Annotated in this window: 54 protein-coding genes and 1 pseudogene (1 of these 55 only partly in view); 24 read left to right on the top strand and 31 right to left on the bottom strand. The window is 68.3% G+C overall.

Features of this window, described 5'->3' with window-relative positions; all coding sequences use genetic code 11:
- From SAZ01S_RS11590 to SAZ01S_RS11570, 5 genes are all read right to left on the bottom strand, one after another.
- Positions 1-2212, bottom strand: the 5' portion of a protein-coding gene (locus SAZ01S_RS11590) for a glycosyl hydrolase 115 family protein (RefSeq protein WP_084582424.1). 536 nt of this gene lie to the left of the window's left edge; only the first 2212 of its 2748 coding nucleotides appear in the window; the start codon lies at positions 2210-2212; the stop codon falls past the left edge of the window.
- A 162-nt stretch (positions 2213-2374) separates the two neighbouring features.
- Positions 2375-3397, bottom strand: a complete 1023-nt coding sequence (gene holA, locus SAZ01S_RS11585; protein WP_084582423.1) for a DNA polymerase III subunit delta — start codon at positions 3395-3397, stop codon at positions 2375-2377.
- Positions 3394-3894 carry an LPS assembly lipoprotein LptE gene (gene lptE / locus SAZ01S_RS11580; RefSeq protein WP_084582422.1) on the bottom strand — a complete coding sequence of 167 codons (501 nt, stop codon included), beginning with the start codon at positions 3892-3894 and terminating at the stop codon, positions 3394-3396. The genes holA and lptE overlap by 4 nt, the downstream gene beginning before the upstream one ends.
- Positions 3891-6422 carry a leucine--tRNA ligase gene (gene leuS / locus SAZ01S_RS11575; RefSeq protein WP_084582421.1) on the bottom strand — a complete coding sequence of 844 codons (2532 nt, stop codon included), beginning with the start codon at positions 6420-6422 and terminating at the stop codon, positions 3891-3893. Before leuS ends, lptE begins: the two co-directional genes overlap by 4 nt.
- A 13-nt stretch (positions 6423-6435) precedes the next feature.
- The gene (locus tag SAZ01S_RS11570; RefSeq protein ID WP_084582420.1) at positions 6436-6873 is read right to left on the bottom strand and encodes a DUF3576 domain-containing protein; all 438 of its coding nucleotides are present in this window, start codon (positions 6871-6873) and stop codon (positions 6436-6438) included.
- Positions 6874-7079: 206 nt separating this feature from the next.
- Between SAZ01S_RS11570 and SAZ01S_RS11565 the strand changes: the two genes are divergently transcribed.
- Positions 7080-7811 (top strand): hypothetical protein, encoded by a 732-nt coding sequence (locus tag SAZ01S_RS11565; RefSeq protein ID WP_245824783.1) that lies wholly within the window; start codon positions 7080-7082, stop codon positions 7809-7811.
- A gap of 28 nt (positions 7812-7839) precedes the next feature.
- Here SAZ01S_RS11565 and SAZ01S_RS11560 read toward each other — a convergent pair whose 3' ends face one another.
- Complete coding sequence (locus SAZ01S_RS11560) at positions 7840-8361, bottom strand: thiamine phosphate synthase (RefSeq protein WP_139810052.1); 522 nt, start codon at positions 8359-8361, stop codon at positions 7840-7842.
- A gap of 22 nt (positions 8362-8383) precedes the next feature.
- On the opposite strand from SAZ01S_RS11560, the gene SAZ01S_RS11555 reads away from it, so the two are divergent.
- Complete coding sequence (locus SAZ01S_RS11555; protein ID WP_084582418.1) at positions 8384-9052, top strand: YggS family pyridoxal phosphate-dependent enzyme; 669 nt, start codon at positions 8384-8386, stop codon at positions 9050-9052.
- Entirely contained in the window at positions 9049-9747 is a 699-nt protein-coding gene (locus tag SAZ01S_RS11550) for an HAD family hydrolase (RefSeq protein ID WP_084582417.1), read from the top strand. Before SAZ01S_RS11555 ends, SAZ01S_RS11550 begins: the two co-directional genes overlap by 4 nt.
- A gap of 65 nt (positions 9748-9812) precedes the next feature.
- Here SAZ01S_RS11550 and ribA read toward each other — a convergent pair whose 3' ends face one another.
- From ribA to SAZ01S_RS11520, 6 genes are all read right to left on the bottom strand, one after another.
- On the bottom strand, positions 9813-10871 hold the full coding sequence (ribA, locus tag SAZ01S_RS11545; RefSeq protein WP_084582416.1) for a GTP cyclohydrolase II: 1059 nt from the start codon (positions 10869-10871) through the stop codon (positions 9813-9815).
- Positions 10868-11650 carry an exodeoxyribonuclease III gene (locus SAZ01S_RS11540; RefSeq protein ID WP_084582415.1) on the bottom strand — a complete coding sequence of 261 codons (783 nt, stop codon included), beginning with the start codon at positions 11648-11650 and terminating at the stop codon, positions 10868-10870. Before SAZ01S_RS11540 ends, ribA begins: the two co-directional genes overlap by 4 nt.
- Positions 11651-11878: 228 nt before the next feature.
- A complete protein-coding gene (locus SAZ01S_RS11535) occupies positions 11879-12487 on the bottom strand; it encodes a LolA family protein (protein WP_084582414.1) in 609 nt (202 codons plus the stop codon).
- An 86-nt stretch (positions 12488-12573) separates the two neighbouring features.
- Complete coding sequence (locus SAZ01S_RS23655; protein ID WP_218018068.1) at positions 12574-12951, bottom strand: aspartyl protease family protein; 378 nt, start codon at positions 12949-12951, stop codon at positions 12574-12576.
- Positions 12952-12994: 43 nt separating this feature from the next.
- Positions 12995-13246, bottom strand: a complete 252-nt coding sequence (locus tag SAZ01S_RS11525; RefSeq protein ID WP_139810050.1) for a hypothetical protein — start codon at positions 13244-13246, stop codon at positions 12995-12997.
- Between the two features lie 79 nt (positions 13247-13325).
- A complete protein-coding gene (locus SAZ01S_RS11520; protein WP_084582411.1) occupies positions 13326-15710 on the bottom strand; it encodes a DNA translocase FtsK in 2385 nt (794 codons plus the stop codon).
- A gap of 140 nt (positions 15711-15850) precedes the next feature.
- On the opposite strand from SAZ01S_RS11520, the gene SAZ01S_RS11515 reads away from it, so the two are divergent.
- On the top strand, positions 15851-17068 hold the full coding sequence (locus tag SAZ01S_RS11515) for a UbiH/UbiF/VisC/COQ6 family ubiquinone biosynthesis hydroxylase (RefSeq protein ID WP_084582410.1): 1218 nt from the start codon (positions 15851-15853) through the stop codon (positions 17066-17068).
- On the opposite strand, the gene SAZ01S_RS11510 is transcribed toward SAZ01S_RS11515, so the two are convergent.
- A complete protein-coding gene (locus tag SAZ01S_RS11510) occupies positions 17058-17273 on the bottom strand; it encodes a putative signal transducing protein (RefSeq protein WP_084582409.1) in 216 nt (71 codons plus the stop codon). The genes SAZ01S_RS11515 and SAZ01S_RS11510 overlap by 11 nt on opposite strands.
- Before the next feature lie 52 nt (positions 17274-17325).
- On the opposite strand from SAZ01S_RS11510, the gene SAZ01S_RS11505 reads away from it, so the two are divergent.
- Both SAZ01S_RS11505 and SAZ01S_RS11500 read left to right on the top strand, forming a co-directional pair.
- Positions 17326-17571, top strand: coding sequence for a type II toxin-antitoxin system CcdA family antitoxin (locus tag SAZ01S_RS11505; RefSeq protein ID WP_010542665.1), 246 nt, complete (start codon positions 17326-17328; stop codon positions 17569-17571).
- Complete coding sequence (locus tag SAZ01S_RS11500; protein WP_084582408.1) at positions 17571-17867, top strand: CcdB family protein; 297 nt, start codon at positions 17571-17573, stop codon at positions 17865-17867. Before SAZ01S_RS11505 ends, SAZ01S_RS11500 begins: the two co-directional genes overlap by 1 nt.
- Here the strand turns inward: SAZ01S_RS11500 and tldD are convergent, their stop codons facing one another.
- The 3 genes from tldD to SAZ01S_RS11485 form a co-directional block, all read right to left on the bottom strand.
- Positions 17868-19295: a metalloprotease TldD gene (gene tldD / locus SAZ01S_RS11495; protein ID WP_084582407.1), complete on the bottom strand. Its 1428-nt coding sequence runs from the start codon at positions 19293-19295 to the stop codon at positions 17868-17870.
- A gap of 150 nt (positions 19296-19445) precedes the next feature.
- The gene (locus SAZ01S_RS11490; RefSeq protein ID WP_084582406.1) at positions 19446-19700 is read right to left on the bottom strand and encodes a hypothetical protein; all 255 of its coding nucleotides are present in this window, start codon (positions 19698-19700) and stop codon (positions 19446-19448) included.
- Between the two features lies 1 nt (position 19701).
- The gene (locus SAZ01S_RS11485; RefSeq protein ID WP_084582405.1) at positions 19702-19932 is read right to left on the bottom strand and encodes a zinc-finger domain-containing protein; all 231 of its coding nucleotides are present in this window, start codon (positions 19930-19932) and stop codon (positions 19702-19704) included.
- A 66-nt stretch (positions 19933-19998) separates the two neighbouring features.
- Between SAZ01S_RS11485 and SAZ01S_RS11480 the strand changes: the two genes are divergently transcribed.
- Both SAZ01S_RS11480 and SAZ01S_RS11475 read left to right on the top strand, forming a co-directional pair.
- Positions 19999-20916 carry an ABC transporter ATP-binding protein gene (locus SAZ01S_RS11480; protein WP_084582404.1) on the top strand — a complete coding sequence of 306 codons (918 nt, stop codon included), beginning with the start codon at positions 19999-20001 and terminating at the stop codon, positions 20914-20916.
- An 8-nt stretch (positions 20917-20924) separates the two neighbouring features.
- Positions 20925-21593, top strand: a complete 669-nt coding sequence (locus SAZ01S_RS11475) for a TrmH family RNA methyltransferase (protein ID WP_245824781.1) — start codon at positions 20925-20927, stop codon at positions 21591-21593.
- Here SAZ01S_RS11475 and SAZ01S_RS11470 read toward each other — a convergent pair whose 3' ends face one another.
- Complete coding sequence (locus tag SAZ01S_RS11470) at positions 21594-22511, bottom strand: CE1 family esterase (protein ID WP_245824779.1); 918 nt, start codon at positions 22509-22511, stop codon at positions 21594-21596.
- Between the two features lie 251 nt (positions 22512-22762).
- Between SAZ01S_RS11470 and nadB the strand changes: the two genes are divergently transcribed.
- From nadB to SAZ01S_RS11450, 4 genes are all read left to right on the top strand, one after another.
- Positions 22763-24367: an L-aspartate oxidase gene (gene nadB, locus SAZ01S_RS11465; protein WP_084582403.1), complete on the top strand. Its 1605-nt coding sequence runs from the start codon at positions 22763-22765 to the stop codon at positions 24365-24367.
- A 283-nt stretch (positions 24368-24650) separates the two neighbouring features.
- A complete protein-coding gene (locus SAZ01S_RS11460) occupies positions 24651-25760 on the top strand; it encodes a serine hydrolase (protein ID WP_245824792.1) in 1110 nt (369 codons plus the stop codon).
- Between the two features lie 68 nt (positions 25761-25828).
- A complete protein-coding gene (gene polA, locus SAZ01S_RS11455) occupies positions 25829-28585 on the top strand; it encodes a DNA polymerase I (protein WP_084582402.1) in 2757 nt (918 codons plus the stop codon).
- Positions 28582-30087 (top strand): lipopolysaccharide biosynthesis protein, encoded by a 1506-nt coding sequence (locus tag SAZ01S_RS11450; protein WP_084582401.1) that lies wholly within the window; start codon positions 28582-28584, stop codon positions 30085-30087. The genes polA and SAZ01S_RS11450 overlap by 4 nt, the downstream gene beginning before the upstream one ends.
- A 221-nt stretch (positions 30088-30308) precedes the next feature.
- Here SAZ01S_RS11450 and purH read toward each other — a convergent pair whose 3' ends face one another.
- The 4 genes from purH to SAZ01S_RS11430 form a co-directional block, all read right to left on the bottom strand.
- Positions 30309-31877 carry a bifunctional phosphoribosylaminoimidazolecarboxamide formyltransferase/IMP cyclohydrolase gene (purH, locus tag SAZ01S_RS11445; RefSeq protein WP_084582400.1) on the bottom strand — a complete coding sequence of 523 codons (1569 nt, stop codon included), beginning with the start codon at positions 31875-31877 and terminating at the stop codon, positions 30309-30311.
- Between the two features lie 40 nt (positions 31878-31917).
- Positions 31918-33648 (bottom strand): heparinase II/III family protein, encoded by a 1731-nt coding sequence (locus tag SAZ01S_RS11440; protein ID WP_084582399.1) that lies wholly within the window; start codon positions 33646-33648, stop codon positions 31918-31920.
- Positions 33645-34301 carry a ribulose-phosphate 3-epimerase gene (rpe, locus tag SAZ01S_RS11435; protein ID WP_084582398.1) on the bottom strand — a complete coding sequence of 219 codons (657 nt, stop codon included), beginning with the start codon at positions 34299-34301 and terminating at the stop codon, positions 33645-33647. The genes SAZ01S_RS11440 and rpe overlap by 4 nt, the downstream gene beginning before the upstream one ends.
- Before the next feature lie 131 nt (positions 34302-34432).
- Positions 34433-35713, bottom strand: a complete 1281-nt coding sequence (locus SAZ01S_RS11430) for an RsmB/NOP family class I SAM-dependent RNA methyltransferase (protein WP_084582397.1) — start codon at positions 35711-35713, stop codon at positions 34433-34435.
- Positions 35714-35826: 113 nt separating this feature from the next.
- Here SAZ01S_RS11430 and SAZ01S_RS11425 point away from each other — a divergent pair, with 113 nt between their 5' ends.
- Positions 35827-35988, top strand: coding sequence for a DUF1674 domain-containing protein (locus SAZ01S_RS11425; RefSeq protein ID WP_064511181.1), 162 nt, complete (start codon positions 35827-35829; stop codon positions 35986-35988).
- 351 nt (positions 35989-36339) lie between these two features.
- On the opposite strand, the gene msrA is transcribed toward SAZ01S_RS11425, so the two are convergent.
- Genes msrA through pabB form a run of 3 tightly spaced genes read right to left on the bottom strand, consistent with a single transcriptional unit; the run spans position 36340 to position 40066 of the window.
- Positions 36340-37017 (bottom strand): peptide-methionine (S)-S-oxide reductase MsrA, encoded by a 678-nt coding sequence (gene msrA / locus SAZ01S_RS11420; RefSeq protein ID WP_084582396.1) that lies wholly within the window; start codon positions 37015-37017, stop codon positions 36340-36342.
- 48 nt (positions 37018-37065) lie between these two features.
- Positions 37066-38265 (bottom strand): pyridoxal phosphate-dependent aminotransferase, encoded by a 1200-nt coding sequence (locus SAZ01S_RS11415; RefSeq protein WP_084582395.1) that lies wholly within the window; start codon positions 38263-38265, stop codon positions 37066-37068.
- A 34-nt stretch (positions 38266-38299) separates the two neighbouring features.
- Positions 38300-40066 carry an aminodeoxychorismate synthase component I gene (gene pabB, locus SAZ01S_RS11410; protein ID WP_174596107.1) on the bottom strand — a complete coding sequence of 589 codons (1767 nt, stop codon included), beginning with the start codon at positions 40064-40066 and terminating at the stop codon, positions 38300-38302.
- An 80-nt stretch (positions 40067-40146) separates the two neighbouring features.
- Between pabB and SAZ01S_RS11405 the strand changes: the two genes are divergently transcribed.
- Complete coding sequence (locus tag SAZ01S_RS11405; RefSeq protein WP_084582394.1) at positions 40147-40827, top strand: MBL fold metallo-hydrolase; 681 nt, start codon at positions 40147-40149, stop codon at positions 40825-40827.
- A 129-nt stretch (positions 40828-40956) separates the two neighbouring features.
- On the opposite strand, the gene SAZ01S_RS11400 is transcribed toward SAZ01S_RS11405, so the two are convergent.
- Positions 40957-41358 (bottom strand): MAPEG family protein, encoded by a 402-nt coding sequence (locus SAZ01S_RS11400; protein ID WP_084582393.1) that lies wholly within the window; start codon positions 41356-41358, stop codon positions 40957-40959.
- A 203-nt stretch (positions 41359-41561) separates the two neighbouring features.
- On the opposite strand from SAZ01S_RS11400, the gene rpmF reads away from it, so the two are divergent.
- From rpmF to SAZ01S_RS11375, 5 genes and pseudogenes are all read left to right on the top strand, one after another.
- A complete protein-coding gene (gene rpmF / locus SAZ01S_RS11395; protein ID WP_064310610.1) occupies positions 41562-41741 on the top strand; it encodes a 50S ribosomal protein L32 in 180 nt (59 codons plus the stop codon).
- A 41-nt stretch (positions 41742-41782) separates the two neighbouring features.
- A complete protein-coding gene (gene plsX / locus SAZ01S_RS11390) occupies positions 41783-42814 on the top strand; it encodes a phosphate acyltransferase PlsX (RefSeq protein ID WP_084582392.1) in 1032 nt (343 codons plus the stop codon).
- Positions 42815-42836: 22 nt separating this feature from the next.
- Positions 42837-43808 (top strand): beta-ketoacyl-ACP synthase III, encoded by a 972-nt coding sequence (locus SAZ01S_RS11385; protein WP_084582391.1) that lies wholly within the window; start codon positions 42837-42839, stop codon positions 43806-43808.
- A gap of 139 nt (positions 43809-43947) precedes the next feature.
- Positions 43948-44253 (top strand): annotated as a pseudogene (locus SAZ01S_RS11380) (integration host factor subunit alpha); the annotation flags it as partial.
- An 8-nt stretch (positions 44254-44261) separates the two neighbouring features.
- Positions 44262-44588, top strand: a complete 327-nt coding sequence (locus tag SAZ01S_RS11375) for a MerR family transcriptional regulator (protein ID WP_084582390.1) — start codon at positions 44262-44264, stop codon at positions 44586-44588.
- Positions 44589-44591: 3 nt separating this feature from the next.
- On the opposite strand, the gene SAZ01S_RS11370 is transcribed toward SAZ01S_RS11375, so the two are convergent.
- The 3 genes from SAZ01S_RS11370 to SAZ01S_RS11360 all read right to left on the bottom strand — a co-directional run bounded on the left by SAZ01S_RS11370 (position 44592) and on the right by SAZ01S_RS11360 (position 48287).
- Positions 44592-45125, bottom strand: a complete 534-nt coding sequence (locus tag SAZ01S_RS11370; protein ID WP_084582389.1) for a SixA phosphatase family protein — start codon at positions 45123-45125, stop codon at positions 44592-44594.
- Complete coding sequence (locus SAZ01S_RS11365; RefSeq protein ID WP_084582388.1) at positions 45122-47848, bottom strand: ATP-dependent DNA helicase; 2727 nt, start codon at positions 47846-47848, stop codon at positions 45122-45124. Before SAZ01S_RS11365 ends, SAZ01S_RS11370 begins: the two co-directional genes overlap by 4 nt.
- Positions 47849-48101: 253 nt before the next feature.
- Entirely contained in the window at positions 48102-48287 is a 186-nt protein-coding gene (locus SAZ01S_RS11360) for a DUF4169 family protein (protein ID WP_084582387.1), read from the bottom strand.
- Positions 48288-48349: 62 nt separating this feature from the next.
- On the opposite strand from SAZ01S_RS11360, the gene ssb reads away from it, so the two are divergent.
- Positions 48350-48931, top strand: a complete 582-nt coding sequence (ssb, locus tag SAZ01S_RS11355; RefSeq protein ID WP_084582386.1) for a single-stranded DNA-binding protein — start codon at positions 48350-48352, stop codon at positions 48929-48931.
- Positions 48932-48940: 9 nt separating this feature from the next.
- Here the strand turns inward: ssb and SAZ01S_RS11350 are convergent, their stop codons facing one another.
- Positions 48941-50605: a hypothetical protein gene (locus tag SAZ01S_RS11350; RefSeq protein WP_139810049.1), complete on the bottom strand. Its 1665-nt coding sequence runs from the start codon at positions 50603-50605 to the stop codon at positions 48941-48943.
- Between the two features lie 190 nt (positions 50606-50795).
- Here SAZ01S_RS11350 and SAZ01S_RS11345 point away from each other — a divergent pair, with 190 nt between their 5' ends.
- Entirely contained in the window at positions 50796-51260 is a 465-nt protein-coding gene (locus SAZ01S_RS11345) for a hypothetical protein (protein ID WP_245824777.1), read from the top strand.
- A gap of 4 nt (positions 51261-51264) precedes the next feature.
- On the opposite strand, the gene SAZ01S_RS11340 is transcribed toward SAZ01S_RS11345, so the two are convergent.
- Entirely contained in the window at positions 51265-51561 is a 297-nt protein-coding gene (locus SAZ01S_RS11340; RefSeq protein WP_084582384.1) for an SEL1-like repeat protein, read from the bottom strand.
- An 87-nt stretch (positions 51562-51648) separates the two neighbouring features.
- Complete coding sequence (gene panC / locus SAZ01S_RS11335) at positions 51649-52482, bottom strand: pantoate--beta-alanine ligase (RefSeq protein ID WP_084582383.1); 834 nt, start codon at positions 52480-52482, stop codon at positions 51649-51651.
- Positions 52483-52562: 80 nt separating this feature from the next.
- Here panC and SAZ01S_RS11330 point away from each other — a divergent pair, with 80 nt between their 5' ends.
- The 3 genes from SAZ01S_RS11330 (at position 52563) to pgmG (ending at position 55146) form a co-directional block, all read left to right on the top strand.
- Positions 52563-53357 (top strand): division plane positioning ATPase MipZ, encoded by a 795-nt coding sequence (locus SAZ01S_RS11330; protein WP_139810048.1) that lies wholly within the window; start codon positions 52563-52565, stop codon positions 53355-53357.
- Positions 53357-53620: a J domain-containing protein gene (locus SAZ01S_RS11325; protein ID WP_084582382.1), complete on the top strand. Its 264-nt coding sequence runs from the start codon at positions 53357-53359 to the stop codon at positions 53618-53620. Before SAZ01S_RS11330 ends, SAZ01S_RS11325 begins: the two co-directional genes overlap by 1 nt.
- A 137-nt stretch (positions 53621-53757) precedes the next feature.
- A complete protein-coding gene (pgmG, locus tag SAZ01S_RS11320; protein ID WP_084582381.1) occupies positions 53758-55146 on the top strand; it encodes a phosphoglucomutase/phosphomannomutase PgmG in 1389 nt (462 codons plus the stop codon).
- The last annotated feature ends 93 nt before the right edge of the window (positions 55147-55239 follow it).

Below are 55239 nucleotides of genomic sequence, written 5' to 3'. Positions count from 1 at the left end.
AGACCATCGCGCCGTTGCAGCGGATCTTGCCGGCGGCGATCGGGCCCTTGCCGTCATAGTGCACCGCGACGCGCATCTCGTAGCCGTTGCGCGCATCGAGCCGGCCGGAACGGGCGGAGAGTTCGACGCCTTCCAGTCCTTCGACCGTCCAGTCGCTCACCGCGCCCTTGCCGTAGACGGTCATGGTCCGCGTTTCCGCCTTGCCCGGCGCGAAGGCGAGCGCGCGGGCATCGGCGCCGCACGGGGCGACGGGTGCGAGATCGATCTTGGGGTAGGGGGGCTCGGCGAAGACGGCGAGCTGGCGCGGGGCCATGTCCATGATGCCGCGCCACTTGCCGCCATTCTGGGCATTGTAGGCGGCGGTGTCGGCAACGATCGTCTGGTGCGCGGCCCGCGCCTGGTCGGCGAGGGCATTGGCACTGGCGCGACCCTGGCGGGCGTAGAGCGCGGCGAGATCGAGCTTGAGGTTGCGTTCGTTGAGCTTGGCCGCGCCCCGCACCGGGTAGAGCACCAGCTGGAAAAAGGCGTCGCGGCGATCGGCGGGCATGGTCGCGGCCAGCGCCTCGGTCTTGTCGAGCAGCGCCTGGTAGCGGGCGATCCGCGCCTGCGCCTCGTCGCCGCCGGTGCGGACATAGTCGCCAATGCGGATCGGGGTCTCGGGCTCGACCGTGCTGAAGCCCATGAACTCGGGCTTCCGCTCCCAGGCGAGGTCGTAATAGTCCATCAGCACGTCGGCGATCGCCGGACCCTGATCGCCGAACTGTTCCCTGGCCCAGTCGGCGAGCTGCGCGCGCACCGGCTTGTTCAGCAGCTTCGCGTCGAAGGCGACGTCGAGGAAGTAGCTGGTCAGCACCTCGCCCGGCTTGATGTCGCCGACATTGACCACCCACAGCTTGCGCGTGCCGGTTTGCCAGGCGCGGTCGAGCTGTTCGCGGATCAGTGCGGGGTGGGTGGTCGCCAGCCACAGATAGTCGTGCGGCCGGCCCCAATAGCTGATGTGGTAATAGAGGCCGGAGCCGCCCTTGCGCGCGCGCTCGGCGGCGGTGGGCAGCTGGCCGAGATAGCCGTAATTGTCCTCGGGCCAGACGAGCGTCACATCCTCGGGCACCTTGAGCCCGCTGCGATAGACGTCGAGCACTTCCTTGTAGAGGGTGAGCACCTGCGGAATCTGGTCCGCCGGCTTGCCCTGCGCGGTGGCGAGCATCCCGCGCTGCAGGTCGATCGCCTGGGTGGTCGCGGCGAGCGCCTGTTCGGGGCTCTTCGCGCCTTCCAGCGCCGAGTCGTGCTTGCCGCGCAGGCCGATGGAGTAGACGTTTTCGAAGCCCTTCACGTCGTCGACGCGGCGGCGCCAATAGTCGACCATGCGGTCGCGATTGGTGAAGAAGTTGAAGGGGCCCTCGGTCTTCTCGTCCCACTCGCGGACATTGTTGCGCATCATCGGCTCGGCATGGGAGGTGCCGACGACGATGCCGTACGCCTTCGCCATCTCGGCATTGCCGGGGATCTGGTAGAAGGGCTTGGTGCTCTCGTGCATCGCCGGCCAGATCAGGTTGGCCTTGAGCCGCCACATCAGCTCGAACACGCGGGCGTAGGTCTTGGGGCCGATATCGCCGGTCTCGGGCTCATAGGTCTTGGCCGCCCAGGGCTGGAGGCCCCAATCCTCGTCGTTGAGGAAGATGCCGCGATACTGGACCGAAGGCGCATCGGAGAGCAGGCGGCGGCCGTCGACGACCAGCCGGTCGGCATGGCGCGGGGTTACGTCCGCCCACCATTCCCAGGCCGAGATGCCGATCGCGCGGCTGAGGTCGACCGTGCCCCAGATCGCGCCGCGCGGGTCCGAGCCGGCGATCAGCAGATAGGCGCGGCCGGGGTGCTGCTTCGACGGGGCGAGCACGCGGATATAGCGTTCCCACTGGCCGTCGAGCGCGGCGAGGTCGATCTTCGCATCGTCGATTACGGCGCGGACGAGGGCGGAATCCTTCTGGCCGATGACGACGCAGAGTCTGGCGCAGGCGGCGATGTCGCTCGCTACCAGCGGCGTCTTGCCGGCGCGCTTGCCGATGTCGCGGGCGAGCAGCTCGCCGGCGAGCTTGGCCGAGGTCGCGTCGTCATGGACGATGGTCGCGGTTGTGCTGCCGTCGAACAGCACTGCCTGCTGGGCGTGCGCGGCGAAGGGGAGGGCGAGGAGAGCGGACAGGGCGAGGTAACGCATGCGGAGCTTGAAGCATGCTGGGCGTCGGAAGGGAATCCCTCTGAGCAAACGTTCCCCTCCCGCTTGCGGGAGGGGCTAGGGGAGGGGCCGACGTGGAAGAAGCGCTGCTGCGATCCAGCCCCTCCCCCGACCCCTCCCGCAAGCGGGAGGGGAGCGCATTTGTCAGCCCTTCGCCCGCGCCGCCGCCCGCGCGATCGCCACGCACTCCACTTCCGCGAGCAATTCCCCCGCGCTCCCGCTGCTCATCATCGCCCGCTCGGCCGCCCGCACCCGCTCGATCGCCCGGGCTATCTGCGGAGCGGACCAGCGGCGCAGCGCACGCCCCGTCGCCGGGCGCTCCTTGAAGAACACGCGGTGGCGCTCCATCGCGTCGTCGACGCTGGCGCCCTGGTCCATCTCGGCGCGCAGTTCGGCGAGCGTCATCAGCCGGCGGACCAGCTGGCGCAGCAGCGGAATCGCCGAGCCGCCGCCTTCGCCGAGCTTGGCCAGTTCCTCGCCGACTTCGGCGACGCGCCCGTCGAGCACCGCCTCGATCGCGCCGAACAGCTCGCCTTCGCCAAGATCCGCGCCGATCGCATCCAGCGCCGCGCCGTCGGCGTCGCGGGGATGTTCGGGATCGGCGTCGAGGAACAGCGCGAGCTTCTCGATCTCGCGGGTCAGCACCGCGCGGTCGCCGGCCGAGGCCAGCGCCAGCCGGTGCGGCACGTCGCCGGTGAGGCGCAGGCCATGCTCGCGCGCGATGGTGCCCGCCAGCTGCGCCGCGCCCGCGCCTTCGGGCACATAGCAGGCGAACGCCATCGCATCGGGCGCGGCGATCGCTGCCTTGACCAGCTTGCCGCTGGTCTTGAGGTTCGGCCCGATCGCCACCACCGGATTGCCCGCGCGCTCGGCGCCGAGCAGCAGCGCGATCGCTTCGGCAGCGCCTTCCTCGATATTGGATACCCGGATGTACCGCGCGCCCCCGAACAGCGACAGCGACGCCGCCTCGTCGGCCAGCAACCCGGGCTGGTCGCGCAGCATCTTCATGTCGATGTCGATGCGCTCGGCCTCCGGCCCCAGCGCCTTGCCGAGCCGCTGGGCAAGATCGGCGGCGCCCGCTTCGTCGGGGCCGTGGAGCAGATAGAGGCGGGTATCGGGCCTGGGCGCTTCTACCGCCGCGCGGATCTGGCCCGCATTGGCCTTCACTTGGGCCGCGCGCCGCCCTCGCGCACCGTCCGCGCCAGCCGCGCGACGATCTGGTCGGCGACGATGCCCGAGAGCCGCTCCAGCGCCGACTTCTCGGCGGCGATCGTCGCATATTCGGAGCCGACCACATCGATACCGGCGTCCGAACCGGCGGTCGCATCCAGCACGACCTGGCCATTGCGCAGGTCGATCAGTTGGTAGCGCGCGCGCAGCGTCCGCCGCTCGCGCGAGACCGAGTCGTCGCGCCGCACGCCCAGGCCGATGATCTGGTCGTCGAGCTTCACTTCCAGCCGATAGGCAGCCGTGCCGTTGTTCGCGAGCCGGTCCTTGAGCGCATTCGCGACCAGCCAGCCCGACTGGCCCTGGATCGGCGCGACCTCGACCGCCGACAGCGTCGTCGCCACCGCGCCGCCGCTGCCCCCCTGGTACATCGGATGCAGCCCGCACGCGGAGAGCGCGAGGGCGAGGGGGGCGAGCAGGGCGACGGTCTTGTTCATGCGACGATGTTCACCAATCGATCGGGCACCACGATGATCTTGCGCGGCGCGTTGCCTTCGAGCAGCCGAACGATCTTGTCCGACGCAAGTGCCGCGGCCTCGACGACGTCCTTGGCCGCACCCTTCGGCATCACCAGCGTGTCGCGCAGCTTGCCGTTGACCTGCACCGCGATCGTCACTTCGTCGTCGACCAGCAGCGCCGGATCGACCGCCGGCCATTCGGCATCGGCGATCATGCCGGTCTCGCCCATCGCCGCCCAGGCCTCTTCGGCGATGTGCGGCACCATCGGCGCTACGACGCGAACCAGCGCACGGATCGCGGCGGTGCGCGAGGCGGAGGGCCTGGCCTTCTCGATCGCCGCGGTCAGCTCGTAGAGCTTGGCGACGGCCTTGTTGAAGGTCAGCGCCTCGATGTCCTCGGCGACGCCGGCGATGGTGCGGTGGAGCTTGCGGTCGAGATCCTTGTCCTCGCCTTCCGCTGCCTCCAGCCCGTCGAACAGGCGCCACAGCCGGTTGACGAAGCGCCACGCGCCTTCGATCCCGCTCTCGCTCCATTCCAGATCGCGTTCGGGCGGGCTGTCGGAGAGCACGAACCAGCGGGTCGCGTCGGCGCCATACTGGTCGACGATCTCGGTCGGGTCGACGGTATTCTTCTTCGACTTCGACATCTTCTCGACGCGGCCGACGGTAACCTCGGCGCCGGTGTCGGTCAGATAGGCGGAACCATCGGCGCGGAACGAGACCTGGGTCGGCTCGAAATACACCTTCCGCTCCAGCCCCTCATGCTCTTCGAGCTGATAATAGCTGGCGTGGGTGACCATGCCTTGCGTGAACAGTCCGGCGAACGGCTCGGCCACGTCGATGCGGCCGATATGGCGCAACGCGCGGGTGAAGAAGCGCGCATAGAGCAGGTGCAGGATCGCATGCTCGACGCCGCCGATATACTGGCCGACCGGCAGCCACTGCTCGGCCACCGCCTTGTCGAACGGCTTGTCCGACGGCTGGCTGGCGAAGCGGAGGAAATACCAGCTCGAATCGACAAAGGTGTCGAGCGTGTCGGTCTCGCGCCGCGCGGGCTTGCCGCACTTCGGGCAGTCGACATGCTTCCACGTCGGGTGGCGATCCAGCGGGTTGCCGGGGACGTCGAACGACACGTCCTCGGGCAGCGAGACCGGCAGCTGGTCCTTCGGCACGCCGACGGGGCCGCAATCCTCGCAATGGATGATCGGGATCGGGGTGCCCCAATAGCGCTGGCGGCTGACGCCCCAGTCGCGCAGGCGCCACACGGTGCTGCCGGTACCCCAGCCGCCTTCCTCGGCGCGGCGGATCACTTCGCGCTTGGCATCGACCACGTCGAGGCCGTCGAGGAAGTGCGAGTTCACCAGCGTGCCCGGGCCGGTATAGGCCTCGGTGCCGTCGAACTTCGGGTCCGTCTTGTCGCCTTCGGAGACGACGCGGCGGATCGGCAGATCGTACTTGGTGGCGAATTCGAAGTCGCGCTGGTCATGCGCCGGCACGCCGAACACGGCGCCGGTGCCGTACTCCATCAACACGAAGTTCGCGATGTACACCGGCACCTGCCAGTCCGCGTCGAACGGATGCTGCGCGGTGAGCCCGGTGTTCCAGCCGAGCTTTTCCTGCGTCTCCAGCTCGGCCGCGGTGGTGCCACCCTGCTTGCAGCGCTCGATGAACGCCTGCACTTGCGGGTTGCCCGCCGCGAGCGCTTGCGCGATCGGATGGTCCGCCGCGATCGCGACGAAGCTCGCGCCGAAGATCGTGTCCGGCCGCGTGGTGTAGACGGTCAGCCCTTCGCCGTTGGACAACTCCCACGTGAACTGCAGGCCTTCCGACTTGCCGATCCAGTTTTCCTGCATCAGCTTCACCTTGTCCGGCCAATGCTCGAGGCCCTTCAGCCCTTCGAGCAGGTCGTCGGCGAAATCGGTGATCTTGAGGAACCACTGGTTGAGCTTGCGCCGCTCGACCAAGGCGCCCGAGCGCCAGCCGCGCCCGTCGATCACCTGCTCGTTGGCGAGCACGGTCATGTCGACGGGGTCCCAGTTGACCGCACTTTCCTTGCGGTAGACCAGACCGGCTTCGTACAGGTCGAGGAACAGCGCCTGTTCCTGGCCGTAATAGTCCGGCTCGCAGGTGGCGATCTCGCGCGTCCAGTCGAGCGCGAAGCCCAGGCGCTTGAGCTGCGCCTTCATCGTCGCAATGTTCTGGCGGGTCCAGGCGCCCGGATGGACCTTCTTTTCCATCGCGGCATTTTCGGCGGGCATGCCGAAGGCGTCCCAGCCCATCGGATGGAGCACTTCCATGCCCTTCATCCGGCGGAAGCGCGCCAGCACGTCGCCCATCGTGTAGTTGCGCACATGGCCCATATGGATGCGCCCCGACGGATAGGGGAACATCTCGAGCACATAGGACTTCGGCTTGGGCGAATCGTCGCGGGCGGCGAAGGTGCGGTTTTCCTCCCACGCCTTCTGCCACGCCGCGTCCGCCTTCAAGGGATTGAAGCGAGACGCCATATTGGGATTCCGATTAGTTGGTCGCGACGGCCGCGCGGCGCAGGTCGCGGGCACGGGTCAGGATGATGTCCTCGAGCTTCTGGACGGTGGCGGCCTGCACGGGCGCGGTGACCCAGGCGCCGTTGCGGTTCACTTCGCGCAGCGCCGCGACCCGCAGCGCATCGGCGCGCAGGTCCTGGTCGAGCACGGTCACCGTCACCTTCATCCGCTCGGTGGGGACGTTGGGGTTCACATACCAGTCGGTGACGATCACGCCGCCGTTCGAATCGGTCTGGAGCAGCGGCATGAAGCTCAGCGTGTCCAGCGTGGCGCGCCACAGATAGGCGTTGACGCCGATCGTCGTCACCTTCGATGCCGCCAGGTCCGCGTTGACGCCCTTCTTGTGATGGCTGCAGGCGGCGGCGGAAACAGCGAGCGACCCCAGGATCGCAAAGCGCAACAGGCGGTTCATGGACGTCGTACTTCCTAGCGGGCAAGGGATGAGTGCTCGCATCTATAGGGCGGGATGTGGCGGGAGCAAGGCCGACGCGCTGGTATCCGATTGGTCGCAGCTGGTACGATTCTGTGGGTTGCGTGCAACACTCCGGGAAAATTGCTGGCACCGGTGGAACGTCGCTTTGATTCCATGGTAGGGGCCACCATTAGAGAGGTATGCAAATGCGCTTGGTACGTTGGATGTCGGGACTTGGGCTGGGGGTGCTCTGCACCGCCGGGCTCCTCGTCGCGCCCACGCTCCAGGCCCAGGAACGAGACCGCGCATTAAAGGCGGCCGTTCGTCCCGCACCCCTGGCGCTGCAGGGCGCCGGCGGGTTCACCCCTGCTTCCGCCGATCCCAAGCTCGCCGCCGTGCTCGCGCGCAGCGGGATGAACGGCGCGAGCTTCCGCTTCACCCCGGCCGAGTCGCGCAGCGGCTCGACTCGCGGCGTGACCATTGCGGTCCGGGCCAGCTCGAACCGCGCCGTGGAGACGGCCAGCCGTGTGGCGACCGCCAAGCCGGCTTCGGTCAGCCTCACGCCGATCGCCTATAATCTGGGCGCGGCGATCGGTTGGCGTCGCTTCGCCGTGTCGGGCGACCTGACCCATATCGATATGGCGAACACCCAGCCGGGCAGCCGTGATCGTTCGGAAGTCGCGATCAGCTATACCGGCAAGCGGCTGAGCGGCCGTATCGCGGCGAGCGAGGATCGTCCGCTCGCAGGCACGCCGGTGCTGATCGGCGACAAGCCGAGCTACTCGCTCGACCTTGGCGGCTCCTATGCCGTGTCGCGTCGCCTGGATGTGACGGCCGGCGTGCGCTACAAGAGCGAGCGGGATCGCCTGACCCAGCTGAGCGACGACACGCGTCGCGACAGTCAGTCGATCTATATCGGCACCGCCTTCCACTTCTAATTTCAAGGGCGCGGTGGGGAGGCGCTGCTCAGCGCGCCCACGCGTCGATTGCTGCCCAGCCGTGAATCCCGAACGGCACTAGCCGGCGGGCGTTGCGTGCATCCATGCCGCCCAGCGCGATGATGGGGATCGGCAGCCCGCGCACCAGCATCCCGAACCGCACCGGGCCCAGCACCCGCACGCCGGGATGCGAGCGGGTGGGGAAGACGGGGGAGACCAGCAGCGCATCGGCGCCAGCGCGGATCGCCGCCATGGCCTGGCGCCGCGAGTGCACCGGCCAGGTGGTGAGCCCGCGTCCGCGCGCGCCGTGCGTGCCCCTTTCGCCCCGCATCGGCGTCGCGCCCGCGCGCAGCAGCACCAGTCCGCGCCGCCGGGCGATCTTGGCGACGCACGCGAACAGCGCGCGCCGCTCGGCATTCGGCAGCTGGTAATGGCGGAAGATCACCCCGCTGCCGCGCGGCAGGCGCGCCAGCGCCTCCCATAGCGCCTCGCCCAGCCGCGGGTCGGTCATCAGCCACAGGCGCGGGATTGGGGGGTGGCGGGTCGGCATTGCGATGCCTATAGCCCGGCGCATGCTTCAAGACGATGCCAGCCAGCGCCTCGCCGCGGTGCAGACCGCGATTGCCCGTGCCGCCAAGATCGCCGGCCGCAAGCCCGCCGACATCACCCTGATCGCCGTTTCCAAGACGCACGACGCCGCGACGATCCGGCCGCTGATCGATGCCGGCCAGCGCGTGTTCGGCGAGAACCGCGTGCAGGAAGCACAAGGCAAATGGCCGCAGTTGCGCGAGACAACTTCCGGGATCGCGCTGCACCTCGTCGGCCAGCTCCAGTCGAACAAGGCCGACGAGGCGGTGGCGCTGTTCGACGCGATCCACGGCGTCGATCGCCCCTCGCTGGTGACCGCGCTCGCCAAGGCGATGGACAAGGCGGATCGCCGCCCGACCTGCTTCCTCCAGGTCAATATCGGTGACGAGCCGCAAAAGGGCGGCTGCCCGGTGGCCGAACTGCCGGCGCTGCTCGCCGAGGCGCGCGCGGCGGCGCTGCCGGTCGCCGGGCTGATGTGCGTGCCGCCGGCCGGGCTGGAAGCCGCGCCCTATTTCGCGCTGCTCGCCAAGCTCGCACGCGATCATGGGCTGGAGGGCCTCAGTATGGGGATGTCGAGCGATTACGAGACCGCGGTGACGCTGGGTGCCACCCATGTCCGCATCGGCACGGCGCTGTTCGGAGAACGCGAATGAACGAGATGACGCGCATGGTTTCGACCATCCCGGTGCGGTTCGGTGGCATCCTCTTCGACTTCGACGGGGTGCTGCTGGAGAGCGAATATGCCGGCAACAAGCATGTCGCCGATTATCTGACCAGCATCGGCCACCCGACCACGCCCGAACATTCGATGGCGCATTTCATGGGCCTGGCGGGGCACGACTTCCTCGCCGCGATCGAGCGCTGGATCGGCCGCACCGTGCCGGAGGACTTCCACACCGCCCGCGCCGAGGAAGATGCGCGGGTGCTGGAGGAAGGGCTGCCGGCGGTGGCGGGCGCGCTCCGGTTCCTCGAGAGCCTGCCGGCGGACCTGCCCAAGGCGATCGCCTCGTCGAGCCCGACCCGCTGGCTCGACACCCATCTCCGCCATCTGGGGGTGCGCGAGATGTTCGGCGACAAGCTGTTCAGCGGCCGCGAGCATGTCGCCAACGGCAAGCCCGCGCCCGACCTCTACCTCCACGCCGCCGCCGCGCTGGGCGTGCCGATCGAGCAGTGCGTGATCCTGGAGGACTCGCCGGTGGGCGTGACGGGGGCGGTCGCCTCGGGCGCGACGGTGATCGGGCTCTGCGCGGGCACCCACTGCGCGGCCGATCACGGCGCGCGGCTCAAGGCGCTGGGCGTGCAGCATATCGCGCACGACTTCGACGAGGTCGCGCGGCTGATCGCGTAACCGCTCCTACGAGGCGTTAAAGCTGAGCGTATCCTCCCCCCCTGGCGGGGGAGGATACGCTAGAGTCAGAATTCGTGCCCGGTCCGATCCCGCTTCGTCGCCAGATACCGCGCATTGTGCGGGTTGGCCGGCAGGACGTGCGGCACGCGCTCCAGCACGTCGACGCCGGCGGCGCGCAGCGTCTCCACCTTTTGCGGGTTGTTGGTGAGCAGCCGGATGCGCGGCTGGCCGAGCAGGGTCAGCATCCGCGCCGCCACGCGGAAGTTGCGCGCGTCGATCGCGAAGCCGAGCCGCGTGTTGGCATCCACCGTGTCGAAGCCCTGATCCTGCAGCGCATAGGCGCGCAGCTTGTTGATCAGGCCGATGCCGCGGCCTTCCTGGCGCAGATAGAGCAGGATGCCCCAGCCGCTCTTGGCGATTTCGGCGATCGCCGCCTTGAGCTGGGGCCCGCAATCGCATTTGAGGCTGCCGAGCATGTCGCCGGTCAGGCATTCGCTGTGCAGCCGCACCAGCGGCGCCTCGCCATTGGGCTGGCCGATCAGCAGCGCGATATGCTCGCCGGGCATCTCGTCGGTGCGGAAGGCGACGATCTCGGCATCCTCCGCCGCCTCCACCGGCAGCCGCGCGCGGCCGACGATGCGCAGGCGATCGGCATCCTCATGCGCGTCGATATCGGCGAGGGTGATCGCGTCCTCCGCATCGCCTTCGAGCACGAAGAAGGCGGGGAGCAGCCCCGCAATCCGCGCCAGCCGCAGCGCCGCCGCCGCGGCATCGGGCTGCACCACCGGAATCGCGCGGAAGGGGCCCTTCAGCGGGGTCGCGAGGTCGAACTGCGGATCGGCGAGCGCCGTCGCCGCGTCGAAGTCGAGCCACTCCACCCGCTCGACCAGCACCGGCGCGTCGGGCGTCGCCGCATCGCGCTGGTTGGCGAGCTTGAGCGTCGCCGCGCGTCCGGCCGAGAGCAGCACCGGCGCGGTACCGGCGGGGTCGAACGCCGCCAGCCTTTCGCCATCGCCGGTCTCGATCGCGAGCAGCTTCAGCGCGCCCGTCGCCCCCTTGATGGCGATCGGCCAGCCACGGCGCAGCGCGTCGACGGCTTCGGCGGCGGCACGCGGGCTGTTCAAAAGTCGAACTCCGTCACGATCGGCACATGGTCCGAGGGCTTGAGCCAGGAGCGGCACGGTTCGCACACCTTGTGCGCCACTGCCTTCTCCGCAACCTCCCGACTCGCCCACATATGATCGAGCCGCCGGCCGCGATCCGAAGCGGCCCAGTCCTTCGCGCGGTAGCTCCACCAGCTATAGTAGCGCGCCGGCGCGGGGATGAACTTGCGGCCGAGATCGACCCAGCCGTGCGCCGCCTGCAGCCGGCCCAGCGCCTCCACCTCGATCGGCGTATGGCTGACCACGTCGAGCAGCTGCTTGTGGCTCCACACGTCCGATTCGAGCGGGGCGATGTTGAAGTCGCCGGTCAGGATCGTCGGCACGTCGAGCGTTTCGGACCATTCGGTCATGCGCTGGACGAAATCGAGCTTCTGGCCGAATTTCGGGTTCACCTCCCGATCGGGCACGTCGCCGCCTGCGGGCACATAGACATTCTCGAGTCGCACGCCGTTCGGCAGCCGCACGCCCACGTGCCGCGCTTCCTGGTTCGCCTGCCAGTCGAGTCGGTCGTCCTCGGCCACCGGCACCCGCGAGAGGATCGCGACGCCGTGATGCATCCGCTGGCCGTGCTTGATGATGTGGGTGTAGCCGAGGTCGCGGAACGGCGCCTCGGGGAAATCGCCATCGATCACCTTGGTCTCCTGGAGACACAGGATGTCGGGGGCTTCCTCGCGCAGGAATTGCTCGACGATGGCGAGCCGGAAGCGGACGGAGTTGATGTTCCAGGAGGCGATCTTCACGGCCGCCGATGTAGCGATTCTTCGCCGGAGCGCCAGACCACCGGAAAAGGAAAGGCCCCCGCTCCGGGGGCAAATGGAGCGAGGGCCGACCTAGCGTTCGTCACGCAGGCGGGAAGGGGATACAGGCCCAGGCAACAGGGGGAAAAATCCCGGGCAAAAACCCCATCCGCCATGCCTCTTTAGGCCAGCGAACCTGTCGCCTGGATGAACGATTGCACAGAAAAAGGATTAATGTGTGCGGCCTTGCGGGCGCGGATCGGTGAAGCGGAAGCTCGAATCGGCGACAGGTGCGTTGAAGCGCTGGTTGCTCAGCCGGATCGTGGTGCGGTTGTTCTGCGCATCGAGCGCGACCCAGCCCTGCAGCTTGAGCCCGGCCGGCGCGGCGGCATCCTTCTGGAACACCAGGGTGATGCGGCCATATTCGGGATGCTTGTCGTCATGCACCTCGACCGAGACGACGCGCGAATCGGCAGTGGGCTTCACCGTCGCATAGCCGCTGATGTCGCGATTGGGATCGAGCAGCACGCGCAGCGGCGAATTGCCGATCGGCCAGCGCTGGAGCTGGCGCACCTGATAGTCGATGAAATAGAGGCTGCTGCCGTCGGCGACGATCAGCTGGGGGATGCCCTTCTCGTACTGGAAGCGGATCTTGCCGGGGCGCTTGAGCGTCATCGTACCTGCGACGACGCGGCCGTTGCGGTCCTCCTGGGTGAAGTCGGCGGTCATGCTGGTGACCGCCTTCAGATGCTGCTGGACCTGGTCGAGCTCGGGTGCCGGCGCGGCCGCGACGAGCAGCGGGGCGGCGAGCAGGGACAGGGCCAAGGTGCGGGAAAACACGGGGAAGTCTCCGAATTGCTGGTCGCCCGGGTAGCGGGCGGGGCTTGAACGGGCTGTGAACCCGTTACCGCCCCGATTCGATCCCGTTACAAGAGGAAGCGGGCAAAGCCATCCCGGGTGATCGAAAGATCACCGGCGCCAATCAGATCCATGCCGATCAGCATCGCGTACCCGAAGCCGCGGTGCAGTTCGAATCCGAGGACAGGTTCTTCGAGAACGAAAGGAAGCTGTTGATCGGCGACAAACGCGGGATCGGTATAATCACCGCACACGAATCCGATGCGCATCAGATACTCACTCGAGAACACGGTTTCGCTTGCCGTCATGACGCGGCGCTGACCCTTGGGACGCAGGCCAAGCGCCTCAGCGACATCGACGCGAATGCCGGTGCCTGTGGCGCCGGTATCAAGAAGGCCCTCAATCCGAACGGAAAGATGTGGGTTTGGCGCGCTCGATGGGGCCATTACGACAATCGGAAGCAGCAGCCTTTTTCGATTATGACGCCAATCAATTTGCGGCATTCGCGTAGAGGCCGAGTTCGACGGGTTCTTCAGTAACCTGCTGAATCGAATACAGTCCGTCGGGAAAGCGAGCTGCTCCCGCGTTGTCCGCGGCACCCGGAGTGTCGAAAAAGTCAACAATTGCTGCGTGGCGCAGCAGCGCAAAGCGATTGCGCTGCAACGGCAGGATCGTTCCGAGCGTTCGCTGGAACGAGTCGAAGTTCTTCGCGATTTCGGCTCGAAGCTCCGAATGGTCCATGATCACCTTTTAGCGCGTATTGCGGTCGTGGGCACCGACGGATGCGACCAAGCGAATCGAAAACGAGTCGGATCGTGCCTCAGAGCGGCCGCCCCTCGGTATCCATCAGCACCTCGCGGCGGCCGACATGGTCGGGCTTGGAGACGAGGTTCTCGCGCTCCATCCGCTCGATCAGCCGCGCCGCCGAATTGTAGCCGACGCGGAGCTGGCGCTGCAGCCACGAGGTCGATGCCTTCTGGCTTTCCGCCACCAGCTGCACCGCGCGGCGATAGGTCTGCTCCTCGGGGCTGTCCTCGCCGTCGGGCTCACCGTCGAGCTTGAAGCCGCCGTCCTCGGGCTCCTCGGTGACCGCCGAGATGTAATCGGGTGCCCCCTGCGCGCGCCAGAAATCGGTGATCGCCTGGACCTCCTCGTCGCTGACGAACGGTCCGTGGACGCGGGTGATGCCCTTGCCGCCGGACATGTAGAGCATGTCGCCCTTGCCCAGCAGCTGCTCGGCGCCCTGTTCGCCGAGGATGGTGCGCGAATCGATCTTCGAGGTGACGTGGAAGCTGATCCGGGTCGGCAGGTTCGCCTTGATCACGCCGGTGATGACGTCGACCGAGGGGCGCTGCGTCGCCATGATCAGGTGGATGCCCGCCGCACGCGCCTTCTGCGCGAGCCGCTGGATCAGGAATTCGACTTCCTTGCCCGCGGTCATCATCAGGTCGGCGAGCTCGTCGACGATGACGACGATCAGCGGCAGCACCTGCAGGTCGAGCGTCTCTTCCTCGTAGATCGGCTTGCCGGTCTCCGGGTCATAGCCGACCTGCACTTTGCGGCCGAGCGTCTGGCCCTTGGCCTTCGCGGTGCGAACCTTGTCGTTGTAGCTCGCCAGGCTGCGGACGTTGACCGAAGCCATCATCCGGTAGCGATCCTCCATCTGCTCCACCGCCCATTTGAGCGCGCGCACCGCCTTTTGCGGTTCCGTCACCACGTCGGCGAGAAGGTGGGGGATGTCCTTGTACATGCTGAGTTCCAGCATCTTCGGATCGATCATGATCAGCCGGCACTGCTCGGGCGTGAGCCGATAGAGCAGCGACAGGATCATGCAGTTGAGCCCCACCGACTTGCCCGAGCCGGTGGTACCCGCGACGAGCAGGTGCGGCATGGGTGCCAAGTCGGCGATCACCGGCTCGCCGGCGATGTTCTTGCCGAGCACGACGGGCAGGGTGGCGCCCTGTTCCTCGAACTGCTGGCTGCCGATCAGTTCGTGCAGGCTCACGCTTTCCCGGGTGGCGTTGGGCAGCTCGATGCCCATCACGGTGCGGCCGGGAATGGTGGCGACACGGGCAGAAATCGCGCTCATGTTGCGGGCGATATCGTCGGCCAGCTGGATCACGCGGCTGGCCTTGATGCCGCTCGCCGGCTCCAGCTCGTACATGGTGACGACCGGGCCGGGGCGGACCTCGACGATCTCGCCCTTCACATGGAAGTCCTCGAGCACGCTTTCGAGCAGCCGGGCGTTGCGCTCCAGCGCGGCCTTGTCGACGGTCGAGGTGCGGTTGGCGGGCGGCGGCGTGAGCAGGTCGAGCGGGGGCAGCTGGTAGCTGTCCTTGAAGTCGAGCGCGGCCTGCACCGGCGGCTTGGTGCGGGCCGGGGCGGTGGAGACGGTGCGGTCGGCGATCACCGGGCCGGGGCGATTGTCCGGCACGACGACGCGGCGCGGCTCGGAGACGCGCGGGGTGTCGCGGTCGAAGGGCAGGTCGTCCTCGTCGTCCGGATCCGGATCGAACGCTGCGGCCGTCTGCGGCTTGGCGCGCAAGCCCGGGCTCTCGGCGGTGACGATGCGCGCATCGCCGGTGCTGCGGGTGAAGCGCGGCATGCGGAATAGGCGGGCGGGCGAGGTGAACTCCAGCCGCATCCACCAAAGCCACAGGCCGCCCAGCACCAACAACAGGCCGATGCCGCGCCCGACCCAGAACGACACCGCCGGATCGCCGGCAAGTCCGATCAGCCAGTCGACGCCGCCGGCGATCGACAGGCCGACCATGCCGCCCATGCCGGCGGGCAGCCGCCAGTCGAGCGGCAGCGACCAGTCGAAATGGAGGAGCCCGAGCCCGATCGCGGCGAGCGCGGCGGCGACAGCGGCGCTGCCGATCATTCGGCCGGGGCGGTCGATCGGGCGATCGATCATCATGCGGTGGGCGGAGAGCAGCCCGACCGGGGCGAGCAGCAGCACCGGCAGGCCGATCAGCGTATAGAGAATGTCGGCGATCCACGCCCCGACGCCGCCGAGCCAGTTGTGGGCAGGCCCCGCCGACGCCGTGTTCAGCGCGGGATCGGAGGCGTGATAGCTGACCAGCGCCAGCACGAGCGCGACGGTTGCCACGAACAGCGCCGTGCCGGCGAGGACGAATCCGCCGCGGCGGACCCCCGCCTTCATCGTGTCGCGCCAGTGCGGCGCCTCTGCGCGGGACGCCATCGTCCAGCCTCCGGATCTGCAAGGAAAAGGTGGCGGAATCATCGCGCTTGCGGAGTCCGGCGTCAAGGCGGGGGCATTCCGTTGGCAGCCTGCCCCTGTTGACGGCTGGCAGCGGGCGGCGAACCTGCTAGGGCAGGGCCATGGACCAGGCGGACATTCTCATCCTTGGCGGCGGGCTGGTCGGCAGCGCGCTGGCGGTTGCGCTCGACGCGCATGGCATCAGTTCGATCGTGATCGACCCGGCCGACCCGGAAACCATCCTCGCCGCGACCTTCGACGGCCGCGCCTCGGCGATCGCGAGCGCGCCGATGCGGATGTTCGAGGCGATCGGCGTCGCCGGGCGACTGGCGGGCAAGGGGTGCCCGATCGAGGGCATCCGCGTGTCGGACGGGCTCGAGCCGGGCAAGCTCGATTTCGCGCCCGATGCCGATGACGGCGTGCTCGGCCATATGTTCGAGAATCGCGTGCTGCGCACCGCGCTCTACGAGGCGGCGCAGGCGGCACCGCTCGCCGATGTGCGGATGCAGACCCGTGCCGTATCGGTGGAGCGCGGGCCGCACGGTGTGGTCGCCACGCTCGATTCGGGTGCGACGGTGCGCGCGCAGCTGCTGATCGCCGCGGAGGGGCGCAACTCGCCGACGCGTGACTCTGCCGGCTTCAAGGTCGCGCGCTGGACCTATGACCATGCTGCGATGATCGCGACGCTCAATCACGAGCGCAGCCACGAGAACATCGCCTACGAGATCTTCTACCCGCAGGGCCCGTTCGCGATCCTGCCGCTGCTCGACGACGAAAACGGCCATCGCTCGGCGGTGGTGTGGACCGTGAAGGGCAGCGACGCGGCGGCGATGCACAAGATTTCCGATCGCGCCTATCTGGCCGAAGCCGAGAAGAAGATGGGCGGGTTCCTGGGGAAGCTGGGGCCGCTGTCGTCGCGCTCCTCCTATCCGCTGGGTTTCCACCACGCCGCCTGGATCACCGCCGAGCGGCTGGCGCTGGTCGGCGACGCCGCGCACGGCATCCATCCGATCGCGGGGCAGGGCGTCAATGTCGGCTTCCGCGACGTGGCGACGTTGGTCGAGGTGCTGGTCGACGGCAAGCGGTTGGGGCTCGACATGGGCGATCCCGAGCTGCTCGCCCGCTACCAGCGCTGGCGCGGGCTCGACACCTTCATGGTGGCACTGGCGACGGACGGGCTTACCCGCCTGTTCGGCATCCCCGGCGCGCTGCCCAACGCGGTGCGCCGCTTCGGCCTGTCGGCGGTGGACCGGATCCCGCCGCTCAAGTCCTGGTTCATGGGCGAGGCGCGCGGCGAAAGCGGCGACGTGCCCAAGCTGCTCCAGGGGATTACGGCGTAGCGCCACCCGCCGCGTCGACGATGGTGCGCGCGGCGGCGAGATCCTCGTCGTCGACCATCACCCGTACCGGGATCAGCAGATAGCTCCCATCGGCGATGCTGGCGCCGGCGTCGAACACGAAGCTGGGGATGTCTTCGTCCTCCAGCCGACCCTGGACGATGAAGGCTTCCTGCCGGTTGAACCGGCCGAGTTCGACAAGCGCCATGGCGGCGTCTCCCGCAATTGACGCGCATGGGGCATGCGCATAGCTTATCCGCATGAAGCACGATCCGATCGCGTCCGGCAAGCGCAAGGCAGTGAACCTGTCGCTCGACACGGGCGTGGTGGCTGCAGGGCGTGAAGTGGGTCTGAATCTCTCCCAGGTCTGCGAAGCCGCGATCCGCGCGGCCGCCAAGGCGGAGCGCGACCGGCGTTGGCAGGAAGAGAATCGCGAATGGGCGGAAGCCCATAATCGCTGGGTCGAAGAGAACGGATTGCCGCTCGAGCGCTACCGCCTGTTCTGATGGCGCAGTTCGATGTGCATCGGCTGGCGGGTGGCGGCCTGGTGATCGACTGCCAGGCCGATGATCTCGCAACGATCGGTACGCGCTTCGTCATCCCGCTCGCAAAGCCTGGCGAAAGCGCCCCGACGACGCCGCGATTGCATCCGCAATTCGACCTCGATAGCGAGACGTGGGTGCTGATGACGGAATTCGCCGCCGCGATCCGCACCGCCGAACTCCGCGAGCGGGTGGGATCGCTGGCCGAGGAGCGTTTCCGCATCCTCGGCGCGATCGACGTGCTTACCGGCAGCGGCTGATCACGCCGCCGTCCCACCCACCGTCAGGCCTTCCACGAGCAGCGACGGCTGGCCGACGCCCGCAGGGATAGACTGGCCGCCCTTGCCGCACATGCCGATCCCCTCGTCGAGCGCGAAGTCGTTGCCGATGCCGGTCACGCGGTGGAGCACGGTCGGCCCGTCGCCGATCAGCGTCGCGCCCTTGATCGGGGCGCCGAGCTTGCCGTTCTCGATCAGATAGGCCTCGGTGCACGAGAAGACGAACTTGCCCGAGACGATGTCGACCTGCCCGCCGCCGAAGCTCTTGGCATAGATGCCCTTCTTCACGCGGGCGAGCAACTCGGCGGGATCGTCCTTGCCGCCCTTCATGAAGGTGTTGGTCATCCGCGGCATCGGCGCGTGCTGGAAGGATTCGCGGCGGCCGTTGCCGGTCGGCTCGACGCCCATCAGCCGGGCGTTGAGGCGATCCTGCATATAGCCCTTGAGGATGCCGTCCTCGATCAGCACGGTCTCGCGCGTCGGCGTGCCCTCGTCGTCGATCGAGAGCGAGCCACGGCGATCGTGGATCGAGCCGTCGTCGACCACCGTCACGCCCGGCGCGGCGACACGCTCGCCGATCCGCCCGGAAAAGGCGCTGGTGCCCTTGCGGTTGAAGTCGCCCTCCAGGCCATGGCCCACCGCCTCGTGGAGCAGCACGCCCGGCCAGCCGGGGCCGCACAGCACGGTCATGTCGCCCGCCGGCGCCGCGACGGCATCGAGATTGACCAGCGCCTGCGCCAGCGCCTCGTCGATCGCGCGGTTCCAGGTCTCGGGCTGGAACAGCCGGTCATAGACCACGCGCCCGCCGGTGCCGAAGCTGCCGGTCTCGCGGCGGCCGTTCTGCTCGACCACCACCGAGACGTTGAGCCGCACCAGCGGCCGCACATCGGTGGCGACGAAGCCGTCGGCGCGCACCACCTCGACCACGCTCCACTGGCCGGTGAGGCTCACCGACACCTGCTTCACCCGCGGATCGCGGGCGCGGGCGGCGGCGTCGATCGTCTGGCACAGATTCACCTTGTCGGCGAAGGGCACCAGATTGAGCGGATCGGCATCGGTATAGAGGTGGCGGTTGTTGCCCTGGGGCGGGGGCGCCTTGCCCTGCTTGGCAGGGTCGATCAGCGCCATCGTCTCGGCGGCGCGGCGGATCGCGGCGGCGCTGATCTCGTTGGCATGGGCAAACGCCGTCGTCTCGCCCGAGACCGCGCGCAGGCCGAAGCCCGACTGCGTGTCATAGGCGGCGGTCTTCAACCGGCCGTCATCGAAGCCGAACGCCTCGGACTTGCGATATTGCAGATAGAGCTCGCCATCCTCGGCCCGGCCCAGCGCATCGGCGGTGAGGCGAACGGCAGCGTCGGGATCGAGCCCGTCGCGATAGAGGAAGGCGCGGGGATCGGCGGGAATGGTCATCCCATCGATATAGGCGGCGTAATCGAAGAGTCACGCACCCGCGCGACTATCAGCGGCCCTCGGCCTGTTCGCGTACCTTGAGAATTACGCCGGCAAGCGTCAGGCCGATACCGACGGAAAGCAGCGCGAGGCTGAAACCGATCATCGCCTTCACTCCTTCATGCAGCGTTCGAACCGTCCGGCCGCCGCGGCCGTGATCCGCTTCTGCATCTCTCTATCCATATAGGGCGAAGGGGTCTCATCCTGCAAGAGAGCGGCCGCTATCTCGCAGCGCTTGGTGCCTGCGGTCTGGTTTTCGCGCAGAAGCTCTGTGGCGAGGCTGCCCAGCGCGCCGACCGTCGCAGCCAGACCGGAAGTGATGAGGAGATCCGCCCAACCGAGTTTTCGACTGGGCTTCTCCACCATCTCAGATGCTGGCGCCTGCCGGATGGTCGGGCAGCTGGCTCTGGTCGGCGCCGTCGGCGGGGCCGCCGATCAGCACGAAACGGCGGTCGCAATAGCCGCAATCGACATAGCCGGTCTCGTCGATCTGCAGATAGACGCGCGGGTGGCCGAGCGCTGCGGGCAGGCCGGGGCCGGTACCATCACAGGCGACACGGGCATGGGCGGTGCGGATGACTTCGGGCGGGGCGATCATGCCCGCGCCTTAGCAAAGCGCGCGGGGGCTCGCAATCGGATGCGCAGGGTCTTAAAGCTGCGCCCCATGACCCAGGCTGCGATCGCGATCGACACTCTCTGCAAGACCTATTCCGGCGGCAAGCGCGCGCTGGACGGGGTGAGCTTCGACGTGCCGCGCGGGCAGATCTTCGGGCTGCTCGGGCCGAACGGCGCGGGCAAGTCGACGCTGATCAACATCCTGGCCGGGCTGGTCAACAAGACCGACGGCAAGGTGTCGATCTGGGGCTTCAACATCGACGCGCATCCGCGCAACGCCAAGGCGAGCATCGGCATCGTCAACCAGGAGATCTTGTTCGACCCCTTCTTCACGCCGAAGGAGACGCTGGAGATCCAGGCGGGTCTATACGGCGTGCCCAAGGGCGCGTTCGATGCGATGGCGCTGCTCCGCGCGGTGCATCTGGAAGACAAGGCCAATGCCTATTCGCGCACGCTGTCGGGCGGCATGAAGCGGCGGCTGATGGTCGCCAAGGCGATGGTGCATTCGCCGCCGATCATCGTGCTCGACGAGCCGACCGCGGGCGTCGACGTGGAACTGCGCCAGCAGCTCTGGGCCTATGTGAAGCAGCTCAACCAGCGCGGCGTGACGGTGGTGCTGACGACGCACTATCTCGAAGAGGCCGAGGAGCTGTGCGACCGCATCGCGATCATCAACCACGGCCAGCTGATCGCCAACAAGCCGACGCGGGAGCTGGTCGGCATGGCGCAGGAAAAGGTGGTCGAGGTGACGGTGGACCGCGACATCGGCGCGGCGCCGGACAATGCCTGCTTCCAGAAGGTGGAGCTGAAGGGCGAGCGGGTGCTGGTGATCACCTACCGCAAGGACCAGGCCAATGCCGGCGAAGTGCTGGGCGCGGTGCAGGCGGCGGGGCTGGGGATCGTCGATGTGTCGACCCGCGAGGCGGACCTGGAGGATGTGTTCCTGAATTTGACGCGGGCGGCGTAGGGGGTGGCGTGACGGACGAAATTGAGACCGAGTTGCCGGGTGGCAAGCAGAAGAGCTCTGCCCGCATGCGGGCGGACGCCATCAAGGATTTTCGCTGCAAGAACCTGATCGCCGTCATCGAAAATCCTGCGGACATCAAGAACATCGGCACGATCATCCGTAACGTCAACGCACTTGGTGTGGAGAAAGTCTACGTCGTCGACAGTCGCCGCGAGCTGCCGGACGATTGGCAGGAGCTTCGTGAGCACAAGCCGATCTCGAAGGTTTCCGTATCGGCCGTCAAATGGACGTTCGTTCGTCGATTTGATTCGACGGATGACTGTTTCGATCATCTCGAGCGGAAGGGCTTTCGTTCGATCGTCACTTCGCCGCACGTGAAGGGCAAAGCCCACATTCACCTTAGCGATGGAGATTACACGGCCTACACAAAGCTCGCCGTTTGGTTTGGCAATGAGGCCATTGGGATTAGCGACCGCGCGGTGGAGCGCGGCGAGTTGTGCGTGAGCATTCCCATGTTTGGGATGATCGAGAGCCTTAACCTGGGGACCAGCTCCGGCATCGTGTTGTACGAAGTCACGCGTCAGCGCCGCGCGTATCAGAGCAAGTACCGTCTCCGAGATCACCGAGGCGAGCGAGAAACGCCCTTGCCGACGGTAATGCTGGACGCGAGTGCCTGACTAGCGCCGGTGCCTCGCGAAGAAGGCCCACATCGATTCATTGTCCGCTACCCACACATGGCCCGCGCCGTGCTTCACCCGGCCGGCCACGTCGGCCCCGCCCGGGCAGCGGGTGAAGCGCTCCTCCTTCACCTCCGCCGACACCTCGCTCTCCAAGGGCCCCACCCGACACCCGTTCAGGTCTGCCCAGCGGACCAGCGCGGTGTGCATCGTGTACTGCCAATAGCCCGCGCCGCCGCCCTGGATCGGGTTGGTGGTGTCGGCATCGCCTGCGAACGCCAGCACCGGCATCCGACGCGACGGCGTGCAGGTTGCCGGATCGGGGACGCGCGGCGTTTCCTTCAACGGATTGCCTGCGCGCAGGCCCACCACCGGTGCGATCGCCGCGAAGCGGTCCGCCGCGACGCAGCCGAGCCAAGAGGTCATCCGCCCGCCGCCCGAATAGCCGGTGGCGTAGACCCGCGACCGATCCACGCAGCCCTTGGCCGCCAGCTGGTCGATCGCGGTCTGCACGAAGGCGACGTCGTCGGCGTCGTCCGGGCCGGGAATCTTGCCGGTCACCGTCGGCACGCCGGGGATGTTCCACACGAAGCCGCCTTCCGCCGGGATCCCGCCATCGGGCGCGGCGAGGAGGAAGCCGTGGCGGTCCGCGGTCGCCTCCAGCTTCGATTGGGCGAGGATGTCGCGGCCCTTGCCGGTGCTGCCGTGGAACACGAACACCAGCGGCAGCCGCGCGGCGCTGCGACCGGCGGGCACATGCACCAGCATTGAGCGCCCGGTGCCTTCGATCGCCACCGGCACGGTCGTTCCCGGCGCCCCTAGCCGACACGTTGCCGCCTGCGCCGAGCCGCTGCCGAACAGCGCCGCCACTCCGATCCACCAGCCCAGCCGCATCTGCTTCTCCTTATCCGTCGCCAAGCCTCTTACCGACTTGTGGTACGAACGACATATGCTTCCCCACCCGTCATCCCGGCGGAAGCCGGGATCCATTCGCCTCTCGGCTCGGGCAAGAGGCGATAGCGAGACCTCAATGGACCCCGGCTTTCGCCGGGGTGACAATCCGGGGCGATAGCGATGGGTTCTCATCCCTGTGCCGGGCAGTATGCCCAAGGGTAGGGATTGCGGAACCCCGCCCATGCGCGCTTTAAGCGCCGCAAAGGAGTGCCTCTTTGTCCGACACCAATCACCAAAGCGATGTCCTGGTCCTCGGTTCCGGCGCGGCGGGGCTTACCGCCGCGCTCCACCTGGCGGACAAGTTCAAGGTGACGGTGCTGGCCAAGGGCGGCTTTGCCGAGGGCTCGACGGCCTGGGCGCAGGGCGGCATCGCCGCGGTGCTGGAGGAGGGCGACACCTTCGCGAGCCATATCGAGGACACGATGGTGGCAGGCGCCGGCCTCAACGACCGCGCGACCGTCGAGATGGTGGTCGAGAATGCCCCCGCGGCGATCGAGCGGCTGGTCCAGCTCGGCGTGCCGTTCAATACCGAGGGCAATGCGCTGCACCTCACCCGCGAGGGCGGCCACAGCCATCGGCGCATCGCCCATGTCGACGATGCGACGGGCCTTGCGGTGCAGACCGCGCTGCTCCGCGCGGCGCAGGCGCATCCCAACATCACGCTGGTGCCCGACATGGTGGTGATCGATCTCGCCACCAGCCGGCACGAGCTCCGCTATTCGGGCGCGGGCAATGTCTGGGGCGTCTATGCCTTCAACCGCGCGACCAACCGCGTCGAGCTGTTCACCGCCCGCGCGACCGTGCTGGCGACCGGCGGGGCGGGGCGGACCTATCTCTTCTCCACCGCCCCGCGCGGCGCGACCGGGGACGGCATCGCGATGGCGTGGCGCGCGGGCTGCCGCATCTCGAACATGGAGATGATGCAGTTCCACCCGACCTGCCTCTACAATCTCGACGTCAAGAATTTCCTGATCACCGAGGCGGTGCGCGGCGAGGGCGGGCATCTGCTGCTGCCCCCCGATGCCGGCGAGGAGGCGGGCCACCGCTTCATGCCCGATTTCGATTCCCGGCTGGAGCTGGCGCCGCGCGACATCGTGGCGCGCGCGATCGACCATGAGATCAAGCGGCTCGGCCTCGACTATGTCCACCTCGACATCAGCCATATGGGCGCCGAGTTCGTCCAGCACCATTTCCCGACCATCTACCACCGGCTGCTCGACCTCGACATCGACATGACGAAGGAGCCGATCCCGGTGGTGCCGGCGCAGCATTATACCTGCGGTGGCGTGGTGATCGATCGCGACGGGCGGACCGATCTGCCGGGGCTCTATGCTGCGGGCGAGGTCAGCCAGTCGGGGCTGCACGGCGCCAATCGCCTGGCGTCCAATTCGCTGCTCGAATGCTTCGTGTTCGGCGAGGCGGTGGCGAATCACATCGGCGCGCATTGGGGCGACCTGCCGCCGCCGCCGGCGATCCGCCCCTGGGACGAAAGCCGGGTGACCGATTCCGACGAGGAAGTCGTTATCAAGCAGAACTGGACCGAGATCCGCCGCTTCATGTGGAACTATGTCGGCATCGTCCGCACCACCAAGCGGCTGGAGCGGGCGGCGCACCGCATCAAGCTGCTGCGCGAGGAAGTCGCCGACTATTACGGCCATTTCCGTGTGACTCCCGACCTGATCGAGCTGCGCAACCTGCTCGAGAGCGCCGACCTGATCGTCCGCTCGGCGCTGCATCGCAAGGAGAGCCGGGGGCTGCACTACACGCTCGACTATCCGGAGACCGCGGCCGAGGCGATCGACACGGTGCTGGTGCCTTGAATCGAGAAGATTTTCTGCCCCGTCGCTTTCTCCAATCCACCCGTCATCCCCGCGGAGGCGGGGATCCATTCGCCCGTGCGGTCGAGGCAGGAGCCGCAGCGGCACGGCCAATGGATTCCCGCCTGCGCGGGAATGACGAAGGGGGTGGGGTAAACGTTATCCGACCTTCACGCCTCGTCGCTCCCCCGACTCGCTTCGTCGCATTGCGGGAATCCCGCGCTTTGCCGCCTCTAGGGGCAGTCGCATGATGGAGTTGGGCAAGAGGTTGGTTGCGGTGCGTAAAATCCGATTTTCCAAGGTCGAGCGTGCGCTGACCGTCGCGGGACTTGGGCCCGCGGTGCTGCTGGGCTGCGCCGTCCACGAACATCCCGAGCTCGCCGCCTATCTGCCCGCGCCCAATTACGGCGTGCTGATGCCGATCCCGCGTGCGCAGGCAGCGCCGCGCGCCGAGGTGCCGCCGCCCGCCGGCCTGGTGAATCGCCTCTCGGACATCGCCCGCAATTTCGACGGCGTGGTCGGCATCGCGGTGACCAGCGTCGACCGCAACTGGACCGCCTCGCAGGGCGGCGCGCGCAAGCTGCCGCAGCAGAGCGTCTCCAAGCTGTGGGTGGCGATGACCGTGCTCGACCAGGTCGACCAGGGCCGCATCCGCCTCAACGATCCGCTGGTCATCACCCGCGCCGATTTCACCCTGTTCCACCAGCCGGTCGCCTCGCTGGTGAAGGGGGACCAGGGCTATCAGAGCACCGTCGGCGAAATCCTGCGCCGCGCGCTGACGATGAGCGACAATACCTGCAACGACAAGCTGCTCCGCCTCGTCGGCGGGCCGCCGGCGGTGCGCTCGTTCATCGCGCGCAACGCGCTCGGCTCGATCCGCTTCGGACCGGGCGAGAAGCTGCTCCAGCTCGGCACCTCGGGGCTGCCCGCGTGGAAGCCCGAATATTCGATGGGCAACACCTTCGCCGTCGCCCGCGCCCAGCTGCCGCGCGCCACCCGCGTTTCGGCATACCAGTCCTATGTCGCCGATCCGCCCGACGGCGCGGCGCCGCTTGCGATCGCGGGCGCGCTTGCCCGGCTGAAGCGCGGGGAACTGCTGTCGCCGGTCTCGACCCAGTGGCTGATCGCGACGATGCAGGCCTCGCACACCGGCAAGTACCGCCTGCGCGGCGCGCTGCCGCCGGGCTGGCAGCTCGCCCACAAGACCGGCACCGGGCAGGACCTGTTCGGCCGCACCGCGGGCTATAACGACGTGGCGCTGCTCACCGCGCCGGACGGCCGCTCCTATGCGCTGGCGGTGATGATCGGCGACACGCCGCGCCCGATCAACGAGCGCCAGCTGCTGATGCAGGGCGTGGTGCGCGCGATCGTCGCCGAGCATCAGCTGGGCGCCTGAAAACCAGGGGCTAAAACAGGCACCTCGGCGGGATGACGGCGGCGCACCGCGCTGCTATCTCCCGCCCCATGCCCCATCTCTATCTCGTCGACGGCTCCAGCTACATCTTCCGCGCCTATCATCGGCTGCCGCCGCTGACCAACAAGCATGGCGAGCCGGTGGGGGCGGTGTATGGCTACACCAGCATGCTGTGGAAGCTCGCCGATGAGCTCCACAAGGCCGATGGGCCGACGCATATGGCGGTGATTCTCGACAAGTCCGAGCACACCTTCCGCAACGATCTCTACGACCAGTACAAGGCGCACCGCCCGCCGGCGCCGGAAGATCTGGTCCCCCAGTTCCCGATGATACGGGACGCCACCCGCGCGTTCAGCCTTCCCTGCATCGAGGAGCTGGGCTGGGAGGCCGACGACCTGATCGCCAGCTACACCAAGGCGGCGCTGGCGCAGGGCTGGCAGGTGACGATCGTCAGCTCCGACAAGGATCTGATGCAGCTGATGACCGATCCGTCGGTCGACATGCTCGATACGATGAACAACCGGCGGATGGGGCCCGACGACACCCGCGAGAAGTTCGGCGTCGGTCCGGAAAAGCTCGGCGAAGTACTGGCGCTGATGGGCGACAGCGTCGACAACGTCCCCGGCGTCCCCGGCGTCGGCCCCAAGACCGCTGCCAAGCTGATCCTCGAATATGGCGATCTCGAATCGGTGCTCGCCGCCGCGCCGGAGATGAAGAAGGGCAAGCTGCGCGATAACCTGATCGAGCATGCCGATCTCGCCCGGCTCAGCCACAAGCTCGTCACGCTCGCCTGCGACGTGCCGCTGCCCGAGCCGCTGGAGGCGCTGGAGCTGCAGGGCATCCCCGACGCGCCGCTCCGCGCCTTCCTCGAGCATCACGGCTTCAAGACCTTGCTCTCGCGTCTAGGGACGGTCGCCGATGCGCCGGTGGAGGTGCACGAAGCAACCGGCGTCGAGGAAGACCCGCCCTGCAACCATGACGGCTACGAGACCGTCACCGATCTCGATGCGCTCGATCGCTGGATCACCGTCTCGCGCCACCAGGGCTGGGTGGCGATCGACACCGAGACGACCGGGCTCGACGCGACCCAGGCCGATCTGGTCGGTGTCAGCATGGCGCTGGCGCCCAATCTCGCCTGCTATATCCCGCTCGGCCATGGCGGCACCGACATGTTCGCCGAGAAGCCCGAGCAGATCGACCGCGCGGAGGCGATCGCCCGGCTGAAGCCGCTGCTGGAGGACCCCGCCGTCCTCAAGATCGGCCATAACCTGAAGTACGACATGATCGTGCTCGGCCGCGCCGGCATCCGCGTCGCGCCCTATGACGACACGATCGTGATGAGCTTCGATCTCGACGCCGGGCTGCACGGCCACGGCATGGACGAGCTCGCCGCCACCCACCTCGCGCACAGCTGCATCGCCTACAAGGACGTGGTCGGCACGGGGAAGAACCAGCTCCATTTCGGCCAGGTCGATCTCAAGGCCGCGACCCGCTACGCCGCCGAGGATGCCGACGTCACGCTGCGGCTGTGGCGGCGCCTGAAGCCGCGGCTCGCCTATGAGAGCGTGACGCGCGTCTATGAGAGCGTCGATCGCCCGCTCGTCGCCGTGCTGGCCGAGATGGAGGCCACGGGCATCAAGGTCGACGCCGCGGTGCTCTCGAAGCTCTCGTCGGACTTCGCGCAGCAGATCGCGGCGCTGGAGGAGGAAATCCACGCCATCGCCGGCTTCAAGTTCACCATCGGCAGCCCCAAGCAGCTGGGCGACGTGCTGTTCGACAAGATGGGGATCAAGGGCGGCCGCAAGGGCAAGTCCGGCGTCTATTCCACCGACGTCAACGAGCTGGAGCGCATCGCCGCCGACAAGGATTCGCCCGGCCGCGAGATGGTGCTCAAGGTGCTCGACTGGCGCCAGCTGTCCAAGCTCAAGTCGACCTATACCGATGCGCTGCAGGCACAGATCAACCCGCATACCGGCCGGGTCCACACCAGCTACAGCTTGACGGGCGCGCAGACCGGGCGGCTGTCGTCGACCGATCCGAACCTGCAGAACATTCCGGTGCGTACCGAGACCGGCCGCCAGATCCGTGACGCCTTCGTGGCCGAGCCGGGCAACGTCATCCTCTCGGCCGACTATTCGCAGATCGAGCTGCGCCTTGCCGCGCATATCGCCGATGTGCCGGCGCTACGCACCGCGTTCGCGAACGGCGACGACATCCACAGCCTGACCGCGATGGAGCTTTTCGGCGAAGTGAACCGCGACACGCGCGGTCGCGCCAAGACGATCAACTTCGCGATCCTCTACGGCATCTCGCGCTGGGGCCTCGCGGGCCGGCTCGACGTGACGCCGGACGAGGCGCAGGCGATGATCAACCGCTATTTCGAGCGCTTCCCGGGCATCAACCGCTACATCGCCGACACGCTGCGCGAGGCGAAGGAGCGCGGCTATACGACGACGCTGTTCGGTCGGAAGACCCACTTCCCTCGCCTCAAGGCGTCCAACCCGAACGAACGCGCGGGCAGTGAGCGCGCCGCGATCAACGCGCCGATCCAGGGCACCAGCGCCGACATCATCAAGCGCGCGATGGCGCGGATGGTCCCGGCGCTGCGCGAGGCGGGGCTGCACAACGTCCGCATGCTCCTTCAGGTGCACGACGAACTCGTGTTCGAGCTGCCCGAGAGCGATGTCGAGGCCGCGCGGCCGATCATCGAGCGCGTGATGGCCACCGCCGCCGAACCCGCGATCCAGCTCACCGTGCCGCTGGGCGTGGAGATCGGCGTCGGCCCCAGCTGGGGCGCCGCGCATTGAGCCAGGCGGAAGCGTCCAGGGATATCAACGCGCTCGCCAAGGGCGGGCGCACGAACATGCTGGGCTTCATCATCCGGCTGGTCGCGCGGCTGCCGTTCCTGTTCATCGCCGGGCGCTCCTATGGCCCGGAGATCGTCGGCCGGTACGCGATTGCGGTGCTGGTCATCGAGTTCGTCGCGCTGGTGGCGACGCTCGGCCTCAAGCGCGGGCTGGCGCAGGCACTGTCGAGCACCGATCGCCCACACACGCATGTCGTGTGGGACGCGATGGTCGTCGCCTTTGTCGCGGCGCTGATCGCCAGCGGCATCATGATGGTCTTCCCGCAGGCGATGTTCCCCAACAGCCCTGTGATGGGGCTGGAGCGGTTCCTTTCCATCGCGGTGATCGCGATCGCGCTGTCCGACGTGTCGCTGTCGGCGCTCGCCTATCGCCACAATATCGGCGCGGCGGTGACGGCGCGGGCGATCATCGAGCCCTGGACGATCAGCATCGCTGCCTATGTCTTCTCCTTCGTCTCGACGCGCGACGGGCTGCTGATGGCCTATCTGCTGTCGATGAGCGCGGCACTGGTCGCCTCTATCGTGCCGTTCGTGCGCGAATATGGCCTGCCGGTCGGCTGGCGGCCGCAGCTGGCGGAGATCTGGGGGCTCGCCCGGCTCAACGCGCCGCTGGCCGGCGCCGACGCGATCGAATGGGCGACGCGCAACGTCGATCGCTTCATTCTCGGCCTGCTGTTCGCGCCCTCGGTGGTCGGCATCTATTACATGGCGCAGCAGGTCGCCTCGGTGCCGCAGCGGCTCAAATCGAGCTTCGATCCGATCCTGGGCCCGGTGATCACCCAGAGCCTGGCGGCGGGCGACCGCCCCGCGGTGGCAAATCAGGTGCGGCAGGTGGGCTTCTGGATCCTCTGCGCGCAGGCGGGGCTGGCGGTGATGTTCTCGATCCCCGCCGAGGGGGTGATGGGGCTGCTTGGCCGCGAGTTCGTGATCGGATCGGCGGTGCTGTGCATCCTGCTTTTCGCCGAGGTGCTCGCCTCGCCCGGGGCGGTGTGCGAGACGGCGCTGATCTACATCGCCCGGCACACCAATCTAGCGATCTCGATCTGCGTGCTGATGCTGCAGATTGCGCTCAGCTTCGTGCTCATCTTCGTCGCACGGGGGCAGGGCTGGCCGGTGCCGGTGCAGTCCGCCGCGCCGGCGGTGGCGCTGGCGCTGTCGCTGACGATCGGATCGATCGCAAAGGGCCTGCTGCTCCAAGCCAAGCTCGGCGCGCCGGTGGTGAGCATCCGCCCCAGCTTCTTCACGGCGATGGCCGTTGCCGGGCTGGTGGGCGCTGCATTCATGTCGCTGCCCCACCGCTACGAATGGGCGCAGATGAGCCTCGGCATGCCGGCGATCCTGATCACCTTCCTGTTCGTGATCATCCGCTTCGGCTTCGGCCCCGAGGACCGCGCGTTGTTCCGCAAGGTGCCGCGGGCGGAGGGCGTGGCAGAAGTGGCTTGAGCATTTCCTCCCTCGGCAAAGCCGGGGGAGGGGGACCGCCGCCAAAGGCGGTGGTGGAGGGGGCGCCCTCCACCGTCATTCCCGCGAAGGCGGGAATCCATTCGCCTGAACGTCCGGGGAAAGAAACGCAGCGTCAGCGTCAATGGACCCCCGCCTACGCGGGGGTGACGGGTAGTGTGTCGCAATGCCGCGCCCCAAACCGGAAACGCGGCGCTGCTGCCTCAATGCCGGAAGTGGCGCATCCCCGTGAAGACCATCGCCAGCCCGGCTTCGTCGGCTGCCGCGATGACCTCGTCGTCGCGGATCGAGCCGCCCGGCTGGATCACCGCGGTCGCGCCCGCTTCCACCGCCGCCAGCAGGCCGTCGGCGAAGGGGAAGAAGGCGTCCGAGGCAACCGCCGAGCCGATCGTCCGCGGGGACGCCCAGCCGGCCTTGTCTGCCGCATCCTTAGCCTTCCATGCGGCGATGCGAGCGCTTTCCAGGCGGTTCATCTGGCCGGCGCCGACGCCTGCGGTGCTGCCGTCCTTGGCGTAGACGATCGCGTTCGACTTGACGTGCTTGGCCACCGTCCAGGCGAAAAGGCAGTCGGCCAGTTCCTGCTCGGTTGGCTGGCGCTTGGTGACGACCTTGAGCTGGTCGCGCGTGACGATGCCGTTGTCGCGGCCCTGGACCAGCCAGCCGCCGGCGATCGACTTGGCGAACAGACCGCCGCGTGCCGGATCGGGCAGCGCGCCGGTGAGCAGCAGGCGCAGATTCTTCTTCGCGGCGAACAGCGCCAGCGCCTCTTCGTCGGCGTCGGGCGCCACCACCACTTCGGTGAAGATGCCGGTGATCTGCTCGGCGGTCGCGCGGTCGAGCGGGCGGTTGACCGCGATGATGCCGCCGAACGCCGAGACGGTGTCGCAGGCGAAGGCCGCGGCATAGGCCTCGGCAAGGGTCGCGCCGCTCGCCACGCCGCAGGGATTGGCGTGCTTGACGATCACCGCGGTCGGCGGGCCATCGCGAAATTCGCTGACCAGCTCGAGCGCGGCATCGGCGTCGTTGTAATTGTTGTAGCTCAGCTCCTTGCCCTGCAGCTGGCGGGCCTGGCCGATGCCGCGCGCGGCCGGGCCGGTGGCGGCATAGAAGGCCGCCTGCTGGTGCGGGTTCTCGCCGTAGCGCAGCGCCTCGCCGCGCTTCAGCGAGATATTGAGCGTCTCGGGGAAGGCCTCGCCCTGGTCGGCAAAGGCGAACCAGCTGGAGATCATCGCGTCGTACGCCGCGGTGGCGGCATAGGCCTTGGCGGCGAACTTGCGGCGCTGTTCCAGCGTCGTCGTGCCGCCCATCACCAGCGCATAATCGGCCGGGTCGGTGACGATCGCCACCGACTCATGGTTCTTGGCGGCGGAGCGCACCATCGACGGGCCGCCAATGTCGATATTCTCGATAATCTCGTCGCGGTCGGCGCCCTTGGCGACGGTCTGGGCGAAGGGGTAGAGGTTGACCACGACGAGGTCGATCGGCGCGATCTGGTGCTCGGCCATCGAGGCCTGGTGCTCGGGATTGTTTCGCACCGAAAGCAGGCCGCCATGCACCTTGGGATGCAGCGTCTTCACCCGGCCGTCCATCATCTCCGGGAAGCCGGTCAGGTCCGAGATGTCGCGGACCTCCAGGCCTGCATTGCGGAGGGCGGTGGCGGTGCCGCCGGTCGAGACGAGCTCGACGCCCTGGGCGGCCAGCGCCTGGCCGAGTTCGACGATCCCGGTCTTGTCGGAGACCGAGAGGAGCGCGCGGGTGATCTTGATGTCCATGGCCCGCCCCTCTCTCCAATCGGGCGCGTCGGGGCAAGCCCTATTTAGACCGGTGGAACACCCAGTTGAGGCTGGCGCCGCCCGCCGGCGTCTCGCCCTGGATCACCAGCTGCTGGGTGGCGTGCGGACGGCCGCGCGCATCGATCCACAGGCTCTCCTCGATCGTCAGCGTGCCGCCCTTGGCACGGAACTGCCAGAGCATGCCCGAGGCGGTGCGCAGGATCGCGCCGTGGCCATCGGCGGTGGGTGAGGCCTCCACCTGCGGGGCGAGGTGGAAGCGCACCGCGAACGGCTTGGCGTCGATCCGGCGCTTGCCCGCGGGCAGCAGCAGATCCTCGCCGCGCAGGTCGCGCCCGTCGTGCGAGAGGGTCAGTTCGCGGCGGTGGAGCAGGCCGAAGCGGCGGACATAGCCGTCCTGCGCCGCCTCGATCCGGCTGGCATGCTCGGTCTCGTGGCGGACCAGTTCGACTTCGCTGACGCCGCGGCCGAGCGTGCCATCGGCGTGGATCGCGGTGGAGTTGCTGTCGGCCAGCGTCAGCGTCGAATGCGCGGCAGTGGTGCGCAGGCCCTGGACCAGCTCGGCGGGCAGCCGGGCATCGGCGGCGCGGCTGCCGCCGCAATTGACGACGATCCGGTCCGCGCCGTCCGAAAGCTCGAAGGCAAGGGTGGAGGCGCAGCCGGTCTGCGCCACCCGGGCGTCGGGCGGCGGGGCGGCGTCGAGGATCAGCACGGTGCCGGCGCAGGACAGTCGCTGATAGCCCCAGTCGCGCGCCTGCTTGAGCGGGCGGGTGCGGACGCCGGTCGCCTCGATCGCCTGCTCGATCACCTCGCCGCTGACCGGTGCGCAGCCCTGCCAGCTGGAGAGCCCGCCATCACCGTGGCAGACGCCGAGCAGCGCCGCGACCATGCGGTTGAGCGCCCCGAGCACGAAGGCGGGCGGCTCGATGCGGCGGGCGGCATAGGTTTCGCAGAGCAGGGTGATCAGCTGGATCGCGTCGAGCTGGCCGTCCGGCGAACGGCCGACGGTGCCGCCGTCCTCATAGACCGAGGCGGTGATCGCGCGATTTAGGCCCGCCTCGGCAAAGGCGCGGCGCGGGTCGCCGCCGGGCAGGACCAGCCCCGCGACGGTAAGGCCCGCCCAGGCGGTCAGCCGGGGCACGCCCGCCGGCACCTTGTCGGCGCTGCGGTCGAGATGGCGGGCACCCCGGGCCAGCGCGTGCATCACCCCCGAGCGATAGACCTGGTCGGTCGAGGACAGGATCAGCGGCGCATGCGCCACCCAGGCCAGGATCCGCCGGCCGACCAGGTCGGGGCGCCAGGCGGGATCGGCGACCTGCTCGCCATGCACCTTGAGCCAGCGGCGCATCAGGTCTTCGGCGATCGGCGCGCCCTGCTGGCGGGTGGCGACGCTGGAGAGGTCGCGCAGCCAGGCGAAACCCTGGAGATGCTGGGTAAAGGCGGGCGACCAGTCGGGCTTGGCAAAATCGAGCGTGTCGATCGTGCGGACCTCGCCGCACAGGCGCAGCTCGCCGTCGAGCAGGGCGTTGCCGCGCTGCGGATCGCCGAAGAACGGGTCGTCGGTGGCGGTGAGCAGCTTGAGCGGGTGCCGGCCCTTCAGCCGCATCGCGTAGAAGGGCGAGCGCCAGGCGAGGCGCTGGAAGCGGTCGGCGATCCGGTCGGCCAGCGACAGGCCGCGGTCGCCGCCCACCCGGATCAGCCGCTTGCCTTCCTCGACTCCGTCGGCGGCGGAGTCCGGCACGGACTCGGTCAAGCTCCGCGCAGGCCTGCGATATTGGCGGCATACTGGCTCGGGCCGCCGGTGAAGGTGGCGGTGCCGGCGACGAGGGCGTTGGCGCCGGCGGCGATCGCCTTGGGCGCGGTCTCGCGGTCGATGCCGCCATCGACTTCGAGGTCGATCGCGCGGCCGCTCGCCTCGATGCGGCGGCGCAGCTCGGTGATCTTGGGCAGCTGGCTCTCGAGGAACTTCTGCCCGCCGAAGCCGGGGTTGACGCTCATCACCAGGATCAGGTCGACCAGGTCCATCACATAATCGACGGCGTCGACCGGGGTCGACGGGTTGAGCACCACGCCGGCGCGCTTGCCGAGCGCCTTGATCGTCTGGAGCGTGCGGTGGAGGTGGGGGCCCGCCTCGGGATGCACCGAGATCGTGTCCGCGCCCGCTTCGGCAAAGGCGGCGAGCATGGGGTCGACCGGCGTGATCATCAGGTGCACGTCGAAATTCTTGGCCGAGTGCGGGCGCAGCGCCTTCACCACCGCCGGGCCGATGGTGATGTTGGGCACGAAATGCCCGTCCATCACGTCGACATGGATCCAGTCGGCGCCGGCGGCGTCGATGGCGCGGACTTCCTCGCCGAGCCGCGCGAAATCGGCCGAGAGGATCGAAGGGGCGATGCGGACGGACATGCTCGTCTCCTAGGGAAGGCCTGAGTCGGGCGCAACCGGAGGGGGCGGCCGCCCACCGTTTGCGCACCGCTTCTCCACAGCTTTATCCACAGCTTGCTGCGGCGTCGGGACGAAGGGCCCCGGACGTGCGATCAGCGGCGGCGGAAGCGGGCGATGAAGAAGCCGTCCAGCCCGCCTTGCGTCGCCAGCATGCCCGGCAGGACGCGGACCGACCCGTCCTCGCGGGGCGAAATGCCCGCGGGTAGCTCCTGGACGGTCGCCGGCACCAGTTCGAACTCGGGATGGGCGGTGAGGAAGGGGGCGAGATGGGCCTCGCCTTCCTTCGGCTCCAGCGAGCAGGTCGCGAAGACCAGCGTGCCGCCCGGCTTCACCCAGCCGGCGGCGCGGTCGAGCAGCTTGGCCTGGAGCTCGGCCATCTCGGCGATCAGCGAGGGGCGGACGCGGTGGAGCACGTCCGGGTGCCGGCGGAAGATGCCGGTGGCGCTGCACGGCGCATCGAGCAGCACAGCATCGGCCGGGGCGGCGGGGCTCCAGGTCAGCAGGTCGGCGGTGACGATCTGTGCCGACAGGCCGGTGCGTTCCAGATTCTCGCGCAGGCGGGCGAGGCGGTTCTCGGCGACGTCGACCGCGGTCACCTGCCAGCCGGCGGCGGCGAGCTGGAGCGTCTTGCCGCCGGGCGCGGCGCAGAGGTCGAGCACGGTGCCGGTGCCCGCACCGATCAGCCGGGCAGGGATCGAGGCGGCGAGATCCTGCACCCACCAGTCGCCCTCGGCAAAGCCGGGCAGGTCGGGGACGCTGGTGCCGGGTTCGAGCCGGGCATGGCGCGGTGCGAGGCTGGCGGCGCCTTCCACCGTCACTTCGTCAGTTTTCAGGCTGAGATCGAGCGGGGGCGGGGAGGCGATCGCCTCGCAGGCGGCCTGCACCATTGCATCACCCCAATGCGCCTGCCAGCGCAGCGCCACCGGATCGGGGAGCATCGGCAGATCGGGCAGGGTGGCGTTGCCGCGCATCAGCGTGCCGAACACGCCGTGGACCAGCTTGCGCGGGCCGCCATCGACCAGCGGCAGCACGGTGGAAATGGCGGCATGGCCGGGGGTGCCGAGTGCAATCGCCTGCACCAGCGCGATGCGCAGCGCAAAGCGGGCCTTGGCGTCGTCGGGCAGGCGCTGGCGGGTGGCGGAATCGATCAGTGCGTCGAGATCGGGCAGGCGGCGCAGCGCCTCGGCGGCGATGGCATGGGCCAGACCGCGATCGTTGGGCGCCAGGCCTTGCGCGGCGGAGTCGAGCGCCTGTTCCAGCGCGAGGCCGCGGCGGAGCACCGCATCGAGCAGCTTGAGCGCGGCGCGGCGGGCGGGGACGCCGGGGGCGTCGGGCTCGCGCTCGGCGGGGCGGCGGGTGGTCGGGCGGGCCATGGTCAGCGCACGCCCCTGCGAAGTTCTGCTCGTACGTGCGCTACCCAACCGTTCACTTGACCATGCTCCTTTGGCGGCCGACATGGGCCGGGCAACCAAGGAAGGCAATCCCGATGGGCAAGCGACCCGACCATGTGCAGCCCCCGGCCTATCTCTCGAAGAGCCCGCCGGTGCCCAAGCCCGAACCGATGCAGCGGCCCGAGAAGGATCCGCTGGAGAAGGATCCCGTCCGCTATGGCGACTGGGAGCTGAAGGGCATCGCGATCGATTTCTGAGGGCGGTGCGGGTGCCGAAGTTCAGGAAGTTTAGGCTTGTGCGCGTTTTTCGTGGGGCTGAAGTTTACGAAGTTTAGGCCCGTGCGGTTTCGGCGGGACCGAAGTTTAGGAAGTTTAGGCGCGTGCGCGGTGTCGCGCGGCATGTGGCGGGTCTTTTCGCGATCCCCATGGCGTCATCCCGGCGAAAGCCGGGATCCATTCGCCACGCGCCAACAGCAAGAGCCGCTGCGTAGCCCCAATGGATCCCGGCTTTCGCCGGGATGACGCCGTAGTTGGCGAGAGGTCGTCGAATCCAACCTTTCAAAGAGCCTGCCGAACATAGCAGGAACATTGCCTGTAGGACAGCCCTGATCAGTGGGCCAGTTGCGGGTAGGTCGAGCGGAAGGCCGCGACCTTGGGCTGGTCCCAGCGCATGATGTAGGGGTGCGTCGGGTGCTTCCAGAAGAAGTCCTGGTGATACTCTTCCGCCGGATAGAAGCCGCCGGTCTCCAGCTTCGTCGTGATCGGCTTGGCGAAGGCGTGGGCGCGGCTCAGCTGGGCGATATACGCCTCGGCGACGCGGCGTTGCTCGGCGTTCTGCGGGAAGATCGCGCTGCGATAGCTGGGGCCGCGATCGGGGCCCTGGCCACCCTTCTGGGTGGGATCGTGCGCCACCGAGAAGAAGACGCGGAGCAGCGTGCCATAGCTGACGCGGGTGGGATCATAGACGACCTTCACGGCCTCGGCATGGCCGGTCGTCTCGGTCGAGACCTGCGCATAGGTGGCGGTCGCGGCGGTGCCCCCGGCGTAACCATTGGTGACCGACTGGACGCCTTTCACCGACTGGAACACTGCCTCCATGCCCCAGAAGCAGCCGCCGGCGAATATCGCGGTCTGCGGCTTCTTCGCCTTGGAGACGTCCACCGCGGGCGGCGGCACCGCCACGGCAGTCACCTTCTCGATACGCAGCCCACCGGCCGCGATCAGCAGGAAGGCGCCGCCGGCAAGGGCGGCGAGGGAAAGCGGGAGCTTCAACGTGCTTCGGATCATGATACCCCCATATAGGGAAGAAGAAGCCCCCGCGTTACACCTGCCCGATCAGCGCAGCTCGGCGCAGGCCGTCTGGATGCGGGTGCAGGCTTCGCGGAGCAGCGCCTCGGAGGTCGCATAGCTGATCCGCATCGCCGGCGACAGACCGAACGCCGCGCCGTGCACCGCCGCCACCCGGGCGTCGTCAAGGAAATAGCCGATCATGTCCTCGTCGGTGGCGATCACCTTGCCCTTGGGCGTGGTCTTGCCGATCAGCGCGCTGAACTCGGGATAGACGTAGAAGGCGCCTTCCGGGGTCGGGCAGTGCATGCCGTCGATTTCATTCAGCATGCCGACGACGAGGTCGCGGCGCGTCTGGAAGGCGGCGGCGCGGTCCTTGAGGAAGCTCTGGTCGCCGGTCAGCGCCGCAACCGCCGCCGCCTGGGCGATCGAGCACGGGTTCGAGGTCGACTGCGACTGGAGCTTGGCGATCGCCTTGATCAGCGGCGCCGGGCCGCCGGCGAAGCCGATGCGCCAGCCGGTCATCGCATAGGCCTTGGAGCACCCGTTCACCGTCAGCGTGCGCTCGTAGAGCGACGGGCAGACCTGCGCGATGGTGGCGAATTCGAAGCCGTCGTAGAGGATGTGCTCGTACATGTCGTCGGCGAACACCCAGACATGCGGGTGGCGCTCGATCACCTCGCCCAGCGCCTTGAGCTCGGCGGCCGAATACGCCGCACCCGTCGGGTTGGACGGCGAGTTGAGGATCACCCACTTGGTCTTCGGCGTGATCGCCGCTTCGAGCTGCGCGGGGGTAATCTTGTAGGCCTGGTCGGCACCGGCGGCGATGAACACCGGCGTGCCGCCCGCGAACTGGATTACGTCAGGATAGCTGACCCAATAGGGCGCGGGCACGATCACTTCGTCGCCGGCTTCCACCGTCGCGACGATCGCGTTGAACAGCGTGTGCTTGCCGCCGACATTGATGGTGATCTGCTGCGCGGTGTAGTCGAGGCCGTTGTCGCGCTTGAACTTGGCGATCACCGCCTCCTTCAGCTCGGGCGTGCCGTCGACATTGGTGTACTTGGTCTTGCCGTCGCGAATCGCCTGGATTGCGGCTTCCTTGACGAACTCGGGCGTGTCGAAATCGGGCTCGCCGGCACCCAGGCCGATCACGTCGACACCGGCACGCTTCAGCTCGAACACGCGGCTGGTCATGGCGAGCGTGGCGGAGGGCTGGATGCGCTGGAGCGCGGCGGAGGTCTGCATGAGTCTAAGCGCCTTTTCCGGGGAAGATGCGCGCCTATAGGTCCGCTTCGGCGCCTTCCGCAACTGTAACGGCTGCAACCAGCCCGCGCAGCGCGTTGCCGAGCAGGAATCCGCCGCCAAGATCCTCCGGGCGGAGGTCGCCTTCCACCGCGCGGCCGGTGGCGAGCAGCTCGGCGCGGAGCACGCCGGGGAGCAGGCCGCGCGACAAGGGCGGCGTCACCAGCACGCCGTCGCGCGCGACGAACAGCGAGGTGAAGCTGCCCTCGGTCAGATAGCCCTCGGCATCGGTGAACAGCACCTCCCAGGTGCCGGCGGCGCGACGGGGTTCGTCATACAGCGCGCGGCGGGTGGTCTTGTGGGCGAGGCGGAAGTCCTGCGCCGGCACCGAATGGGGTACGATCCGGACCTTTACCGGCGAAGGGGGCGGCAACGGCAACGGCGAAATGCCGACCGCCACCGCGCCTGAGGGGCCGAGCAACAGCCGCACCTTCGCTGCGGTGCGCAGCCGAAAGGTCGCGGCCTGCAGCTCGTTGCGAACGACATGGCGGTCGAACGGAAAGCCGAAGGTCGCGGCGCTGGCGCGGATCCGCTCGAGATGGCGTTCGAGCAGCAGGATGCCGTCCTCGGGATCGAAGCGCATCGTCTCGATCAGGTCGAACCCACGCTCGCCGGCGGTCACGAACGCCCCCTTGGCGAGACACTCGTCCCATTCGCTGCCGGCCGAGGAGTCGGCGACGACGCCCGAGCCGAGGCCGAGCGTCGCCGGGCCCGTCTTCCCAAGCGAGAGGGTGCGGATCGCGACGTTGAACTCCGTGCTGCCATCGGCGTCGATCCTCCCTATCGAACCGGTATAGACGCCGCGGGCATCGGGTTCGACTTCGGCGATGACCTGCATGGCGCGAATTTTCGGCGCGCCGGTCACCGATCCGCAGGGGAACAACGCCGCAAGGGCGTCAACGGCCCCAAGGCCGTCCGCGAGACGTGCGGTAACCGTCGAGGTCATCTGGTGGACGGTGGGATAGGTCTCGACCTCGAAGAGCTGCGGGACCGCGACGCTGCCGGGTTCGGCCACGCGGCCGAGATCGTTGCGCATCAGATCGACGATCATCAGGTTTTCGGCGCGCTGCTTGGGATCCGCGGCGAGGTCGCGGGCAAGCGCGGCGTCGACGGCCGGGTCGGGGTCCCTGGCGGCGGTGCCCTTCATCGGGCGGGCGGTGAGGGTGCCGTTCTCCAAGCTGAAGAACAGCTCGGGCGAGAGGCTGAGCAGCCAATGGTCGCCGGTCGCGACCAGCGCGCCATGGCCGGCGGTCGAGCGGGCGCGGAGCAACGCGTAGAGCGCGGCCGGATGGCCGGCGACCGGCACCTCGGCGCGGAAGGTGAGGTTCACCTGATAGATGTCGCCGGCTTCTATATACGCGCGCGCGTGGGTGAAGGCGTGGTCATAGGCGGGGCGGTCGAGGCGGGGGCGGGGGCGTCCGGCCCAGGCGCCCTTCGGATCGGGCAGAAGCCCCGGGACTTCGTCCGCACGCAGGCGGCGGTGGCCGCGAAACAGGCCGAACCAGAGCAGCGGGCCTTGCGGATCACGGGCAGGGGCGGCGGGTTCGAGCGCGCTGCCGGCCGCATAAGCGAGCCAGCCTGCGGCATCGAAGCCCTGCGCTGCGGCGCTGCGAAGCCGGTCCAGCGCGGGGGCGACGTCCGCCAGGCGATGCGCGACCACGATCTCGACGGGATCGACATAGAGCCGCGCGCCGCCATCGGGGCGCGCGTCGTCAAGCAGGACGAAGGGGGGACGTACGGCCATCAGCCCTTTGGAATGCAGAGACGCGGAGCGAAGGGCAAGCCTTGGTTGCCGCGCTCGCGGCGGCGCGGTAGCGAGGGGCCATGGCTTCCGATCCCAACGCTGCCCAGCCGCCGCTCCGCGCGGCGATCGTGCCGGTCACCCCGCTCCAGCAGAACTGCACGCTGCTCTGGTGTACGAAGACGATGCGCGGCGCGTTCGTCGATCCCGGCGGCGATCTCGACCGGCTGCGCGCGGCGGCCCAGCAGCACGGGGTGACGATCGAGAAGCTGCTGATCACCCACGGCCATATCGACCATTGCGGCTCGGCCGGCCTCTTCGCCGAGGAACTGGGCGTGCCGATCGAGGGCCCGCACGAGGCCGATCGCTACTGGATCGCGCGGCTGGAGGATGACGGCCGTGCCTATCACGTGCCGGGCAAGCCGTTCGAGCCGGATCGCTGGCTGGTGCAGGGCGATCAGGTGACGGTGGGCGACCTGGTGCTCGACGTCTATCACTGCCCCGGCCACACCCCGGGCCATGTCGTGTTCCACCATCCCGAATCGCAGCTGGCGATCGTCGGCGACGTGCTGTTCCAGGGCTCGATCGGCCGGACCGACTTTCCCTTGGGCAACCATCAGGATCTGATCGACGCGATCACCACCCGGCTTTGGCCGCTGGGGGACGAGACCGTGTTCGTCCCCGGGCACGGCCAGCCGAGCACTTTCGGCCAGGAGCGGCGCACCAACCCGTTCGTCGCCGATTCGGTGCTGGCGCGGGCGTGAACGCTTCCCCGCATTTCATGCGTCATCCCGGCGGAAGCCGGGATCCATTCGCCACTCGGTTCCAGCAAGAACTGCAACGGCGACCCCAATGGATCCCGGCTTTCGCCGGGATGACGGTTGCGGTGGAGATCAATGGAGCGGGTTCGAGCCCGTATAGCCAAGCCATGCAGCGTAGAGGCCCAGCCCCGCGACGATCAGGAAGGTGATCCCCGCGCCGGCCTCGCGGCCGCGCATCCAGCCGTCCATGCCGATGCCGTGCAGCACGCGCCCGAGCAGATACAGCGCGGCGACCGCCCAGAGGTACAGGCTCGATCCCTGCGCCAGCTCGATCAGGCCGATCAGGATCAGCACGAAGGGCGTATATTCGACGAAGTTCATCTGCGCGCGCATGCGCGCGAGGAGTCGCGGGCTGCCGCCATCGCCGGTCGCGATCCGCTCCGCACGGCGAATCTGGATGACGCGAATCGCCAGCCACAGGTTGAGCAGCGCCGCGGCGCCCGCGCTGGTGAGTGTAACCGGCAGAAAAAACATCGCGTCCCCCAGGTGAAACAGGCCAAAACCCCTGCCATGCGCGGCTTCTGCTTGCAACGCGGACGAGAATCGCTATACGCGCGGGCTCGCTTCGTGACCTGTCCGCTGGTCCGGCGAGCGGCCGGCCTAGCCGTCGCTTGCCCGAACAACCCTGTGGGCGTATCGCGACTTATTGATTCATTTAGCTTGTTGAAGGTGCCGAAATGGCCGTTCCTAAGAGAAAGACCTCGCCGTCGAAGCGTGGCATGCGTCGGTCGCACGATTCGCTGACCGTCGAATCGTTCCAGGAGTGCCCGAACTGCGGCGAACTCAAGCGTCCGCACAACCTGTGCAACGCGTGCGGCCACTATAACGGCCGCGAAATCGTTTCGGTCGAGGGCTGAACGACGTTTCGCAACGAAGGCCGCAACGGGGGGTTGCCGGTATGACTGTTCCCTCGCGGATCGCCGTCGATGCAATGGGCGGCGACGAGGGGGTCTCCGTCATGCTCGCCGGCGCCGCACGTGCACGTCGCCGCTTCGAGGGGATGGAGTTTCTTCTCGTCGGCGACGAGTCGCGCATTCGTGACGGCCTGAAGGCGCATCCGAACCTGGCAGCCGCGTCGGAGATCGTCCACGCGGCCGAAATCGTTGCGTCCGACGCCAAGCCGAGCCAGGCGATCCGCCGCGCCAAGACCACGTCGATGGGTATCGCCATCGATCTGGTGAAGCAGGGCCGTGCCGGCGCGGCCGTCTCTTCGGGCAACACCGGCGCACTCATGGCCATGGCCAAGCTGTCGCTCCGCACCATGGCGGGGATCGACCGGCCGGCGCTCGCCGCGCTGATGCCGTCGCTCGGCGCCAACGACACGGTGATGCTCGATCTCGGCGCCAATACCGAGGTGGACGAGCGCAACCTCGTCCAGTTCGCGGTGATGGGCGCGGCCTATGCGCGCACCGCGCTCGATCTCGCGCGCCCGCGCGTGGCGCTGCTCAACATCGGCACCGAAGAGATGAAGGGCACCGACAGCATCCGCGATGCTGCCGCCCAGCTGCGTGCGGCGACGCACCTGCCGCTCGAATTCACCGGCTTCATCGAAGGCAACCGGCTGTCGCGCGGCGATGTCGACGTGATCGTCTGCGACGGCTTTTCAGGCAATATCGCGCTCAAGACCGCCGAGGGCACCGCCCGCTTCGTCGCCGATCTGCTGCGCCGCGCGTTCAGTTCCTCGCTGCGCTCGAAGCTCGGCTTCCTGATTTCCAAGCCGGCGACCGAGCTGCTCCGCCACCATCTCGATCCAAACAACCATAATGGTGCCGTTTTCCTCGGGCTGAACGGGATCGTCGTCAAAAGCCATGGCGGGGCGAACGAAATCGGGGTGGATACCGCGATCGGTTTTGCCGCCAAGATGGTACGCGACGAACTGACCCGGCGCATTGCCGAGGATCTGGGGAACTTCGAGGCCAAGGCCGCGTAAGTACGAGGTAAGAAGGGGTCGCATGACCGTACGTTCGGTGATTCTCGGCACGGGTTCCGCCCTGCCGGCACAGCGTGTTTCCAACGCGGAGCTGGCGGAGCGCGTCGATACCAGCGACGAATGGATCGTCGAGCGGACCGGGATCCGCTTCCGCCACATCGCCGGGCCGGACGAGACGACCGGCACCCTGGCCGCCGATGCGGCCCGCGCCGCGCTGGCATCGGCGGGCATCGCCGCCAGCGACATCGACCTGATCGTGCTCGCCACCGCGACGCCGGACCAGACCTTTCCCGCCACGGCAACACGCGTCCAGCACGCGCTCGGAATCCTCGACTGCGTGTCGTTCGACGTCGCGGCGGTGTGCTCCGGCTTCCTCTATGCGGTGCAGGTCGCCGATTCGATGCTCCGCGCCGGCGTGCATCGCCGGGCGCTGGTGATCGGCGCGGAGACATTCAGCCGGATCCTTGACTGGGAAGACCGCACCACCTGCGTGCTGTTCGGCGACGGCGCCGGTGCGATCGTGCTCGAGGCGCAGGATACCGAAGGCGATGCGCCGCAGGGCATCCTCGCCACCAAGCTGCACGCCGATGGCCGCTACAATGACCTGCTCTATGTCGATGGCGGGGTGTCGACCACCGGCACCGTCGGCAAGCTGCGGATGAAGGGGCGCGAGGTGTTCCGCCACGCCGTCGTCAACCTCGCCGCGGTGATGAACGAATCGCTGGCGATGGCGGGCCTGCAGCCGGGGGATGTCGACTGGGTGGTGCCGCACCAGGCCAATGCCCGCATCCTCGACGCTACCGCCCGCAAGCTCGATCTGGCGCCGGAGAAGGTGATCGTCACCGTCGATCGCCACGCCAACACCTCGGCCGCCTCGGTACCACTCGCTTTGGATGTTGCAGTGCGAGACGGACGGATCCAGCGCGGTGATCTGTTGGTTCTGGAAGCGATGGGCGGCGGCTTCACCTGGGGTGCCGCTGTCATCCGGTTCTGAATGGGCGTATTTACCATGCCCATTTTGGACCAATTACGTGTTTTTCCAGAATATGTCTGAGGCGTTGCTACGGGTTGAACATCAACCTTGATAGCGCGTAACGTTCTGGTACGGACAATATCAGGTAACGAAAGGAACTGCGGAAATGACTGCTGCGGGTACGTTGACCAGGGCGGACCTGGCCGAATCGCTGCATCGCGAAGTGGGGCTTTCGCGAGCGGATGCATCGCGAATCGTCGAGCAGATCCTCAAGCACATGTGCGAGGCGCTGGCCAAGGGCGAGAACGTCAAGATCTCGGGCTTCGGCAGCTTCGTGCTCCGCGACAAGGGCGAACGCGTCGGCCGCAATCCCAAGACCGGGGTGGAAGTGCCGATCGCGCCCCGCCGCGTGCTCACCTTCCGTGCCAGCCAGATGATGCGCGACCGCATCGTCTCGGCCCGCTGAGAAACGCCATGCCGGCGACCGAAAAGGCCGCCGGCGCGTTGCGGACCATTGGTGAGCTAGCCGCAGAAATCGGCAGGCCCCAGCATATCTTGCGCTATTGGGAAACGCGTTTTCCCCAGCTGAAGCCGCTCACCCGTGCGGGCAACCGCCGGTATTACCGACCCGAAGACGTGGCGCTGGTGCGCCGCATCCATCATCTCCTCAGCCAGGAAGGCTATACGATCCGCGGCGTCCAACGGCTGCTGGCGGAGGAAAAGGCGGCGCGCAAGGGCCGCGGGACCGAGCTGAAAGCCATCCGCGATTCGCTGGCCGAAGCGCTGGACGAGGATCGCTGAGCCTCAGGCATCGGGCCCGAGGCTGGGATCGAGATCGCGCGGACGCACGAACCGGACGAGTTCGGCTTCCGCGCGGGAGGCGTCGCGCCAGTGCGCGATGTCGAAGCGGAGTTCGGCCAGCGTCGCGGTGGGGAATTTCTCCTCCACCGCGTCGCGCAGCTGCCCGGGCGCGCGCACGCGGTCGAGCACCAGCTCCTCCAGCCCCGGATTATGGCCCGAGAGCAGCACCGTGGCGGCCGTATCGGGCAGTGCCTCGATCGCGTCGAGCAGCGTGCCCAGCGAGGCGAGGTACAATTTCTGATCCCAAACGGGTTCGATCGCGGCGCCATAGCCATGGGCGACCTGCGCCAGCGTCTCCTTCACGCGTGCGGCGGGTGAGGCGATCGCGTGATCGAAGCGCAGGCCCTGGCCGTGCAGATAGCGGCCCATCGCCACGGCGGCGCGCTGCCCCTTGGGGTTGAGCGGCCGATCGAAATCGCGCGCGACCGGATCGTCCCAACCGGACTTGGCGTGACGGAGGACGAGAAGGGTCTTCATGCTTCCCCGATGGTGGCGCTGGCGGTTGCGCCCGTCTCATGCCGCAAGCCGGGCCCCAAGGAAAGCCGAACCCGTTCGACCGCGACATCGAGCGTGGTGCGGGTGATCCGCGTGCCCGGCGGAAACGCATCGAGCAGTCGCGACGGGGTGGCGGCGGAGAGCAGCACGAAGGCGCCGCGATCGTCGGCCCGGCGAATCAGCCGGCCGAAGGCCTGGGCAAGCCGGGCGCGGACGATGCGATCGTCATAGGTCGAGCCGCCGCCGGCCAGCCGCCGCGCGGCATGGAGCACGCTCGGCTTGGGCCAGGGCACGCCCTCCATCACCACCAGCCGCAGCGAATCGCCGGGTACGTCGACACCGTCGCGCAGCGCATCGGTGCCGATCAGCGAGGCGCGCGGATCGTCGCGGAAGATGTCGACCAGCGTGCCGGTGTCGATCGGGTCGACATGCTGGGCGAGCAGCGGCAGCCCGTCGCGGGCCAGCCGGTCGGCGATGCGGGCATGGACCGCGCGCAGCCGGCGGATCGCGGTGAACAGCCCGAGCGTGCCGCCCCCGGCCGCGGCGATCAGCCGGGCATAGGCATTGGCGAGCGCAGGCATGTCGCCGCGCTTGACGTCGGTGACGATCAGCACCTCGGCCTGGTTGGGATAGTCGAACGGGCTCTTCGCCGCGAAGCGCTGGGCGGGGCGGAGCAGGTGCGTGCTGCCCGAGCGTGCTTCGGCGACGTCCCAGTCGCCGCCGGCGCGCAGTGTCGCCGAGGTGACGAGCACGCCGTGCGCGGGCTCCAGCACGGTCTTGGCGAGCGGCTTGGCGGGATCGAGCCAGTGGCGGTGCAGGCCGATATCGAACTCGCGGCCCTCGACCCGGTCGACCGCCAGCCAGTCGACGAATTCGGGATCGGCCGGCCCCCCGATCCGGGCGATCAGCGCCAGCCAGGCGCCGACCGTATCCACCCGCCAGCCAAGCGAGGCGATCGCGCCCTCGATGCGCGCGCGGGCCGGGCCGTCCATCCAGTCGGGTGCCTCGGCGAGCACTGCCTCCAATCGGCGGCCGAGCACCACCATCGGGCGGAGCAGCGCGTCGAGCGCGGCGGTGGCGTTGCCCGCCGCTTCGACCAGCGCGGCATCGGGTTCGGTGAGTTCGGTCTCCAGGCCATAGCCCGCGTCGGCCGAGCCATTGGCGTCGCGGGCATAGACCAGGCCGCGGACCGCCGCGAGCAGCGCCTCGATCGGGCCGAAGGGCTCGCCCTCGTTCAGTCGCTGGAGCCAGCCGTCGCTTGGCAGCGCGCGCGCGGCGTCGACCGCTTCGGCAATGGCGCGGCCGCCGGCATCGTCGTAGCTGGCGACGTCGGACAGGCGGGCGGCGAGGCCCCGGCGACGTCCGCGCGAACCGGATTCGGGACCGGTCAGCCACCGCCGCAGCTCGATCGATTCCTGTCCCGTGAGCGCGACCGAGAACATCGCGTCGGCGGCATCGAACAGGTGATGGCCCTCGTCGAACACATAGCGGGTGGGGCGCGTCTGGTTCTCGCGACCCCGCGCCGCGTTGACCATCACCAGCGCATGGTTGGCGATGACGATGTCGGCATCGGCGCTGGCCCGGGCGGCACGCTCGATGAAGCATTTCCGATAGTGCGGGCAGCCGGCATAGATGCACTCGCCGCGCCGATCGGTGAGCGCGGTCGATCCGTTGCGGCGGAACAGCGTCGGCAGCCAGCCGGGCAGGTCGCCCCCGACCATGTCGCCGTCCGCCGTGTACGCCGCCCAGCGCGCGACCAGCTGGGCGAGGATCGCCGCGCGCCCGGCGAACCCGCCCTGCAGCGCGTCCTCCAGGTTGAGCAGGCAGACATAATTCTCGCGCCCCTTGCGGGTGACGATCCGCGCGCGGCGCTGCACGGGATCGGGGAACAGCCGCTCGCCTTCGTTGCCGAGCTGGCGCTGCAGCGCCTTGGTGAAGGTGGAGACCCAGACCGGCCCGCCCGACTTCTCCGCCCAAAGCGAGGCAGGGGCGAGATAGCCGAGCGTCTTGCCGATCCCGGTACCCGCCTCGGCCAGCACCAGGTTGGGCGTATCGGGCACGCTGCGCGGGGCGAAGGCCTGGGCAGCGGCCTCGGCATAGTCGCGCTGGCCCTGGCGGCGCTCGGCGGTGGCGCCGGTCAGGCGGGCGAGGCGCTCGGCGACCTCCGCGGGCTCCAGCGTGATCATGCGCGGCGCGGGGCGGGGGGCGCCTTCCTCCCATTCGGGCAGTTTCGAGAACAGCCAGCGTTCGGCGCGCTCGGGCTTGGCGATGCGCTGGCCGAGCGCGGCGCTCCACGGCCAGCGCAGCCGGCCGAGCGATTGCAGCCCGTGCCAGGCGCCCTCGCGCTCGAGCCAGTTGGTCTCGGCGAGCGCGAGCAGCGCGGCGGCGGCGTCGCGCAGCAGGGCGGCGACCTGGGCGTCGTCGCTCGGTGGCTCGAGGCCGCAGGCGCGGGCGAGGCCCTTGGGCGTCGGCACCATGAACTGGGCGGGGCGGAGAAAGGCGAACAGCTCGAGCAGGTCGAGCCCGCTCAGCTCCGGATGGCCGAGCCGCTGGCCGACCAGCGGGGCGTTGAGCAGCAGCACCGGCGTATCGGCGGCGATCCGGATCGCCTCGCCCCGGCTCAGCCCGCGCGTGCCCTCGGCCGTGGCGATCCACACGCCCGAATGGCTGGCGTGAAGCGCAGGATAGGGGAGCGGCGGCAACATTGGACGGGATACTTGTACACGATGCGTTCCGCTTTGACAGCGGCAATGCGGTGGGGCGTGGGCGCGACGTTGGCGGTGCTGCGGATACGGGTCCGTCCAAACGCCCCGCGTCATTCCCGCGAAGGCGGGAATCCATTTGCCAGGACGCTGGTGAAAAGAGCCGTCGATTCAGCGCCAATGGATCCCCGCCTTCGCGGGGATGACGAAATGGGGAGGGAGAGGCGGGCGCTATTCTCCGGACCGCGGATCCGCCTCAATCCTCCGGCGTCTCGCGCTTGGCCTGGTCGAGCGTCCGCACCTTGCGTTCCGCCTCCGCCGCATCCCGCGCCTTTTCCGCCTTGGTGCGGCCGAAGCGCGCGCGGTTGGCCTCGGCTCGCGACTGGGCGGTCGCTTTCGCTCTCGCTTTTCTCGCTTTGTTCAGGTTAAGGATGTCGGCCATAGCTGAGTCTTTCTAGCGCCCCTGCATGCGGGCGCACCATCGTATATCGGAGTTTTTGCGGCATGGCGGGCAGCGTCAACAAGGTGATCCTCGTCGGCAATCTGGGGCGCGACCCCGAGAGCCGGGCGTTCCAGAATGGCGGCAAGGTGGTCGAGCTGCGCATCGCCACCTCGGAGAGCTGGAAGGATCGCAACAGCGGCGAGAAGCGCGAGAAGACCGAGTGGCACACGGTGAAGATCTTCTCCGAGGGCCTCGCCAATGTCGCCGAGCGCTATCTGCGCAAGGGCAGCAAGGTCTATCTCGAGGGGCAGCTGCAGACCCGCAAGTGGCAGGACCAGAGCGGTGCCGACCGCTATTCGACCGAAATCGTGCTGCAGGGCTTCAACGCGCAGATGGTGCTGCTCGATGGTCCCGGCGGCGGCCAGGGCGCCGGCATGGGCGGCGGCCGTAGCAGCGGCGGCGGCGACGATTGGGGCGGCGACGACTCGTTCGGCGGCGGTGGCGGCGGCTTTGGCGGCGGTGCGCCGGCCGGCCGCGGCGGCAATAATTTCAACGGCGGCGGCCAGCGCAGCGGCGGCGCGAACAGCGGCGGCGGCTTCGGCGGTGGCTTCCCCGACGATCTCGACGACGACGTGCCGTTCTGATCGACGGCCTCAGCGGCCTGCGCCCCCGGGCGCGGCGCAGGGCCGCCACACTTCCAGCGCCCGCTCCTCCCACCAGAACGTCATGCGCGGCAATCGGGTCGCGCAATAGGCGCCGCGATGCGCGGCCAGCCAGCGCGCCGGACCTGAGGGTGCGAACAGCGGCAGCGCCGGCACCACGAACCAGGCCCGGGCCCGCTCGGCTTCGCTGAGGCGATCCCAGACCACGTCCGGCCAGCTGGCCGTCGCCGGATTGAGCCAGAGCAGCACCGGCGCCTTCGCCCCCAGCGCTGCGGCGACGCCCGGCCCCGTTCCCGAGAGATCGACCAGCAACGCACCCTGCGCCTGGCCGTGCGCGCCGTTCAGGAAATCGGCGGTTTCGGCATCGACCAGCAGGCGGCTGCCGGTGATCGGGTGCGTCACCGGGATCTGCTGGGCGAACAGCGAGTCCGGCAGGCTGTAGGGCGACAGCGCGGCGGCGAGCAGCAGCAGCGGCGCGGCGGCGAGGCTCAGCGCATAGGCGCCCGCCTGCCGCCAGCGGACGGGGTCCTCCCCCGCGAGGCGGAACAGCGCGAGCAGCGGGAACACCATGCTGAAATCGAGCTGGGCCCATTGGTTGTTGAACGTGCCCAGCGCCACCGCGAAGGGCGCGACGAGCAGCAGCGCGATCAGCAGCGCGTCCGCCCGTGCGACCAGCGCGGCATAGCCGGCGGCGATGAGCAGCAGCGCGAGGCCTGGAAATTCAGGAATGCCGCCATCAAGGGCATCGGGAATCGTCGTCGCCACGTAGAGCAGCGCACAGGCGATGCCGCAATGGCCCAGCCAGATCGCCCAGCGCGTGCGCCGCAGTACCAGCGCGCCGGCGACCGCCAGGGCGGCGGCGGAGAGCAGCGGGGGGACCGCCGCCCAGTCGCCCAGAATCTTGATCGGCAGGTGCGTCGGCGTGTTGGGCAGCGCGAGGATGTGCTGGCTGGCGGCGATGCGGGCGAGCAGCGCCGGGATCTGCCGCAGCGGCAGGAACAGGTTGATCAGCAGCGCGGCGAGGATGAGCGCGGCGAGCAGCGCGACGCTACGCCAGCGATGGCGTCGGAGGGCCAGGCCGGCGAGGACGAGCAGCAACACGCCGCTCAGCGCGAACAGCGGCGGCTTGGCGAAGGCGGCGGCGCACAGCCCGCAGGCGATCGCCACCACCGCCAGGCGGCTGCCGGGCGCGGGCGTCTGGTGCCGCAGCAGCGTCGCGACTCCTGCCAGCACCAGCATCGCGCCGATATTCGCCGCCGAATTGTAGCTCGGCGTGAGGATCCACGGGAAGTAGATGACCAGCGCCGCGCCGGCCCCGAACAGCGCGAAGCGCCCGCGCTGCGCAACCCGGGGTGCTACGCCGCCGCCGAGCAGCGCCCCGGCCAGTGCGGTGATCGCGAACCCGGTGAGCCGATAGCGCGCGACGTCGCCGCCGAGCAGCACATACAGCGGATGCAGCAGATAGCCGAACGGCTGGTAGAGCAGCGGATAGGCCTCGGGATCGCGCGCCCAGACGAGGTAGAAGATCTCGTCGGTCAGGTCGATGCCGCGGCCGGCGCCGTAGAGCAGCAGCCCGCCGCTCAGCAGCAGCGCAAGCACGGTCGCGACGAGCAGCGGGATGGCGTGCGCTTTTGCGGCCGGCGACTCGGCGGGCATGCCCGTGCTGTCCTGATGTCGTGCGACCATATCCCCCCGGTGCGCCGCCGTGTGCGGTTCGGCGCCGGTTCCTCGCTAGACCAAGGGCGACGACGCGTCAGCCGCTTTTGCTCGCCGCGGGAGCAAAGTCGCGCGCGCGCCGTTGCTGGCATGGCGCCGGTGCAATGAACCGTGCCGGAAAGAGGGTGGAATGCGAAGCGGTACGCGCCAGATGGCGGCAGCGATGGCGATTGTGATGCTGGCAGCATGCGGGCGCGGCGGGGAGACGAGTACCGACGATCCGGTCGGTCAGAACGTCGCCTCCGCGGCGGCGGCCGGGGTGCCGGCCAATGTCGCGGCCGCGATCGATTGCAGCAACAAGCCCGATTTCGTGCCGGTCTATGCCGGTGCCACGATTCTCAGCTGCACCGCTGCGCCCGATGGGCTGGCGGGGCGGCACGTCAGCGGCAACCTTGTCTACGAGACCGACGCATCCGAGAAGCAGGTGCTCGGATGGTCGCGCGCCCAGGCCAATGCCTCGGGCCTGAAGTTCCGGCATGCCACCGGCTTCAGCTACGAGGCAGGCGAGGAAGGCGAACGCAGCCTGCGCGTGGTGGTCGACAGCCATGCCGGCCGCACCCGCGTCTCGATCAACTGGGGCCAGAAGGCCAGCTGAAGGATCAGGCCGCGCGGCTCTCCAGCCCGCGCAGCCAGGCACGGGCGGCCTTCTGCGCTTCGATGATCTCGCGGGCGGTCATGTCTTCGGCGATTTCGGCGCGGCAGGCCTGGGCCTCGGTGCTGCCGGTCATCGCGGCGATGTTGAACCATTTATGCGCTTCGACCAGATCGATCGTAACGCCTTCGGCGCCGCTCGAATAGACGACGCCCAGGTCGAAACAGGCATCGGCGCTGCCACGCGTTGCATCGCGCAGACGGCTTTCGATCAGAAATCGGGCACTCTTTTCACTGTTCGCCATCGCGACATTCCCCGTTCGACTCCTTCGTAGGCGCCGAATTTGGGGAAGAACGGACAATAAAAGGTTAAGCGCCTTAACCGTAATAGTTCAGAGGACGGGGATATTGTCGATCAGCCGGGTGCCGCCGATCCGCGCGGCGGCGAGCAGCCGCATCGGCCGGCCCTCGATCGGGTCGCCGAGCGACTCGCCATCGACCAGCGCGACATAGTCCACCTCGAACCCGGCGGCGGCGAGCGACTCCCGCGCCTGGGCCAGCGCCGCCGCGCGGTCGCCGCCCTCGCCGATCGTCTTGGCCGCGGCACCAAGCGCCCGCGGCAGGGCGACCGCGCGGGTGCGATCCTCGGGCATCAGATAGGCGTTGCGCGACGAGAGGGCGAGGCCGTCATCCTCGCGCTGGGTGGGCACGCCCTGGATCTCGATCCCCATGTCGAGGTCGGTGACCATCCGGCGAATCACCTGAAGCTGCTGCCAGTCCTTCTCGCCAAACAGCGCGACGTCGGGGCGGACCTGGTGGAACAGCTTCGAGACCACCGTCGCCACGCCGTCGAAATGGCCGGGGCGGTGCGCGCCGTCGAGCGGCTCGCTGACGCCCGCGACTCGCACGCTGGTGGCGAAGCCTTGCGGGTACATGATCTCGGGCGTCGGCATCCACAGCAGGTCGACGCCGGCATTGGCCAGCATCCGCGAATCGGCCTGCTCGCGGCGCGGATATTTGGCCAAGTCCTCGTTGGGACCGAACTGGATCGGATTGACGAAGATCGACACGATCACGCGGGTGCCAGCGCGCTTGGCCGCCTCGACCAGCGCCATATGCCCGTCATGCAGCGCGCCCATGGTGGGCACGAAGGCCAGCCGGGCGCCTTCGCTGCGGAAGGCGTCCAGCGCCTGGCGAAGATCGTCGATCTGGCGAACGGTTTGCACGCTTGGGCACTTTCGATATGAACGGAAGCGGGGCCTTCTATGGGGGGGAGGCCGCCCGATCAAGTGAAGGAATAGCTGCGTTGAATCAGCCCGCCAAACGACTGCATGTGCTGGTTTTTGCCAATGAAAAGGGCGGCACGGGCAAGTCGACCACCGCGGTGCACGCGGCGATTGCGCTGGCGGCGAAGGGCGCGCGCGTCGCCTGTTTCGACCTTGATCACCGCCAGCGGACGATGGGCCGCTACCTCGACAATCGTCGCGCGACGATGCGCCGCACGGGGCGCGAGCTGCCGATGCCGGTCTATGAGACGCATGACGGCGAGAGCATGGATTTCTTCACCGACACGCTCGATCGGCTGGGCGAACATGCCGATTTCCTGGTGATCGACACGCCCGGCCGCGACGACAAGTTCGCCCGCATCTCGGTCACCAATGCCGACACGCTGGTCACGCCGATGAACGACAGCTTTGTCGACTTCGATCTGATCGGCCAGGTCGATCCCGACACGTTCCGGGTGACGAGCCCAAGCTTCTATTCCGAGATGATCTGGGAATCGCGCAAGCGCCGCGCCAAGGCCGATGGCGAGACGATCGACTGGGTCGTCCTGCGCAATCGTATGCAGCACATCGAGGCGCGCAACATGAAGCGCGTGTCCGAAGCGATCGACCAGCTGTCGAAGCGCGTCGGCTTCCGGGTGATCTCGGGCCTGTCCGAGCGGGTGATCTATCGCGAACTGTTCCCGCAGGGGCTGACCATGCTCGATTCGCGCGAGTTCGGCGAGATGGGGCTGAGCCATGTGGCGGCGCGGCAGGAACTGCGCGAGATGATGGCGGGGCTGGCGCTGCCCGACGTTTCCGCGCCGCTGTTCGCCTGATGGCGAAGTTCCTCCTCGCCGCGGCGGTGCTCTACATCCTGTGGCGTTGGCTGCAGCCGAAGCAGCAGACGCCGGTCGCGCCGCCGCCACGGCTGGGCGAGAGCGAAGCGCGTGCGATCCTGGGGATCGATGCCGCCGCCGGTCCAGACGAAATCCGCGCGGCGCATCGGCGGCTGGTCTCGGCGCTCCACCCCGATCGGGGTGGATCCGCCGAACTTACCCGACGGATCAATCTCGCCCGCGACACGTTGCTGCGGGGCTGAGGTTCGTCCTCGACATGTAACTATTTGCGGGCAACGATGTTGCACTGCAAAATTCCTTATCACGCTGCCTCGAACGGCTTGAAACTTCCTGTCGAGTCGCGGAAGAGGCACGCATCTTTACCTTCGGGAGGGCATGAATGACGCACCGTTTCGATCCGACGTCGCTGCGCGAATACGACATCCGCGGAATCGTGGGGAAGACGCTGGGTCCGGACGACGCCCGTGCGATCGGCCGCGGTTTCGCGACGCTGCTGCGCCGCGCCGGCGGCCGCCGGGTGGCGGTGGGCCGCGACGGCCGCATCTCCTCGCCGATGCTCGAGGCCGCGCTGATCGAGGGCCTGACCGCGTCGGGATGCGACGTGGTGCGCACCGGCATGGGGCCGACGCCGATGCTATATTATGCCGAGGCAACGCTGGAGGTGGATGGCGGCATCCAGATTACCGGCAGCCATAATCCCGGCAATTACAATGGCTTCAAGATGGTGTTCCAGCACCGCTCGTTCTTCGGCCAGGACATCCAGACGCTGGGCAAGATGGCGGCGGAAGGCGATTGGGACGAGGGCGACGGCACCGAGACGGTGACCGATGCCGATATCGAGGATCTCTATGTCGGCCGCCTCGTCGCGGGCTATGCCGGCGGTTCCTACAAGATCGGCTGGGACGCCGGCAACGGCGCCGCCGGCCCGGTGATCGAGAAGCTCGTCAAGCTGCTGCCGGGCGAGCACCATACGCTGTTCACCGATGTGGACGGTAATTTCCCCAACCATCATCCCGATCCTACCGAAGAGAAGAATCTCGCCGATCTGAAGAAGCTCGTCGCCGAGAAGAACCTCGATTTCGGTCTCGCTTTCGATGGCGACGGCGATCGGCTGGGCGCGATCGACGGCCAGGGCCGGGTGGTATGGGGCGACCAGCTGCTCGCCATCCTCGCCGAGCCGGTGCTGCGCATCGATCCGGGCGCGACGATCATCGCCGACGTCAAGGCCAGCCAGGCGCTCTACGACCGGATCGCCGAGCTCGGCGGCAACCCGGTGATGTGGAAGACCGGCCACAGCCTGATCAAGACCAAGATGAAGGAAACCGGCGCCCCGCTCGCCGGCGAGATGAGCGGCCACATCTTCTTCGCGCAGGACTATTACGGCTTCGACGACGCCCAGTACGCGGCGATCCGCCTGATCCAGGCGGTGCACGTGATCGGCAAGTCGCTCACCCAGATCAAGGACGAGATGCCGGCGATGGTCAACACGCCGGAGATGCGCTTCCAGGTCGACGAGAGCCGCAAGTTCCCGGTCGTCGAGGAAGTGCTCGACCGGCTGGAGGCGGACGGCGCCGAGGTCGATCGCACCGACGGCGCGCGGGTCAACACGCCCGACGGCTGGTGGCTGCTGCGCGCCTCGAACACCCAGGACGTGCTGGTGGCGCGCGCCGAGGCGAAGAACCAGGAAGGGCTCGATCGGCTGATGGCGCAGATCGACGACCAGCTGGCCAAAAGCGGCATCGTCCGCGGCGAGCAGGCGGCGCATTGATGTGGCCTCCCTCTCCCCACCGGGGAGAGGGAGGGGCCCGCTGCCGAAGGCAGTGGGAGGGAGAGGGGCATAACGAGGTGCTGCCTCGCGCGG

This window comes from Sphingomonas azotifigens NBRC 15497 (assembly GCF_002091475.1).
Taxonomy (GTDB): domain Bacteria; phylum Pseudomonadota; class Alphaproteobacteria; order Sphingomonadales; family Sphingomonadaceae; genus Sphingomonas; species Sphingomonas azotifigens.
Note: the sequence above shows the minus strand (reverse complement) of the source record. Positions and strands in the feature narration are given on the sequence as shown.

Excerpts from the sequence above, each read along its gene's own strand:
- lptE (WP_084582422.1), bottom strand. The coding sequence starts at position 3,894 with ATGAACAAGACCGTCGCCCTGCTCGCCCCCCTCGCCCTCGCGCTCTCC.
- leuS (WP_084582421.1), bottom strand. The coding sequence starts at position 6,422 with ATGGCGTCTCGCTTCAATCCCTTGAAGGCGGACGCGGCGTGGCAGAAG.
- SAZ01S_RS11570 (WP_084582420.1), bottom strand. The coding sequence starts at position 6,873 with ATGAACCGCCTGTTGCGCTTTGCGATCCTGGGGTCGCTCGCTGTTTCC.
- SAZ01S_RS11565 (WP_245824783.1), top strand. The coding sequence starts at position 7,080 with ATGCGCTTGGTACGTTGGATGTCGGGACTTGGGCTGGGGGTGCTCTGC.
- SAZ01S_RS11560 (WP_139810052.1), bottom strand. The coding sequence starts at position 8,361 with ATGCCGACCCGCCACCCCCCAATCCCGCGCCTGTGGCTGATGACCGAC.
- SAZ01S_RS11555 (WP_084582418.1), top strand. The coding sequence starts at position 8,384 with ATGCTTCAAGACGATGCCAGCCAGCGCCTCGCCGCGGTGCAGACCGCG.
- SAZ01S_RS11550 (WP_084582417.1), top strand. The coding sequence starts at position 9,049 with ATGAACGAGATGACGCGCATGGTTTCGACCATCCCGGTGCGGTTCGGT.
- SAZ01S_RS23655 (WP_218018068.1), bottom strand. The coding sequence starts at position 12,951 with ATGGCCCCATCGAGCGCGCCAAACCCACATCTTTCCGTTCGGATTGAG.
- SAZ01S_RS11525 (WP_139810050.1), bottom strand. The coding sequence starts at position 13,246 with ATGGACCATTCGGAGCTTCGAGCCGAAATCGCGAAGAACTTCGACTCG.
- SAZ01S_RS11520 (WP_084582411.1), bottom strand. The coding sequence starts at position 15,710 with ATGGCGTCCCGCGCAGAGGCGCCGCACTGGCGCGACACGATGAAGGCG.
- SAZ01S_RS11515 (WP_084582410.1), top strand. The coding sequence starts at position 15,851 with ATGGACCAGGCGGACATTCTCATCCTTGGCGGCGGGCTGGTCGGCAGC.
- SAZ01S_RS11510 (WP_084582409.1), bottom strand. The coding sequence starts at position 17,273 with ATGGCGCTTGTCGAACTCGGCCGGTTCAACCGGCAGGAAGCCTTCATC.
- SAZ01S_RS11505 (WP_010542665.1), top strand. The coding sequence starts at position 17,326 with ATGAAGCACGATCCGATCGCGTCCGGCAAGCGCAAGGCAGTGAACCTG.
- SAZ01S_RS11500 (WP_084582408.1), top strand. The coding sequence starts at position 17,571 with ATGGCGCAGTTCGATGTGCATCGGCTGGCGGGTGGCGGCCTGGTGATC.
- tldD (WP_084582407.1), bottom strand. The coding sequence starts at position 19,295 with ATGACCATTCCCGCCGATCCCCGCGCCTTCCTCTATCGCGACGGGCTC.
- SAZ01S_RS11490 (WP_084582406.1), bottom strand. The coding sequence starts at position 19,700 with ATGGTGGAGAAGCCCAGTCGAAAACTCGGTTGGGCGGATCTCCTCATC.
- SAZ01S_RS11485 (WP_084582405.1), bottom strand. The coding sequence starts at position 19,932 with ATGATCGCCCCGCCCGAAGTCATCCGCACCGCCCATGCCCGTGTCGCC.
- SAZ01S_RS11480 (WP_084582404.1), top strand. The coding sequence starts at position 19,999 with ATGACCCAGGCTGCGATCGCGATCGACACTCTCTGCAAGACCTATTCC.
- polA (WP_084582402.1), top strand. The coding sequence starts at position 25,829 with ATGCCCCATCTCTATCTCGTCGACGGCTCCAGCTACATCTTCCGCGCC.
- purH (WP_084582400.1), bottom strand. The coding sequence starts at position 31,877 with ATGGACATCAAGATCACCCGCGCGCTCCTCTCGGTCTCCGACAAGACC.
- rpe (WP_084582398.1), bottom strand. The coding sequence starts at position 34,301 with ATGTCCGTCCGCATCGCCCCTTCGATCCTCTCGGCCGATTTCGCGCGG.
- SAZ01S_RS11430 (WP_084582397.1), bottom strand. The coding sequence starts at position 35,713 with ATGGCCCGCCCGACCACCCGCCGCCCCGCCGAGCGCGAGCCCGACGCC.
- SAZ01S_RS11425 (WP_064511181.1), top strand. The coding sequence starts at position 35,827 with ATGGGCAAGCGACCCGACCATGTGCAGCCCCCGGCCTATCTCTCGAAG.
- msrA (WP_084582396.1), bottom strand. The coding sequence starts at position 37,017 with ATGATCCGAAGCACGTTGAAGCTCCCGCTTTCCCTCGCCGCCCTTGCC.
- SAZ01S_RS11415 (WP_084582395.1), bottom strand. The coding sequence starts at position 38,265 with ATGCAGACCTCCGCCGCGCTCCAGCGCATCCAGCCCTCCGCCACGCTC.
- pabB (WP_174596107.1), bottom strand. The coding sequence starts at position 40,066 with ATGGCCGTACGTCCCCCCTTCGTCCTGCTTGACGACGCGCGCCCCGAT.
- SAZ01S_RS11405 (WP_084582394.1), top strand. The coding sequence starts at position 40,147 with ATGGCTTCCGATCCCAACGCTGCCCAGCCGCCGCTCCGCGCGGCGATC.
- SAZ01S_RS11400 (WP_084582393.1), bottom strand. The coding sequence starts at position 41,358 with ATGTTTTTTCTGCCGGTTACACTCACCAGCGCGGGCGCCGCGGCGCTG.
- rpmF (WP_064310610.1), top strand. The coding sequence starts at position 41,562 with ATGGCCGTTCCTAAGAGAAAGACCTCGCCGTCGAAGCGTGGCATGCGT.
- plsX (WP_084582392.1), top strand. The coding sequence starts at position 41,783 with ATGACTGTTCCCTCGCGGATCGCCGTCGATGCAATGGGCGGCGACGAG.
- SAZ01S_RS11385 (WP_084582391.1), top strand. The coding sequence starts at position 42,837 with ATGACCGTACGTTCGGTGATTCTCGGCACGGGTTCCGCCCTGCCGGCA.
- SAZ01S_RS11375 (WP_084582390.1), top strand. The coding sequence starts at position 44,262 with ATGCCGGCGACCGAAAAGGCCGCCGGCGCGTTGCGGACCATTGGTGAG.
- SAZ01S_RS11370 (WP_084582389.1), bottom strand. The coding sequence starts at position 45,125 with ATGAAGACCCTTCTCGTCCTCCGTCACGCCAAGTCCGGTTGGGACGAT.
- SAZ01S_RS11365 (WP_084582388.1), bottom strand. The coding sequence starts at position 47,848 with ATGTTGCCGCCGCTCCCCTATCCTGCGCTTCACGCCAGCCATTCGGGC.
- SAZ01S_RS11360 (WP_084582387.1), bottom strand. The coding sequence starts at position 48,287 with ATGGCCGACATCCTTAACCTGAACAAAGCGAGAAAAGCGAGAGCGAAA.
- ssb (WP_084582386.1), top strand. The coding sequence starts at position 48,350 with ATGGCGGGCAGCGTCAACAAGGTGATCCTCGTCGGCAATCTGGGGCGC.
- SAZ01S_RS11350 (WP_139810049.1), bottom strand. The coding sequence starts at position 50,605 with ATGCCCGCCGAGTCGCCGGCCGCAAAAGCGCACGCCATCCCGCTGCTC.
- SAZ01S_RS11345 (WP_245824777.1), top strand. The coding sequence starts at position 50,796 with ATGCGAAGCGGTACGCGCCAGATGGCGGCAGCGATGGCGATTGTGATG.
- SAZ01S_RS11340 (WP_084582384.1), bottom strand. The coding sequence starts at position 51,561 with ATGGCGAACAGTGAAAAGAGTGCCCGATTTCTGATCGAAAGCCGTCTG.
- SAZ01S_RS11325 (WP_084582382.1), top strand. The coding sequence starts at position 53,357 with ATGGCGAAGTTCCTCCTCGCCGCGGCGGTGCTCTACATCCTGTGGCGT.
- pgmG (WP_084582381.1), top strand. The coding sequence starts at position 53,758 with ATGACGCACCGTTTCGATCCGACGTCGCTGCGCGAATACGACATCCGC.